Annotated in this window: 50 protein-coding genes and 1 pseudogene (1 of these 51 only partly in view); 28 read left to right on the forward strand and 23 right to left on the reverse strand. The window is 59.4% G+C overall.

The features are described from left to right. From CUN63_RS32160 to CUN63_RS12565, 9 genes and pseudogenes are all read left to right on the forward strand, one after another. Window positions 1–224, forward strand: a pseudogene (locus CUN63_RS32160) (group II intron reverse transcriptase/maturase); the annotation flags it as partial. Between the two features lie 485 nt (window positions 225–709). Next, window positions 710–1192, forward strand: coding sequence for a hypothetical protein (locus CUN63_RS12530; protein WP_129439800.1), 483 nt, complete (start codon window positions 710–712; stop codon window positions 1190–1192). 90 nt (window positions 1193–1282) lie between these two features. After that, window positions 1283–1591: a hypothetical protein gene (locus tag CUN63_RS32165; RefSeq protein ID WP_129439802.1), complete on the forward strand. Its 309-nt coding sequence runs from the start codon at window positions 1283–1285 to the stop codon at window positions 1589–1591. Window positions 1592–1799: 208 nt separating this feature from the next. Further along, window positions 1800–3104 (forward strand): IS4 family transposase, encoded by a 1305-nt coding sequence (locus CUN63_RS12540; RefSeq protein ID WP_129439803.1) that lies wholly within the window; start codon window positions 1800–1802, stop codon window positions 3102–3104. Window positions 3105–3431: 327 nt separating this feature from the next. Further along, window positions 3432–4334: a LysR family transcriptional regulator gene (locus tag CUN63_RS12545; protein ID WP_129439805.1), complete on the forward strand. Its 903-nt coding sequence runs from the start codon at window positions 3432–3434 to the stop codon at window positions 4332–4334. Between the two features lie 130 nt (window positions 4335–4464). After that, window positions 4465–5091, forward strand: a complete 627-nt coding sequence (locus CUN63_RS12550) for a glutathione S-transferase family protein (protein WP_129439807.1) — start codon at window positions 4465–4467, stop codon at window positions 5089–5091. A 63-nt stretch (window positions 5092–5154) separates the two neighbouring features. Then, window positions 5155–7185 carry a pyridoxamine 5'-phosphate oxidase family protein gene (locus tag CUN63_RS12555; protein WP_129439809.1) on the forward strand — a complete coding sequence of 677 codons (2031 nt, stop codon included), beginning with the start codon at window positions 5155–5157 and terminating at the stop codon, window positions 7183–7185. 50 nt (window positions 7186–7235) lie between these two features. Beyond that, window positions 7236–8432, forward strand: coding sequence for a DUF3142 domain-containing protein (locus tag CUN63_RS12560; protein ID WP_129439811.1), 1197 nt, complete (start codon window positions 7236–7238; stop codon window positions 8430–8432). Further along, window positions 8419–10539: a hypothetical protein gene (locus CUN63_RS12565; RefSeq protein WP_129439813.1), complete on the forward strand. Its 2121-nt coding sequence runs from the start codon at window positions 8419–8421 to the stop codon at window positions 10537–10539. The genes CUN63_RS12560 and CUN63_RS12565 overlap by 14 nt, the downstream gene beginning before the upstream one ends. Here the strand turns inward: CUN63_RS12565 and CUN63_RS12570 are convergent, their stop codons facing one another. Continuing rightward, on the reverse strand, window positions 10540–11169 hold the full coding sequence (locus tag CUN63_RS12570; RefSeq protein ID WP_129439815.1) for a LysE family translocator: 630 nt from the start codon (window positions 11167–11169) through the stop codon (window positions 10540–10542). A 145-nt stretch (window positions 11170–11314) separates the two neighbouring features. Here CUN63_RS12570 and CUN63_RS12575 point away from each other — a divergent pair, with 145 nt between their 5' ends. After that, the gene (locus tag CUN63_RS12575) at window positions 11315–11788 is read left to right on the forward strand and encodes an Lrp/AsnC family transcriptional regulator (protein ID WP_129439817.1); all 474 of its coding nucleotides are present in this window, start codon (window positions 11315–11317) and stop codon (window positions 11786–11788) included. A 127-nt stretch (window positions 11789–11915) separates the two neighbouring features. On the opposite strand, the gene lpdA is transcribed toward CUN63_RS12575, so the two are convergent. Next, complete coding sequence (gene lpdA, locus CUN63_RS12580) at window positions 11916–13316, reverse strand: dihydrolipoyl dehydrogenase (RefSeq protein ID WP_129439819.1); 1401 nt, start codon at window positions 13314–13316, stop codon at window positions 11916–11918. Between the two features lie 217 nt (window positions 13317–13533). Between lpdA and hflK (CUN63_RS12585) the strand changes: the two genes are divergently transcribed. The 5 genes from hflK (CUN63_RS12585) to cfaB all read left to right on the forward strand — a co-directional run bounded on the left by hflK (CUN63_RS12585) (window position 13534) and on the right by cfaB (window position 20896). Further along, entirely contained in the window at window positions 13534–15492 is a 1959-nt protein-coding gene (gene hflK, locus CUN63_RS12585) for a protease modulator HflK (RefSeq protein ID WP_129445088.1), read from the forward strand. Continuing rightward, window positions 15489–16523: a protease modulator HflC gene (hflC, locus tag CUN63_RS12590; protein ID WP_129439821.1), complete on the forward strand. Its 1035-nt coding sequence runs from the start codon at window positions 15489–15491 to the stop codon at window positions 16521–16523. Before hflK (CUN63_RS12585) ends, hflC begins: the two co-directional genes overlap by 4 nt. Next, entirely contained in the window at window positions 16520–17578 is a 1059-nt protein-coding gene (gene hflK, locus CUN63_RS12595; RefSeq protein ID WP_129439823.1) for a protease modulator HflK, read from the forward strand. Before hflC ends, hflK (CUN63_RS12595) begins: the two co-directional genes overlap by 4 nt. Continuing rightward, entirely contained in the window at window positions 17575–19485 is a 1911-nt protein-coding gene (locus CUN63_RS12600) for a cation-translocating P-type ATPase (RefSeq protein WP_129439825.1), read from the forward strand. The genes hflK (CUN63_RS12595) and CUN63_RS12600 overlap by 4 nt, the downstream gene beginning before the upstream one ends. A 226-nt stretch (window positions 19486–19711) precedes the next feature. Continuing rightward, on the forward strand, window positions 19712–20896 hold the full coding sequence (cfaB, locus tag CUN63_RS12605; RefSeq protein WP_129439826.1) for a C17 cyclopropane fatty acid synthase CfaB: 1185 nt from the start codon (window positions 19712–19714) through the stop codon (window positions 20894–20896). Here cfaB and cls read toward each other — a convergent pair. Further along, on the reverse strand, window positions 20893–22332 hold the full coding sequence (gene cls / locus CUN63_RS12610) for a cardiolipin synthase (RefSeq protein WP_129439828.1): 1440 nt from the start codon (window positions 22330–22332) through the stop codon (window positions 20893–20895). The two genes, cfaB and cls, sit on opposite strands and share 4 nt — an antisense overlap. Before the next feature lie 131 nt (window positions 22333–22463). Here cls and CUN63_RS12615 point away from each other — a divergent pair, with 131 nt between their 5' ends. Next, on the forward strand, window positions 22464–22985 hold the full coding sequence (locus tag CUN63_RS12615; protein WP_129439830.1) for a DUF3617 domain-containing protein: 522 nt from the start codon (window positions 22464–22466) through the stop codon (window positions 22983–22985). Window positions 22986–23008: 23 nt separating this feature from the next. Here the strand turns inward: CUN63_RS12615 and CUN63_RS12620 are convergent, their stop codons facing one another. From CUN63_RS12620 to folE2, 7 genes are read right to left on the reverse strand one after another with little or no spacing between them, the layout of a single operon-like run. Beyond that, entirely contained in the window at window positions 23009–23890 is an 882-nt protein-coding gene (locus tag CUN63_RS12620; RefSeq protein WP_129439832.1) for a His/Gly/Thr/Pro-type tRNA ligase C-terminal domain-containing protein, read from the reverse strand. A 17-nt stretch (window positions 23891–23907) separates the two neighbouring features. Then, window positions 23908–25245 (reverse strand): dihydroorotase, encoded by a 1338-nt coding sequence (locus CUN63_RS12625; protein ID WP_129439833.1) that lies wholly within the window; start codon window positions 25243–25245, stop codon window positions 23908–23910. A gap of 2 nt (window positions 25246–25247) precedes the next feature. Further along, window positions 25248–25808 carry a DapH/DapD/GlmU-related protein gene (locus CUN63_RS12630; protein ID WP_129439835.1) on the reverse strand — a complete coding sequence of 187 codons (561 nt, stop codon included), beginning with the start codon at window positions 25806–25808 and terminating at the stop codon, window positions 25248–25250. Beyond that, window positions 25805–26680 carry a metal ABC transporter substrate-binding protein gene (locus CUN63_RS12635; protein WP_129439837.1) on the reverse strand — a complete coding sequence of 292 codons (876 nt, stop codon included), beginning with the start codon at window positions 26678–26680 and terminating at the stop codon, window positions 25805–25807. Before CUN63_RS12635 ends, CUN63_RS12630 begins: the two co-directional genes overlap by 4 nt. A gap of 11 nt (window positions 26681–26691) precedes the next feature. Continuing rightward, window positions 26692–27558, reverse strand: a complete 867-nt coding sequence (locus tag CUN63_RS12640) for a metal ABC transporter permease (protein WP_129439839.1) — start codon at window positions 27556–27558, stop codon at window positions 26692–26694. Further along, window positions 27558–28226, reverse strand: coding sequence for an ATP-binding cassette domain-containing protein (locus CUN63_RS12645; protein ID WP_129439841.1), 669 nt, complete (start codon window positions 28224–28226; stop codon window positions 27558–27560). The genes CUN63_RS12640 and CUN63_RS12645 overlap by 1 nt, the downstream gene beginning before the upstream one ends. Further along, window positions 28223–29119 carry a GTP cyclohydrolase FolE2 gene (gene folE2, locus CUN63_RS12650; RefSeq protein ID WP_129445089.1) on the reverse strand — a complete coding sequence of 299 codons (897 nt, stop codon included), beginning with the start codon at window positions 29117–29119 and terminating at the stop codon, window positions 28223–28225. Before folE2 ends, CUN63_RS12645 begins: the two co-directional genes overlap by 4 nt. Window positions 29120–29205: 86 nt before the next feature. Between folE2 and CUN63_RS12655 the strand changes: the two genes are divergently transcribed. After that, window positions 29206–30402 carry an N-acetylmuramoyl-L-alanine amidase gene (locus tag CUN63_RS12655; RefSeq protein WP_129439843.1) on the forward strand — a complete coding sequence of 399 codons (1197 nt, stop codon included), beginning with the start codon at window positions 29206–29208 and terminating at the stop codon, window positions 30400–30402. On the opposite strand, the gene CUN63_RS12660 is transcribed toward CUN63_RS12655, so the two are convergent. After that, complete coding sequence (locus CUN63_RS12660) at window positions 30399–30776, reverse strand: glutamine synthetase (RefSeq protein ID WP_129439845.1); 378 nt, start codon at window positions 30774–30776, stop codon at window positions 30399–30401. The genes CUN63_RS12655 and CUN63_RS12660 overlap by 4 nt on opposite strands. Before the next feature lie 143 nt (window positions 30777–30919). Between CUN63_RS12660 and zigA the strand changes: the two genes are divergently transcribed. Further along, window positions 30920–32128 (forward strand): zinc metallochaperone GTPase ZigA, encoded by a 1209-nt coding sequence (gene zigA, locus CUN63_RS12665; protein WP_129439847.1) that lies wholly within the window; start codon window positions 30920–30922, stop codon window positions 32126–32128. Continuing rightward, window positions 32128–32778, forward strand: a complete 651-nt coding sequence (locus tag CUN63_RS12670; RefSeq protein WP_129439849.1) for a DUF1826 domain-containing protein — start codon at window positions 32128–32130, stop codon at window positions 32776–32778. The genes zigA and CUN63_RS12670 overlap by 1 nt, the downstream gene beginning before the upstream one ends. Before the next feature lie 4 nt (window positions 32779–32782). On the opposite strand, the gene CUN63_RS12675 is transcribed toward CUN63_RS12670, so the two are convergent. Beyond that, window positions 32783–33139 carry an NADH:ubiquinone oxidoreductase gene (locus CUN63_RS12675; protein WP_129439851.1) on the reverse strand — a complete coding sequence of 119 codons (357 nt, stop codon included), beginning with the start codon at window positions 33137–33139 and terminating at the stop codon, window positions 32783–32785. A 26-nt stretch (window positions 33140–33165) separates the two neighbouring features. Here CUN63_RS12675 and CUN63_RS12680 point away from each other — a divergent pair, with 26 nt between their 5' ends. Continuing rightward, window positions 33166–34137 (forward strand): GTP-binding protein, encoded by a 972-nt coding sequence (locus tag CUN63_RS12680; protein WP_129439853.1) that lies wholly within the window; start codon window positions 33166–33168, stop codon window positions 34135–34137. A 1-nt stretch (window position 34138) separates the two neighbouring features. Here the strand turns inward: CUN63_RS12680 and CUN63_RS12685 are convergent, their stop codons facing one another. Next, a complete protein-coding gene (locus CUN63_RS12685; RefSeq protein WP_129439855.1) occupies window positions 34139–34552 on the reverse strand; it encodes a DUF3301 domain-containing protein in 414 nt (137 codons plus the stop codon). A gap of 120 nt (window positions 34553–34672) precedes the next feature. Between CUN63_RS12685 and pdxY the strand changes: the two genes are divergently transcribed. Next, a complete protein-coding gene (gene pdxY / locus CUN63_RS12690; protein ID WP_129439857.1) occupies window positions 34673–35545 on the forward strand; it encodes a pyridoxal kinase PdxY in 873 nt (290 codons plus the stop codon). A gap of 143 nt (window positions 35546–35688) precedes the next feature. Here the strand turns inward: pdxY and CUN63_RS12695 are convergent, their stop codons facing one another. Then, window positions 35689–36171 carry an acyl-CoA thioesterase gene (locus CUN63_RS12695; protein ID WP_074872148.1) on the reverse strand — a complete coding sequence of 161 codons (483 nt, stop codon included), beginning with the start codon at window positions 36169–36171 and terminating at the stop codon, window positions 35689–35691. A 289-nt stretch (window positions 36172–36460) separates the two neighbouring features. Between CUN63_RS12695 and CUN63_RS12700 the strand changes: the two genes are divergently transcribed. Then, complete coding sequence (locus CUN63_RS12700; RefSeq protein WP_129439859.1) at window positions 36461–38224, forward strand: cation:proton antiporter; 1764 nt, start codon at window positions 36461–36463, stop codon at window positions 38222–38224. 166 nt (window positions 38225–38390) lie between these two features. Here CUN63_RS12700 and CUN63_RS12705 read toward each other — a convergent pair whose 3' ends face one another. The 4 genes from CUN63_RS12705 to uvrD all read right to left on the reverse strand — a co-directional run bounded on the left by CUN63_RS12705 (window position 38391) and on the right by uvrD (window position 42905). Further along, complete coding sequence (locus CUN63_RS12705; RefSeq protein WP_008156656.1) at window positions 38391–38798, reverse strand: SMI1/KNR4 family protein; 408 nt, start codon at window positions 38796–38798, stop codon at window positions 38391–38393. A 270-nt stretch (window positions 38799–39068) separates the two neighbouring features. Next, window positions 39069–39941 carry a Tim44 domain-containing protein gene (locus tag CUN63_RS12710; protein WP_033059623.1) on the reverse strand — a complete coding sequence of 291 codons (873 nt, stop codon included), beginning with the start codon at window positions 39939–39941 and terminating at the stop codon, window positions 39069–39071. Window positions 39942–40119: 178 nt separating this feature from the next. Further along, window positions 40120–40560 carry an EamA family transporter gene (locus tag CUN63_RS12715; RefSeq protein WP_046053914.1) on the reverse strand — a complete coding sequence of 147 codons (441 nt, stop codon included), beginning with the start codon at window positions 40558–40560 and terminating at the stop codon, window positions 40120–40122. Between the two features lie 161 nt (window positions 40561–40721). Continuing rightward, window positions 40722–42905 carry a DNA helicase II gene (uvrD, locus tag CUN63_RS12720; RefSeq protein WP_056738578.1) on the reverse strand — a complete coding sequence of 728 codons (2184 nt, stop codon included), beginning with the start codon at window positions 42903–42905 and terminating at the stop codon, window positions 40722–40724. Window positions 42906–43163: 258 nt separating this feature from the next. Here uvrD and CUN63_RS12725 point away from each other — a divergent pair, with 258 nt between their 5' ends. From CUN63_RS12725 to CUN63_RS12735, 3 genes are all read left to right on the forward strand, one after another. Further along, window positions 43164–46037, forward strand: coding sequence for an EAL domain-containing protein (locus CUN63_RS12725; protein ID WP_129439861.1), 2874 nt, complete (start codon window positions 43164–43166; stop codon window positions 46035–46037). Window positions 46038–46172: 135 nt separating this feature from the next. After that, a complete protein-coding gene (gene hexR / locus CUN63_RS12730) occupies window positions 46173–47039 on the forward strand; it encodes a transcriptional regulator HexR (protein ID WP_008156648.1) in 867 nt (288 codons plus the stop codon). A 194-nt stretch (window positions 47040–47233) separates the two neighbouring features. After that, window positions 47234–47443 carry a PA3496 family putative envelope integrity protein gene (locus CUN63_RS12735; RefSeq protein WP_046044971.1) on the forward strand — a complete coding sequence of 70 codons (210 nt, stop codon included), beginning with the start codon at window positions 47234–47236 and terminating at the stop codon, window positions 47441–47443. Here CUN63_RS12735 and CUN63_RS12740 read toward each other — a convergent pair. Further along, window positions 47385–48347, reverse strand: a complete 963-nt coding sequence (locus CUN63_RS12740; protein WP_046053911.1) for a LysR family transcriptional regulator — start codon at window positions 48345–48347, stop codon at window positions 47385–47387. The two genes, CUN63_RS12735 and CUN63_RS12740, sit on opposite strands and share 59 nt — an antisense overlap. 190 nt (window positions 48348–48537) lie before the next feature. On the opposite strand from CUN63_RS12740, the gene CUN63_RS12745 reads away from it, so the two are divergent. Further along, on the forward strand, window positions 48538–49953 hold the full coding sequence (locus CUN63_RS12745; protein WP_008156643.1) for an acetyl-CoA carboxylase biotin carboxylase subunit: 1416 nt from the start codon (window positions 48538–48540) through the stop codon (window positions 49951–49953). An 11-nt stretch (window positions 49954–49964) separates the two neighbouring features. Then, window positions 49965–51773 carry a sodium-extruding oxaloacetate decarboxylase subunit alpha gene (oadA, locus tag CUN63_RS12750; RefSeq protein WP_129439863.1) on the forward strand — a complete coding sequence of 603 codons (1809 nt, stop codon included), beginning with the start codon at window positions 49965–49967 and terminating at the stop codon, window positions 51771–51773. 146 nt (window positions 51774–51919) lie between these two features. Here the strand turns inward: oadA and CUN63_RS12755 are convergent, their stop codons facing one another. The 3 genes from CUN63_RS12755 to CUN63_RS12765 form a co-directional block, all read right to left on the reverse strand. Further along, on the reverse strand, window positions 51920–54175 hold the full coding sequence (locus CUN63_RS12755) for an autotransporter domain-containing protein (protein WP_256657712.1): 2256 nt from the start codon (window positions 54173–54175) through the stop codon (window positions 51920–51922). Between the two features lie 220 nt (window positions 54176–54395). Further along, window positions 54396–55232, reverse strand: a complete 837-nt coding sequence (locus tag CUN63_RS12760) for an amino acid ABC transporter permease (protein ID WP_129439864.1) — start codon at window positions 55230–55232, stop codon at window positions 54396–54398. Then, entirely contained in the window at window positions 55229–56050 is an 822-nt protein-coding gene (locus CUN63_RS12765) for an ABC transporter substrate-binding protein (protein ID WP_033059249.1), read from the reverse strand. The genes CUN63_RS12760 and CUN63_RS12765 overlap by 4 nt, the downstream gene beginning before the upstream one ends. A gap of 112 nt (window positions 56051–56162) precedes the next feature. On the opposite strand from CUN63_RS12765, the gene CUN63_RS12770 reads away from it, so the two are divergent. Continuing rightward, window positions 56163–57062 carry a homocysteine S-methyltransferase family protein gene (locus CUN63_RS12770; protein ID WP_129439866.1) on the forward strand — a complete coding sequence of 300 codons (900 nt, stop codon included), beginning with the start codon at window positions 56163–56165 and terminating at the stop codon, window positions 57060–57062. 95 nt (window positions 57063–57157) lie between these two features. On the opposite strand, the gene CUN63_RS12775 is transcribed toward CUN63_RS12770, so the two are convergent. Beyond that, window positions 57158–57671 carry the 3' portion of a GNAT family N-acetyltransferase gene (locus CUN63_RS12775; RefSeq protein WP_129439867.1) on the reverse strand. The gene runs 158 nt beyond the window's last position, so the window shows 514 of its 672 coding nt (coding positions 159–672); its start codon lies beyond the right edge, outside the window; its stop codon occupies window positions 57158–57160.

The following is a 57671-nucleotide window of genomic DNA, read 5'->3' on the forward strand; positions in this document are numbered from 1 at the left end:
GCGTCGTCTGGCGACAATGGAAGCGGCCCTCAACGAGGGCACGTAACTTGATGCGCCTGGGGCTTAGCGAAGCTCGCGCCTGCAAATCAGCCTTCAATGGCCGAGGCCCATGGTGGAGCTCAGGCGCATCTCATATGAATCAGGCGCTGCCGAAGAAACTATGGGGTCAGCTTGGGTTAGTTTCGGTACTGGATACGATAAACCGGCTTAGCCGCATAGCTTGAACCGCCGTATACGGATCCGTACGTACGGTGGTGTGAGAGGACGGCGGCTGTAAAGCCGCCTCCTACTCGATCCGATCTGCACCCTTTTTATCGCCTTCCTGCACCCATCCTGTAGTCTTCTTGTATTCAAGCTGTACCCTTTCTGTAGTCCTCTTGTAGTCTTTTTGTCTCCCAGCCTGACGACCTACGGTCTATCTGTGTAGGCGCTGATGAGGAATTGACCCTGGTTCAAAATTGCGTCAGCGCCAACATGTCGGCATGCTTTCGACCATGGTTGGTGCACGACTTGTGGAAGAAACGCCGATGCAGGTGACCGAAGGGTTCGTGCTCTGATCGATCTGACGATGGGTAAGGTACCTGGACGCCTACTGCCATTCGGTAGAGCTAAAATCAGATGGTTTCCTAAACGACACGGAGCAGGCAAGGCACTGCGACGATGCAAACTGAGAGTCGGCTTTCCTCCGTCGCATTCCGAGTCCGGGGCTATGGACGTCCTGCAGCGTTTGATCCCAACGGGTACCCAAGCGATGAAGAGATATGCTGGCGGAGACAGAATTCAGGCAGTAGAGCGAGAGATGCTAACTCGCGGCAAGAAATATATCCTGGGATGTGGCTCCTTCCTCTCAGTCCATGAGCTCGCTAAACGATTTGACGTCCAGGCTGAGTTGCTCGCGCCGGCTCTAGCTGAGTGGGTTGCAGACCATCGGATTTTTGAGATTGAACACGACGGATGCAGCCTGTTCCCCAGCTACGCATTCTCGGGTGACGCCGGTATCAGTCCCCAATCTGGGTTAAGAGAAGTGATCGCCATCCTTTCGCAGATGAAGGATGGCTGGGCAATGTCATTCTGGTTCATATCTCCAAATGGTTTGTTGGGCGGAAGACGGCCCCAGGGCCTCTTATCAATAGATCCACAGGCGGTTGCATTAGCAGCGCGAGACGAGGTCAAGGGATTTACCCAGGGCTAGCTCGTTTTCAATACAGGCTGGCATCCCGCATTGACGTTGGAAATGTCGCCGCCATCGTGAAAGTCGCGGAGGTGCGTAGAGGTATTGGCAATGAAAATTATTGGAAGAACCGAAGTCGAGACCGTCATCGATGTCAGGTGTGATGTGTGCAGTGCCTCCACTAGCGTGGGTACGGGCGGGCATCAGTTTGGCACGCTACAAGCGCGTTGGGGCTATGGCACTGCCCACGACGGGGAGCGTTATGAGTTACACCTCTGTGAGAGCTGTTTTTTCCAGGCATTGGCATACCTCAAACAGGAACGGCGAACTCAACATATATTCAGTGCAGACGCCCCAGATCTACCCGATGATCTTGGTCTCGTTGCGAAGGATGACTACTTCGGTGACTCTGGCCGCTGAGGTAGGAAATGAAAGGGCGTCGAAAGGTCAAAACGAACAAGTGGCTGATTCAGGGGCGGTTCATCAAGGAAGCCCGGGCAATACTGGCTCTTAGAGCCAGCCCTTTCAAGGTCTTCGTTTAAAATCCCCTAAAACTCCAGTCAGGGTGACGAAAACGATGTGGGCAGAAGTTCTAGCGCGGTTTGAAAAAAAGGCACCGGCCAGTGTCATGGTCAAGTTGGCACTGGAGCACGCCATTCCTGCTGAGTGGGTGGATCAGGTATTTGAAGAGCATCGTCAACGCCAGTACCCGCGTGAGCTTTTGTTTTCGACCATCGTTGAGCTGATGTCCCTTGTTTCATTGGGCCTACGGCCTTCCTTGCATGCCGCTGCGCACCAGATGGATGCGCTACCGGTTACCTTGGCGGCGCTCTATGACAAGGTCAGCCGCACAGAGCCGGCCTTGCTGCGAGCCCTGGTCACCGGCAGCGCAGAGCGCTTGACTCCGACGATAAGAGAGTTGGGCTGTTCAGCCATTTTGCCCGGCTGGCAGTTGCGCATCGTTGACGGCAATCATCTGCCGTCTACCGAAAAACGCTTGGGGGCTTTGCGGCGTGAACGAGGTGCGGCTCGGCCGGGGTTTTCGGTAGTGGTTTACGATCCTGACCTGGATCAGATCGTTGACTTGCAGCCTTGCGAGGATGCCTACGCCAGTGAGCGCGTCAGCGTGCTGCCGTTGTTAGCCCGCGCCAGTGCAGGACAGCTGTGGATGGCCGATCGGCTTTATTGCACGCTGCCCGTCATGCAGGCCTGCGAGGAAACGAGCGCTTCGTTCATTATTCGCCAGCAAAGCAAGCATCCACGGCTGATTCAGGAAAGTGACTGGCAAGAACCGGTGCCTGTCGACGCCGGGACAGTACGCGAACAAATTATCGAACTCAAAGGCGGCCACCGCTGGCGCCGAGTTGAACTGAGCCTGCAAACACCTACCGAATCAGGCGACTGCGTGATGTGGTTCTGGAGCAACTTGCCCGACAACATCAGCGCTGAGCAAATCGCTGATTTATACCGTCGTCGCTGGAGTATCGAAGGGATGTTCCAGCGCCTTGAATCGGTGCTGGACAGTGAAATCGAAAGCCTCGGTTCTCTCCGGGCGGCCTTGCTGGGTTTTGCCTCAGCGATCTTGGCCTACAACGTTCTGGCGGTTCTCAAGCGGAGCGTGGAGCAGGCTCATCGCGAGACGCAGCCTGAAGGTTGGGAAGCTTCAACCTTCCATCTGGCGGTGCAAGTACGCAGCGGTTATGAGGGCATGCAGATCGCGTTGCCCGCAGATTACCCATTACTTCAATCGACCTCAGAAACGCTGGCAGAGCGGTTGTTGGCGCTGGCCAGGAATATCAAGCCTAAGCAGGTAGCCAAAAGCATACGCGGTCCCAAAATCGCCAAGCCCAAGGAATGGCTGGAGGGAAAGGCTGCCAATGCTCATGTGTCCACCGATCGGGTGCTTAAGGCCCATAAAGGGAAAACACCTTGAAAGGGCTGGCTCTTAGAGCGGATTGAATCGCCCCGTTTTTTCTCGACAATATCACTTCGCAGTTCAGAGCCCGGTTTCCGGCGTCTCCCTTTGCGATTTTCGTAACCCCGAAGGCCTTGTGACAATCTTTATTGTTTGCAGTGGAGCCATTTTTTTGGAGATTTGGAGTTTTGTGACAAACTTTATTTTCAAAGAGCTAGCCCTGTAGTGCCGTACAGGCTCCGGAATACGTGGGGTACTGTGACAATCTTTATTGTTTCGTCACAGAAACATTAAAAATCGCAGCCTACGGTTGCGATTTTTTTTATCTGAATTGAGGACACGCCCATGGACCGATTCCAGGAAATGCAGGTCTTCGCTGCCGTCGCCCAAGATCAAGGCTTCTCGGCGGCGGCGCGGCGTCTGGGCCTGTCGGCAGCCAGCGTGACTCGCGCGGTGGCGGCGCTGGAGAAACGCATCGGCACGTTGCTGCTGACGCGCACTACCCGCAGCGTGCATTTGAGCGAGGCGGGTCAGCGTTACCTGGAAGACTGTCGGAGGATTCTCGCCGAGGTGCAGGAAGCCGAGGATTCGGCGGCGGGCAGCCACACCCAACCGCGTGGGCAACTGACAATCACCGCACCGGTGTTGTTTGGTGAGCTGTTTGTCACGCCAGTGATGGTGAATTATCTGACGCAATTTCCTGAGGTCAGCATCAATGGGTTGCTGGTCGATCGAGTGGTCAGCATGGTCGAGGAGGGCATCGATGTCGCCGTGCGCATCGGTGAGTTGCCCGACAGCAATCAGCACGCGATTCGCGTCGGTGAAGTGCGGCGGGTGATCTGCGGTTCTCCGCAATTCCTGTCGGCCCATGGCAGGCCTTTACATCCTCAAGACCTGGCTGGGGCGCCGGTTATTGCGACGTCCGCTATCGGTCAGTTGAGAAGCTGGCCATTCCTCGAAGCTGGGGAGCCGCTGAGTGTTCGACCTGAACCGCGATTGGTGGTGACGGCGAATCAAGCGGCTATTACCGCCGCGTGCCTGGGTCTGGGATTCACCCGGGTCCTGTCTTATCAAGTAGCGAGTAAAGTGGCGACCGGTGAGCTGGAAATCGTATTAGCGGACTTCGAACTGCCGGCATTGCCGATCCATGTGGTGTACCAAGGTGGGCGCAATGCCCCGGCTCGAATCCGCAGTTTTGTAGACTTTACGGTCAAAGCGCTACGGGAACACCCGGCCTTGCAGGGCTGACGGTTTATTGCGCCACATGAAACAATCGATTGCGTTTGCTGGTTATTCTGTTGTTTTGGTTGCGGGTGGAAGATAGCTCCCATCGGCGCTGATCTCTCCTGAACGGCGCCACCACCCAGCGGAGTCGACCATGCAAGCGATCAAACTCTACAACTTCCCGCGTTCCGGCCATGCTCACCGTGTGGAGCTGATGCTGTCCCTGTTGAAACTGCCGACCGAGTTGATCTTTGTCGATCTGGCCAAGGGCGCGCACAAACAGCCGGAGTTCCTGGCGGTTAACCCGTTCGGGCAGGTTCCGGCCATTGATGATCAAGGCGTGGTGCTGGCCGATTCCAACGCGATCCTGGTTTATCTGGCGCAAAAGTACGGCAACGGCCGCTGGCTGCCAGCCGACCCGGTCGGTGCGGCGAAGGTTCAGCGTTGGTTGTCAGTGGCGGCCGGGCCGATTGCCTTTGGTCCGGGCAGGGCAAGGCTGATCACTGTGTTTGGCGCACCTTACAACGCTGAAGAGGTGATCGCTTATTCCCACGTCTGGCTCAAATTGATCGATCAGGAACTGGCAAATACGGCTTATCTGGCAGGCAGCGAACCCACCATCGCCGACGTCGCGGTCTACAGCTACATCGCCCATGCCCCTGAAGGCAATGTGTCGCTTGAGGACTACGCCAACGTGCGAGCCTGGCTGGCGCGCATCGAAGCCTTGCCGGGTTTTGTCGGCATGCCGCGCACCGTCGCCGGCCTGCAAAAAACTGTCTGATGCTTGCGGCCCGGCATTGTCGGGCCGTTCACACTGCGCCCATGGCGCAGGGGAGACGCCGTTATGGACCGTTCACCGTGGCACGCTGGCGAGAAACAGTTGCAGACACACGTAGGTGTTGCCGAGCGAATGGAGGCGTTTGGTCGTAGGGTGATTCGCACAGAAATGCCGGACCAGCACCGCACGTTCTATCAGCAACTGCCGTTCATGCTGTACGGCGCGGTGGATGTCGATGGCAACCCATGGGCCAGTATTATTGAAGGGCCGCCGGGCTTCGCTCACTCGCCCGAGCCCGGTGTGTTGCAATTCAACAGCCTGCCGGGTGCCGATGATCCCGCGCAGTTAACGGATGGCGCAGCGATCGGTCTGTTGGGCATCGAACTGCACACCCGGCGTCGCAACCGCATCAATGGTCGCGTCGGCGCAATGACGGCCAACGGCTTCGGTGTGACGGTGGAACAGTCCTTCGGCAACTGCCCGCAATACATTCAGTTGCGGCAGTTTCGCTCGGTACCGCTGGCGGATCCGTCGACCCGTATCGCGCAGCACTTCGATGGGCTGGATGACACCGCCAGGGCCATGATCAGTGGAGCCGATACCTTTTTTGTCGCCAGTTATGTGGACGTCGATGGTGAGCGTTCGGTGGATGTTTCTCACCGCGGTGGCCAGGTCGGTTTCGTACAGGTGGAAGGTAATCGCCTGACCATTCCGGATTTCGCCGGCAACTTGCACTTCAATACCTTGGGCAACCTGCTGCTCAATCCCCGGGCCGGTTTGCTGTTTATCGATTTCAATTCGGGAGACTTGCTGCACCTCAGCGGTCGCACCGAAGTCATTCTTGAAGGCCCACAGGTCGAGGCGTTTCAAGGGGCCGAGCGCTTGTGGACATTCGAGGTGGAAAGCGTGGTGCGTCGGCCCGCCGCGCTTGCTCTGCGGTGGCGCTTCGACGGCGTGTCACCGACCAGTTTGCTGACCGGCACCTGGGAGCAGGCCAATGCCCGTCTGCAAGCCCAGGCTTTGGGGGATCGCTGGCGACCGCTGCGGGTGGTGCGCATCAAAGAGGAAAGCCACAACATCCGCTCGATCTATCTGGAGCCTGCCGATGGCGCGGGGTTGCCAGTGTTTCAGGCCGGGCAGCATTTGCCGCTGCGCTTCAACATTGCCGACGAGGTGCATATCCGCACGTATAGCCTGTCGAGCGCGCCGTCCGATGATTTTTTCCGCATCAGCGTGAAGCGTGAAGGCTTGGTGTCTTCGCACTTGCATGAACAGGTGCGCGTCGGTGATCTGTTGGAGGCCCGTGCGCCTCAGGGGCATTTCACCGTGGCACCTAATGAACGTCGGCCACTGGTGCTGCTGGCTGCCGGTGTCGGCATCACGCCGCTGCTGTCGATGCTGCGCGAAGTGGTTTATCAAGGCCTGCGCACCCGCCGCATTCGGCCGACCTGGTTTTTCCAGAGTTCGCGCACGTTGGCCGATCAAGCGTTTCGTCCTGAGCTGGATCGCTTGCTAGATGGCGCAGGTGATGCGGTCAGGGTGCTGCGTCTGGTGAGTCAGCCGGAAGCCGGGGCCTTGGAGGGTGAGGATTTCGACCTGACGGGGCGGATCGACACCGCGCTGCTCAAGCCCCTCCTTGAAGTGGAGGACTACGATCAGCTGGATTTTGTCCTCTGTGGTCCGGGCAGTTTTACCCAAGCGCTGTACGACGGCCTGCGGGAACTGGACATCCGTGATGCAAGGATTCACGCCGAAACCTTCGGCCCCTCGACCTTGCGCCGGGTGCCGGACCCCGATGCAGTGGTCATTGAGCAACCGCCCGCTGCTACGACTTCGGTGCCGGTGGTGTTTCAGCGCTCGGCTAAAGAGGCCCGCTGGCAACCCGACGGGGGCAGTTTGCTGGAGTTGGCGGAAAGCCGTGGATTGCGCCCGGAATTCAGTTGCCGCGGCGGTTCCTGCGGGACCTGCAAGACCCGGCTGATCAGCGGCCAGGTGAATTATCCACAGCCGCCGGCGGAAGTGCCGGATGACGGACAAGTGCTGATTTGTTGTGCGATTCCGGCGCAGGGGTCGCAGCCTTTGGTCCTCGACCTGTAGCATCTGCCGAACGCAGCTTCTAGCCGCTGCGATAAGGGATCAGATTCGGTATGTATTTTTTCGCTCGTCTGTCGGCGTTGATTGTTGCGGTGGCGTTGCTCAACGGTTGCGAACGACAGGACGCGCCAGCGCTCGATCAGCAACTCTACGTCTGGCAACGGCAATGGACACCGGCCCACGAAGCGGCGCTGAGGGACAGTCGCGCTGACTTTTCCACCTTGCGGGTGCTGGCCTTGCAGGCATTCCCTGAGGCGGGTTGGAGCCGGGCACGGATTGACCCGGCGCTGCTCAAACGTGATGGTCGACCGCTGATCGCGGTGATTCGTCTCGATGGACAACTCAAGTCGCTGGATCGGGACGCAGTCACCGCGCAGATCCAGCAGGTACTCGGCGATTGGCAAGGGCAGGGGCTGAATCTCTCCGGTGTGGAAATCGACCACGATGCCGGTAATGCTCGGCTACCGGCCTACCGCGAATTTCTTACGCACCTGCGCGCAGTTCTGCCGGCTTCTATTCCGCTGAGCATCACCGCGTTGCCGGCTTGGCTCGACAGTCCCGAATTGTCGGCATTGTTATCCACAGTCGACAGCAGCGTGTTGCAGGTGCACGCGGTGAGCGATCCGCGTCTTGGCTTGTTTGACCCGGATCAGACCCGTCAATGGACCAAGGACTGGAGCCGCGTCACTTCGAAACCTTTCTATCTGGCGCTGCCGGCCTATGGTGTGGCGTTGTTGCCGGGCGGCACAGGTGCGCCGGTAGTGGAAAGCGAAGTGCCGATCGAACAGGGCGGCAAACGCCGGGAATTGCTCGCCGATCCGCAGCAATTGAGCCGACTCGGGACCGAGTTGCGCAACGATCCACCGGCGCATCTGGCGGGTCTGATCTGGTTTCGTCTGCCGCTGGCCAGCGACCGCCGTGCCTGGAGTCTGACGACCTTGGGCGCCGTGGCGCGTGGCGATGCACTCGACAGTCGACTGGCGCTGAAACTATCGGCGCAGAACGACCTCTATGACATCAGCCTCAGCAATCAGGGCAACCTCGACAGCGCCTGGCCCGAACGCCTGACACTTGTGGTGCAGGGCTGTGACGGTGCCGATGCGCTGGCCGGTTATGTATTGCAACAGCGTCCGGATCTGCTTACCTTCACCCGCCTGCGCGACGGTCGAATACCGGCCGGCGGGCAGCGCGCCGTGGGTTGGGCTCGTTGCGCACATATTGATCAAGGAGGTTCGAATGTTTACCCGTAACTGGCCCCGCCATCTTCTTTGCCTGAGCCTCAGCCTGCCGCTGGGTTCGGCGCTGGCCTGTGGGCCGGATTTCCCGATGCGTCTGCTGGACAACCGCGGCCAGTCGCTGGCGGAGCTGCCGGAAGGCAACTTCAGATTTGAAATCAGTCGCCTCGGGCATGCGGTCGCCGGGCTGAAGAACGTCACCGAAACCGCCTATGGCATGGATGCGCCCGACTACGCAGAACAGCGGGATAAGGCTGAACAATCCGGTTTGACGGCTGAGCAGCAAACGCTGGTGAAACAGTTACGCAGCCTGACCGATGTGCATCAGGTCGAGAGTCAGGGCGCGAGCCTGCCGGCTGAGCTCAAGCTCTATCTGGCCGGCGCGGTGGCATTCAATGCCGGTGATCATGGACTGGCCGCCGAGTACTTCCAAAAATTGCTGGCATTGCCAGCGGATCAACGGGCGTTGCGCAGCACCTGGGCGGCTTACTCGCTGGGTCGGGCGCTGTTTGCCATGAGCTCCGAAGCGGGCGCTGGCCCTGACTTGTTGGCTCAGTCTCGAAAGGCTTTCGAGCAGACTCGCCAGCTGAGCATCGACGGCTTCAATGACCCTCTGGAACTGGGTGTCGCCAGCCTCGGAGAGGAGGCCCGCGTGGCCCGCACGGCCGGCGACTGGAACAGCGCCATCGAACTCTACGCCACGCAAAACCTTCAGGGTTCGGCGGTGGGCTACACCTCGCTGAAACTGTTGGTGGCCGACCTCGCGGCGGTGCCTGACGATCAACTCGCCGTGTTGCTCAAGGGCAAACCGGTGCAGCAACTGGTCACGGCGTCCTTGATCAGTCGATTGGGCTGGTCATTCGGTGATCAACCGCCGAACGAATTGAAACTGATCAAACTGCTGCAAAACAGCACCCGTGGTAGCCTCGATAACGCTGATCGCCTGGCAGCGGTGAATTATCAACAGGGTGATTACGCCAGCGCCAAGGCGTTCCTCGAACACGCCGGTGATGGCGGACTGGCGTGGTGGCTGCGGGCCAAACTGGCCGTGCGCGATGGCGATAAAAACGCGGCTGCCGCAGCGTATGCCAAGGCTGCCCAGGCCTTCCCGCAGAATGAGTCGTGGGGGGAGCGGAGGACGCCGGATTGGGACTTCGAAACGCTTCAACCCAAGTGCCGGGTCGAGGGTGAAAGCGCGATCCTGGCGTTGCAACGCGGAGACTATCTGCAAGCGTTCGATCAGCTTTATCGCAGTAAAGATGTCTACTGGTTCGACGCCGCCACGGTCGCCGAGCGGGTGTTGACCGTCGATGAGCTCAAGCAATACGTCGACACTCAAGTGCCGGCACCGCCCCCTCTGACTCAGGAGGATCGCGATAACTATGTGCAGTTACCGGTGGCGGCGAAACTGCGCAATTTGCTCGGGCGGCGCTTGCTGCGCGAAGAGCGGTATGACGAAGCGCCGGCGTACTTCGACAACGTCGAGTTGCAGGCCAAGGCCAAGGAGTATGGGCGGTTGCGCCACGACGCCGAATCAAAATGGTGGCCGACCAAACGGGCATTCGCTTACTACCATGCCGCGACACTGGCCCGTTTCGACGGAATGGAGTTGTTGGGCTACGAGATGTCCCCGGATTACGCGACCTTCGGAGGCAACTACAGCCTCGAAAGCAGCGAACTCAAGGTCGGTTCATTAGTGGCTGAAGGTGAAGTCAAACGTCAGCAGGCAAGCGCAGCCCAACCCGATCAGCGCTACCACTACCGTTTTGTCGCCACCGCATTAGCCAGTCGCGCAGCGGACAATTTGCCGCATACCAGTGCAGCCTTTGCGGCAGTGCTGTGTGCGGCGGCGGGGTGGAACAGCAGCCTTGAAGAAGAAAGCGCCTTCTACCAACGCTATGTCAAAGAAGGACCGTACGTGTTTTGGATGGTGAACTTCGGTCGCCAATGTCCTTATCCTGATTTCCCGAACGCTGACAAACGTTACGTAACCCAGGCATTGGACCCTGTTCGCTCGGCCTTGCGACCTTACAAAAAATGGCTGCAAGCGGGCGGCGTTGTTGTGTTTACAGCGGTAGCGCTGGTGCTGATCAATCGCCGCAAGCGCAAGGCGCTGGCGTAATCATGCCTGTTGCACAAAGGTCAGCCGCACGGCGAAGCCGATCAACAGGCTGCCGAACAGCCACTGCTGCAGGCGTTGGGCCGAAGGACTGCGTTGCAGCCAACGGCCCAGCGCTGCGCCGGTCAGTGCGTAAGCGCTGTCGAACAACAACCCAACGCCAACTAACACTACGCCCAGTGTCGCGAATTGCGTGAGTACCGGCCCGGCGTGTGGATCGATGAACTGCGGCAGCAGCACCGAGCAGAACAGCAACGCTTTGGGGTTGAGCAGGTTGGTCAGCAAACCGCGCTGGATCGCTGCACGCCAGCGAGGCTTTTCGGCGGTGGCGTCTGCTCCGTTCAAACTCGGCAGCATTGTGGTTCGCAGGCATTGAATGCCGATCCATAGCAGATACGCGGCCCCGGCCAGGCGTACCACGTCGAACGTCCAGGGCGCAGCCTTGAACAGTGCCGCCAACCCCAACGCTGCCAAGGCCACATGACAACCACGGGCAATGCCCAGACCCACCGCCGTCGCCAGCGCCGCGCCTTTGCCCTGACGGGCACCGGTTTGCAACAACAGGATCATGTCCGGGCCTGGCAACAGATAGACCACCGCCAGCGCCATGAAAAACACCCAGAGTCCTGCCACGTTGCACCCCATTCGTTGTCGATTCGGTACGGCCAGTCTAGGGCTGAAGGGCAGGGCAGGTGGTTGCGTAGTTCGCTTCTAAACTGCTTCGGGTTGGCATAACCTGCCACTCCATTGCAGGTAAACCATCAGGATCTGCCAAACCATGAAACTCGACGCCTACGACCGCAAGATTCTCGCAGCGCTGCAACGGGACGGTCGCCTGAGCAACGTGCAACTGGCCGACGAGATCGGCCTGTCCGCCTCGCCTTGTTTGCGCCGAGTACGGATGCTCGAAGAAGCCGGGGTGATACGCGGTTACCAGGCTAATCTGGATCGCGACGAAGTAGGGCTTGGACTGACGGTGTTTGTCGGGGTCAAGGTCGAGCGGCATAACGATGAGCAGGCCGAATCCTTTCGCCTGGCCGTGACCACGTTGCCCGAGGTGATTTCGGCCTTTCTGGTATCAGGGGAATCGGATTTCCTGCTGCAAGTAGTGGTGCCGGACCTGCGTGCCTATGACCGTTTTCTCACGGGGCGGTTGCTGAAATTGCCGGGTGTAAGTGACATCCGCAGTAACTTTGCGATTCATACGGTGAAGACCCCGGGGGCGTTGCCGTTGGGGCATTTACCGGCCTGAGACCCAATCGTCGGAATGCCGCCCAGACCAAGCTCGCTCCCACATTTGATCTGTGGCGTTCACAAAACCAATGTGGGAGCGAGCCTGCTCGCGAAGGCGATAGACCCGCCACCGCCAACCTCCAGGCTTACATCTGAGTCGCCATCCCCTCCACATTCATCGCCGCCTGACGCAAGGCCTCGGAGCGGGTCGGGTGTGGATGACAGGTCAGGGCAATGTCCTCGGCGGAGGCGCTGAACTCCATGGCCACGCAATATTCGCCAATCATTTCGCTGACACTTGGGCCCACAAGGTGCACGCCGAGAATCTCGTCGGTGCGCTCATCGGCCAGTACTTTGGCGAAGCCTTCGGTTTCGTGATTGATCTTTGCCCGGCTGTTGGCGGTGAAGGGAAATTTGCCGACCTTGTAGGCGCGGCCTTCGGCCTTGAGCTGCTCTTCGGTCTTGCCGACGCTGGCCAGTTCGGGTTTGGTGTAGATCACGTTGGGGATCAGGTCGTAGTTGACCTCGGCCGCCTTGCCGACAATCTGCTCGATGCAGACCATGGCCTCATCTTCGGCCTTGTGGGCGAGCATCGGCCCGGACGTGACGTCGCCGATCACCCAAATGCCAGCGGCTTCGGTGCGATGGCCCTTGTTGGCGAGCATGCCGCGCTTGTCCGTGGCGAGGCCGACGTTTTCCAGCCCCAAACCTTGGGTGTAAGGCCGGCGTCCGATGGCGACCAGCACGTAATCCGCTTCAAGCAGTTCGGCGGTGCCGCCAGCCGCGGGCTCGACGCTGAGCTGAACGCCGGTCGCTGAGGTTGTGGCGCTGGTGACTTTGGAACTCAATTTGAAGTTGATGCCCTGTTTACTCAACGAACGTTGCAGGGTTTTGCCGGCTTCACCATCCACACCGGGGCAGATCCGGTCGAGAAACTCGATCACCGTCACCTGAGCGCCCAAACGCCGCCACACCGAACCCAGCTCCAGGCCGATCACCCCGGCGCCGATCACCACTAGATGTTTCGGCACTTCAGTCAGTGACAGTGCGCCCGTCGAATCGAGGATGCGTTTGTTGTCGATGTCCACACCGGGCAGGGGAGTGGGCTCTGAGCCGGTGGCGATGATGATGTTCTTGGTGTTCAGTTCGGTCTTGCCGCCCTGGCTGTCGGTCACCGTGACTTTGCCGGGCCCGTCGATGTGACCCCAGCCCTTGACCCAATGGACTTTGTTTTTGCGAAACAGAAACTCGATGCCCTTGGTCAACCCGGCAACGCTTTCATCTTTTTGCTTCATCATCTGCGCGAGGTTGAGTGTGGGTTTGACGTCAATCCCCAGGTTGGCGAATTCTGCGCCCATGGCGGCGGCGTAGAGTTCGGAGGCGTGCAGCAACGCCTTTGATGGCATGCAACCGACGTTCAGGCAGGTGCCGCCGAGGGTGGCGCGTCCTTCTACGCAAACCGCTCGCAGGCCCAACTGACCGGCGCGGATCGCTGCGTTATAACCACCGGGGCCTCCGCCCAGAATCACGACGTCATAGATGCTCATGGTTGTACTCCTGGAGTGAACGGGGATCGGAATGGGTAAACGTAGTCCTTGGGTAAAATTACGAACGTAATATGAGCATTCCGCAGCATTTCGGTCAAGGCTTCAGCCAAGCGACAGGTTGAGCGTTTTTAGATAGAGCATTTAAGAACGGAAATTTCACGGCTTTCGTTATACCGTAACGTATTGCGATATGAGTGACGATAAACACTGGGGTGATATGCAAGTCGATCTCGATGTCGATGGGACGCAAGTAGCCGGGCTGCCACGTTTCCAGCAGGCGGTTTTTCAAGGGCGACGATTGCGTCAGTTCGCAATCTGTCTGGGCGCTCTGGCGGCGGCAGGTTGGTTGCTGGCGTTTTTTGTCGGGCTGTTTGCGCCGCAGTCGCTCTGGCCTGCATTGCTGGTCAATCAGAGCGCCGGTCTGCTGGTGCTGGTCGCCGGTTTGCAATCGGCCTGGTGGGTGACGCGGTGGCGCGCGCGGGCGTTGAACCCGGTCGTACAGGTCGTCGTTGCTGACGAAGTCGTTGCCCCGGTGGGCTGGTACGAGCGGCTGCTGGATCGGCTCAGCCAGCGATGGCTGCGAATGCTGGTGCAGATCGGCGCCCCGACGCTGTGGCTCGCGGGTTGGTCGCTGGTGACGTTGTTGAGCATCGAACAAGTCTGGAACCTTGCACTGCCGCCGACCGCACTGGGAGTGTCAGCCAGTGTCGGTGCGGCGCTGTCCTTGTTGCTGGCTTTCGGTTTGTTGGTGCTGGAGCGTCAACTGGCGCAGGAAAACGTCGCGCAATGGCCCGAAGCAGCGTCGTTGGCGCAACTGACACGGGTGGTGATCATTGGTCTGGTGCTCAGTGCTTTGTGCCTGCTGTTCGGCAGCGAAACCTCAGTCTGGCCGGTGCGTCTGGCGGTGCTGATTGGTTTGCTGCCAGGGTTGGTCGCCGCTGAGCTGCTGTTGCGCGCCCTGCTGTCATTGTTCAGTCCGCAGCGTGAACAACTCGAACCTGCCTTGCTGGCGCGCAGCTTCGTCGCCGACATGCTGCGCTGGCCGCCGCAACCCTTGTTGGCGTTGCAGCACGAATTGCACAACCGCTTCGGCATCGACTTGCGGCAGATCTGGGCCTTTACCTACATGCGTCGGGCATTTTTGCCGGTGCTGGCCGTGGTCTCGATTGTGGGTTGGTCACTGACCGGCATTCACGAAATCCCAATGCAAGGGCGGGGCATCTACGAGCAATTCGGCAAACCGGTGGAGGTGTTCGGTCCCGGTTTGCACGCGGGTTTGCCCTGGCCTCTGGGCCGAGTGTTGAGCGTCGAGAACGGTGTGGTTCACGAGTTGGCCACCAGTGTTGGCGACACACCGGCGCCGGTCGTGGCCGAACCCGCCGAAGGCCCGGCGCCCGCGATTGCCAATCGCTTGTGGGACGCCAGCCATGTGAACGACAAATCCCAAGTCATTGCCAGCAGTCGAGCCGACAAGCAGAGCTTCCAGATCGTCAACATGGACGTGCGTTTCGTCTACCGCATCGGCCTGAGTGATCAAGCGGCATTGGCCGCGACCTATAACAGCGCCGACGTCCCGACGCTGATCCGCAGCACCGCCAGCCGGATTCTTGTCCACGATTTCGCCTCGCGAACCCTCGACGGTTTGCTCGGTGAAGACAGGGTAGGGCTCGCCGAAGAGATTGGTCGGGCGGTGCAGGCTGACCTGCAGCAACTCGACAGCGGTGTGGAAATTCTCGCCACCGTGGTCGAGGCGATTCATCCGCCGGCCGGTGCCGCCAATGCCTATCACGGCGTTCAGGCAGCGCAGATTGGCGCCCAGGCATTGATTTCCCGCGAGCGCGGTGCGGCGGCGGAGGCCACCAACCAGGCGCAATTGCAGGCCAGCATCGCTCGCGATCAAGCGACGGCCAGCGCTCGTGAAATCAACGCCACCGCCCAAGCGGCAGATCTGAGATTCGGCGCCGAGCAGAAGGCCTACGCCAGCGCCGGCCAGGCCTTCGTGCTGGAGCAGTACTTCAGCCAACTGTCCCAGGGCTTGGCCAATGCCAGGTTGCTGGTGCTCGATCATCGCTTGGGCGGCAGCAGTAACGCGCCGACCATCGACCTCCGTACATTCACGCTGCCGGCTGACCCTGCGCCGGCGCGTAAAACCGCTCAGCCAGGAGCTGCCAATTGAGCCAGTCACACACTCACGATCACGATGACCATACTGGCCACGATCACGGCCATGGCGGGCATCACCACGGACATCACCACCACGGTGATCCCCAAGAAGCTGGCCCGTTCCCATGGCGGCGAATGGGCTGGGCAGCGTTACTGGTGGCGTTCGCCATCGCGGCAGCAAGCCTGGTGCAAGTGCGTTCGGGGGAGGCCACGGTGATCACGCGTTTCGGTAATCCGTCGCGGGTATTGTTGGAGCCGGGTCTTGGCTGGCGTTGGCCTGCTCCTTTTGAAGCGGCGATTCCTGTCGATCTGCGACTGCGCACGACCTCGAGTGGTTTACAGGATGTGGGTACGCGGGACGGTTTGCGCATCATCGTTCAGGCTTACGTGGCCTGGCAGGTTCAGGGTGATCCGGACAACGTGCAACGCTTCATGCGCGCTGTACAGAATCAGCCGGACGAAGCAGCGCGGCAGATTCGTACGTTTGTGGGTTCGGCTCTGGAAACCACGGCCAGCAGTTTTGATCTGGCTAACCTGGTGAACACCGACGCCAACAAAGTACACATCGCTGATTTTGAAGCGCAACTGCGTCAGCAAATCGATCAGCAACTGCTCACGACTTATGGCGTGCGGGTGCTGCAAGTCGGCATCGAGCGACTGACCCTGCCGTCGGTAACCCTCACCGCTACGGTCGATCGCATGCGTGCCGAGCGTGAAACAATCGCCACCGAACGCACGGCAATCGGTAAGCGCGAAGCGGCGCAAATCCGTTCCGCTGCCGAGCGTGACGCGCGCATCGTGCAGGCCGACGCCACGGTAAAAGCAGCGGACATCGAAGCACAATCGCGCGTCGAAGCCGCGCAGATTTACGGTCGCGCCTACGCCGGGTCGCCACAGCTGTACAACCTGCTGCGCTCCCTCGACACACTAGGCACGATCGTCACGCCCGGGACAAAACTGATTCTGCGCACCGATGCCGCGCCGTTTCGGGTGTTGGTTGACGGTCCGCCGACCCTTGATAACAAGTCCGGGTCGCAGCCATGAAATTAGTTCCACGTGGAACAAATGAGTTAAGCAGTCCCTGGATTCAGGCGGGGCGCTTGGCTTTTTTGGCCCTTTACGCCGTGACAGTGCTGGCTGCTTTGGCTTGGGCGTTCTCCAATGTACGGCAGATCGATCCGCAAAATCGCGCGGTGGTTTTGCACTTCGGCGCGCTGGATCGCATCCAGAATGCTGGCCTGCTGTTGGCTTGGCCGCGCCCGTTTGAGCAGGTGATTTTGTTGCCCGCGGCAGATCGAGTGATTGAGCGTCGGGTGGAAAACCTGCTGCGCACAGATGCTGCGTTGCAGGCAGACCGAGTCGCGAGTTTCGCTACACCGATCAGCGATGCACTCGCCGGCTCCGGTTATTTGCTCACCGGTGACGCGGGCGTGGTGCAACTGGATGTGCGTGTTTTCTACAAAGTCACCGAGCCGTATGCCTTCGTCCTTCAAGACGAACATGTGTTGCCGGCACTCGATCGACTCGTCACCCGCAGCGCCGTGGCGCTCACGGCGGCACGAGATCTGGACACTATTCTGGTCGCTCGACCGGAGCTGATCGGCGCCGATAGTCAGGCTGCCGAACGCCGCGAACGCCTGCGCGGTGATCTGGTGCAAGCCATCAATCAGCGCCTGGCTGACTTGACCGCGACCGGGCTGGGGTTAGGCATTGAAGTGACGCGGGTCGACGTGCAATCGAGTCTGCCTGGCCCAGCGGTCAACGCTTTCAACGCGGTTCTGACCGCCAGTCAGCAAGCCGATAAAGCCGTGGCCAATGCTCGTACTGAAGCCGAGAAACTGACTCAGACCGCCAACGAACAAGCCGATCGCACGCTGCAAGTCGCTCACGCCCAAGGGAGCGAACGGCTGGCCAAAGCCTCGGCGGACACGGCCACGGTATTGAGCCTGGCCAAGGCGCAACAACAAGGGACCGACCCGCAAATGCTGCTGCGCATCTACCGCGAGCGGATGCCGAAGATTCTCGGTCAAGCCGGTTCGGTAACCACGGTCAATCCGAAAGACGATTCCCGCCTGATCATTCAGGGAGCTGCACAATGACCACCCAAACTGCCGCCGCACCGAGCATGTTGTCCTCGGCTGAACAACGCAGCGCTGCCCGCCAATTGACCTTGGCCATGCTCGCATTGGGCCTGCTCGCGCTCGGCCTAACCTGGCGCTGGTTGTCGCCGGAGCAGACGGGCGTCAGTCAATTGCTGCTGGGCTTTGCTTCGTTATTGGTGGCCGTGCCCGTGATGCGTTCAGCCTGGTACAGCCTGCGTTATCCGAGCCTGCACGGGATCACTGATCAATTGATCGCCCTGGCCATGCTCGGGGCGTGGGCCACGGGTGATCTGCTGACTGCGGCGTTGCTGCCAATCATCATGATCTTCGGCCACGTGCTGGAAGAGCGCAGCGTGATCGGCTCACAGGAAGCGATTCGCGCCCTCGGCAAACTGACGCGCAGCCACGCGCGCAAAGTTCAGGCTGACGGCTCCATCGTCGAAGTCGATAACGGCACACTCAAGGCCGGCGACCTCGTCGAGGTGCGCGCGGGTGATCGGGTGCCGGCGGATGGTCGGGTGTTGTCCGGTCAGGCGAGCCTGGACACCGCTTCGATTACTGGCGAATCGGTGCCGATGGAGGCGGGCGTCGGCATGCAAGTCTTCGGCGGCGCGATCAACCTCGACGGTCTGCTGCGCATCGAAGTGACTCGCACCGGCAATGAATCGACCCTCGGCAAAGTCATCGCGCTGATGCAAAGTGCCGAGCGTTCCAAACCCCCGATCACGCGTTTGCTGGAACGCTACGCCGGCAGCTACATGGTGCTGGTGTTGCTGCTGGCCGCCGTGACCTGGTTCGTCACTAACGATGCTCAGGCAATGCTCGCGGTGTTGGTGGCGGCCTGTCCTTGTGCGCTGGTGTTGTCGGCACCGGCCACTGCGATTGCCGGGGTGGCGGTGGCGGCTCGGCATGGGATTCTGATTCGCAGCTCCGCGTTCCTCGAAGAGTTGGCAGACCTGACTTCACTGGTGGTCGACAAGACCGGAACCCTGACCTTCGGCACCTTGCGTTTGCAATCCATCGATAGTCCGTTTGAGGATCGCAGTCACGTCCTGAAACTCGCTGCCAGCCTCGGTTCTGCCAGCAGTCATCCGGTCAGCCGCGCGCTCGCCGGGTTGGTCACCCAGGAACATTTTCTGCTGCTCTCTGACATCCACGAGCGCCAGGGGCTGGGCGTGGTGGCGATGACGGAGCAGGGCGAGGCGGCGCTCGGTCGTCCGGAGCTGTTCGCGCAATTGGGCATCGCCACTTCAAGTGTTCCCGACCACGATGGCCCGATTGCCGGGCTGGCGCTCAACGGTGAATTCCTCGCCTGGCTATTGCTGGCCGACAGCGTCAAACCCGAGGCTCGATTCGCTTTGAGCGAGCTGCGTGAATTGGGGTTGGGCAGGCAGTTACTGCTGACAGGTGATCGGCAAAGCGTCGCGCACACATTGGCGCGAGATGTCGGGATCAGCGACGTTGAAGCGCAAGCGTTACCGGAGGACAAACTCAATCGCGTGCTGAAGGAAATCGGCAGTGGCTTCCGGCCGATGGTCGTGGGAGATGGGATCAACGATTCGCTGGCGCTCAAAGCCGGTGTAGTCGGCGTGGCGATGGGCGCGGGCGGGGCGGACATCGCGCTGGCTTCGGCCGACATCGTCCTGATTGGCAGCGACCTGCGTCGACTCGGCACATGTGTGCGCTTGAGTCGCCAATGTCGGCAGACGTTGCAGGTTAACGTGATCATCGGTCTGGGCTGGACGCTGGCGATTGTAGCCTTCGCCGCCTTCGGCTGGCTCGGTGCTGCGGGCGCGATGATTGCCGCACTGTTGCACAACTTCAGCACCTTGCTGGTGTTGGGGAACGCCGGGCGTTTACTGCGTTTTCAGGAACCATTGCTCAAGCTTGAGGATGAGGATTGAGTACGCCGGGTGAATGCTCTAAACAGCGGGATCACGGTCGATTTCAAGTTTGCAGAACTGTACGACGAATTCGTAGTCATCTAGGTGAGGGCAATCAATTTTGTGAATTCGCGACGGTGGGTTCGAGCGTTACGAATCATAGAAAAGGGCATTAATTCGATAGCCAGCTATTTTTCAAGGATGGTCTACCCTCACATCAGACGTCTGAAACAAAGAGGGACTATCCATGCTCGCGCACCTTCCTCCGGCCTTACAGAATCTGCAGATACCGCTACGCCTGCGACTCTGGGACGGCCATGAATTCAACCTGGGGCCGACGCCCAGCGTCACGATTGTGGTCAAGGACCCACAAATGGTTACCCAGTTCACTCATCCAAGCCTGGACGCGCTCGGAGCGGCGTTTGTCGAAGGCAAACTTGAGCTGGAAGGTTCCATCAGTGAGGTGATTCGCGTCTGTGATGAATGGAGCCAGGCGTTGCTTGGAGACCAGGATAGTCAGCCAGTGCGCACCGCTCACGACAAGGAGACCGACGCCAAAGCGATTTCCTACCACTACGACCTTTCCAACGCGTTTTATCAGCTGTGGCTCGACAGTGACATGGCGTATTCCTGCGCCTATTTCGAGACCGGCAGTGAAACCCTGGAGCAAGCCCAGCAAGCCAAATTCCGCCACCTGTGCCGCAAGCTACGGCTGCAACCAGGGGAATACTTGCTGGATGTCGGTTGCGGTTGGGGCGGACTGGCGCGGTATGCGGCTCGGGAGTTTGGCGCGAAGGTGTTCGGAATCACACTCAGTAAAGAGCAACTGGCACTTGCCCGTGAACGGGTGACTGCCGAAGGCCTGGACGATCTGGTCGAACTGCAACTGCTCGACTACCGCGACCTGCCTCAGGACGGTCGTTTCGACAAAGTGGTCAGTGTCGGCATGTTCGAACACGTAGGCCACGCCAATCTGGCCGAGTACTGTAAGACCTTGTTCGGTGCGGTGAAAGAGGGCGGCCTGGTGATGAACCACGGGATCACCGCCAAGCACATCGATGGCCGTCCGGTGGGGCGCGGTGTTGGCGAATTCATCGAGAAGTATGTGTTCCCCAATGGCGAGCTGCCGCATCTGTCGATGATCTCTGCCGAGATCAGTGAAGCAGGGCTGGAGATCGTCGACGTCGAGAGTCTGCGCCTGCACTACGCGCGTACCCTGGACCACTGGAGCGAACGCCTGGAGGACAATCTGGAAGCGGCTTCCCGGCTGGTGCCAGAGCAGGCCTTACGGATCTGGCGGTTGTACCTGGCGGGATGCGCTTACGCGTTCGCCAAGGGCTGGATCAATCTGCACCAGATTCTCGCGGTGAAAGCCCACCCCGATGGCAGCCATGAACTGCCATGGACTCGCGACGATATCTATACACCTTAAAGAATCGGTGAAATAAGCCGGGCGATCCGCATGCCGACCTGTTGCAGGCGGCGGGTCTCCCGGCTTTCTTCTTTGGCGATCTCGTGCGCATGGGCGAAGTCATCATTGAGCATCTGTTCTACTTCGGCGGCAAACGCGCTGTCGACCGTCAACAACATCACTTCAAAATTCAGCCGGAACGAGCGGTTGTCCAGATTGGCACTGCCAATGGCGCTGATTTCGCTGTCGATCAACACCACTTTCTGATGCAGGAATCCCGGCTCGTAGCGGAACACCCGCACGCCGGCGCGCACGGCTTCGAAGGCATATAGGCTGGAGGCGGCGTAGACGATTCGGTGATCCGGTCGCGAGGGCAGCAGCAGCCGCACATCCACGCCTCGTAGAACCGCCAGTCTTAATGCAGCGAATACGGCTTCGTCGGGGATGAAATAAGGGCTGGTGATCCACACCCGCTCGGTGGCGGCATGGATGGCTTCGACGAAGAATAACGAACAGGTTTCGTAGGAATCCGCCGGACCGCTGGCGAGCAATTGGCAGAGCACGCCGTCGTCCGGGTAAACGTCCGGCAGGATCAGCGGGGGTAACGACCGCGCTGCCCAGAACCAGTCTTCGGCGAAAGACTCTTGCATGCAGGCCACCACTGGCCCGCGTACTTGCACATGGGTATCGCGCCACGGCGCCAGGGGTGGTTTCTCGCCCATGTATTCGTCGCCGACGTTGTGTCCACCGACGAAGCCCAGTACTCCATCAACCACCACAATCTTGCGGTGGTTGCGGAAGTTGATCTGGAAGCGGTTGAGCCAGCCGCTACGGGACGCAAAGGCTTTGACCTCGACGCCGGCATCGCGCAGCGGCTGAACGTAACTGTGAGGCAGGGAATGGCTGCCGATGCGGTCGTACAACAAATAAACCGCCACGCCTTCGGCGGCTTTCTGCAGTAGCAAGGTTTGCAGGCGTTGACCGAGGCGATCGTCGTGGATGATGAAAAACTGAATCAACACTGCTTCCTTCGCGTTGCTGATGGCGTCAAAAATGGCGTTGAAGGTGGCCTGGCCGTCGATCAGCAAACGCACTTCGTTGTTCGCCAGGCACGGCATGCGTCCCAGTTTCGGCATGGCCCTCAAGGACGCGTAAGCATTTGAGGCGCGAGCGGTCAGCGCCTCTTCTACCCAAGGGCGCCAGTTGAGCTCGGAGATAGCCTTGCGCATTTCTTCGTTGGCCTGGCGCCGAGCCTTGATGTAGCCATCGAAGGTACTGCGGCCGAAGACTAGATAGGGGATGAGCGTGAGGTAGGGAATAAACAGCAACGACAGGGCCCAGGCGATCGATCCCTGGGCGGTCCGGACGGTGAGCACGGCGTGGATGGCAGCGATCAGGCCCAACGTGTGAAGCAGTGCAATCATGTAGCCGAAAATAGGCGGTCCAAAGTAATCCATGGGGCAGCCTTGCTCCTGAAGATTCAATGCTTAACAGACCATGTTCCGTGCAGAATGTCGCTATTTAATTGGCCCATGAACCGAAGCCACTGGCTGACGTCTAACGGCCACAACTGATCAGGAGTTACTCGATGAACGTTCGTCTGCTGGGTTTGGCCATGGCTATTGGTTTGTCACTTCCTGTGGCCGCTCAGGCGCAGATGCTGCAGCCCGGCTTGTGGGAATTGACCACAAGCAACATGAAGGTCGATGACCAGAATCTCCCGGATTTGCAGCTGATCCTTGGCCAGTTGCAGGGCCAGATGACCCCGGCACAGCGTGCGCAGCTGGAGAAGCAGGGCATCACCATGGGCGGCAAGGGGATTCGGGCTTGCCTGACGCCGGAACAGGTGAAGAGCGACGACATTCCGCTGACCGATCCACAGTCGGGCTGCAAGCAGGAAATCACTGATCGCAGCGGGAATCAGTGGAAATTCCGCTTCAGCTGTCCGAAAGCGCAGGGCACCGGTGTCGCCACTTTCCTCAATGATCGTGAGTTCACCACCAAGGTTAATGGCACGTTCAACGCCACCGGCATTCAGCAGAAGGGCAGCCTCGATAGCCGCGCCGTGTGGTTGGGGCAGGATTGCGGGACCGTCAAGCCAAGAGCTTAAAAGTCCGTCAGCAGGCCCGCGCCCTACATGACTATGTGGGAGCGGGCCTGATTCAACCACTCACACACCATATCAACACCCATCCTCCCGAAGTCTTCCCCTGTGCGGCTGCGCACACTGACAAACCCGCCTGCTTTTTCTTTCTCCCCGATCACCACCAGATACGGCACGTGCTGACTGTGCTCGCGAATCTTTTGGCGGACTTTCTCGTGACGCAGATCCGCACGGGCGCGCACGCCGCTTCGACGCAATGCCTCGGTTACCGACTGCGCGTAATCCGCCTGACGTTGGTCCATGCTGACGATCATGACGTGTGGCGGTGTCCGCCAGTTATCAAGCTCCTGTTGGCAGGACCAGCACGTACCGTATATCCGTTGCGGCAACGTACTGCTGATGTGGTCGAGGGTGAACGCTTGCAGCACTCTGGTCGCGGGGACATGCGGGCCAGCGGTCGTAGATTCGACGTTCCCCAGGCGGTACAGCGGCGTCTTTCCTTGACGGCGAATCGAGTGATTGGTCGCCGCCAGAGCCTGCATGCGGGCTTCGATCAGTGGCAGGTCTGCGGGCGTTAAGGATCGCTCGACAGAAAACTCATGAAAGAACCCGTCGCCCAGCGCCGTTCCTGCGTGCAGTTGCACCTGTGGATGAAGTTGTTTAACGGCCAAGGCCAGCATCAGTGCACAGGAGCGTCGCAGGATCTCCAGCCCATCGGGCTCTTGAGGCGTGACGATGTTGACCCGGGCATCGGCCTCGATCATGAACTCACAGTCCACCAAGATGCCGTCCACTCGGCCGGCCACCGCCGCTTTTGCCAGCCCGGGTCCGATACTCGCGGCGAGCTCGTACACCGACAGTGGCTGGTCGTATTCACGCAATGAACCATCGCTCAGGGTGATGTGAATCATGTCGGTGCTCTCGAGTGCTAGCGCATAAACCGTAGTGGTAAACCCTGACAGTTGTCATTAAGACGTTTGTCGTGCCAGGCAATTTTCCCCGACACGATCGTGGTGCTGACGCTGTGGCGAAAACGCTGCCGGGCAAAAGGCGTCCAGCCGCATTGAGACAGAATCGGCTGCTGGGAAACGGCGACACCGCCGGGTTCGGGTTTGATCAGAACGAGGTCGGCCCAATAGCCTTCGCGCAGATAGCCGCGGTCTGGAATGGCGAACAGATCGGCGACCCGGTGACTGGTCTTGGCCACGAGTGTCGTGATCGGCAACACTTCATCCGCGACCAGTTCCAGCAACGCGGGTAGGGCGTGTTGCACCAATGGCAAACCGGAAGGCGCCTGACTATACGGCCGCTGTTTTTCAGCCCAGGTGTGAGGCGCGTGATCGCTGCCGATCACGTCGAGCCGATGGCTCAGCAATGCTTCGCGCAAGGCATCGCGGTCGGCCTGGGTTTTGATCGCCGGGTTGCACTTGATCAGGTTGCCGAGGCTCGGGTAATCCCGATCATCGAACAGCAAGTGGTGCAGGCAGACTTCGGCGGTGATGCGTTTCTGGGCCAGTGGCTTGTCTTCGAACAACGCCAGTTCGCGGGCGGTGGTCAGGTGCAGAACATGCAGTCGGGTGCCGTGACGCCTGGCCAGCTCTACGGCCATCGAAGAGGAGCGAAAGCACGCCTCGGCGTTGCGGATCAGCGGGTGGGTCGCAGCTGGAAGGTGTTCGCCGAACAAGTCACGCAGGTTCGCGGCATTGGCGTCGATGCTGGGCGTGTGTTCGCAGTGGGCCAATAAAATGGTCGGCACCTCGGCGAATAGCCGCTCCTGAAGCTGTGGGTCATCGACCAGCATGTTGCCGGTCGAAGCGCCCATGAACACTTTGACGCCGGCGACTTCACAGGGGTTGAGCCTGGCGACGGTATCGAGATTGTCGTTGCTCACGCCGAAATGAAAACCGTAATTGGCGACGGAGTTAATCGCCGCTCGGCGCTTTTTGTCGGCCAGTGCACTGAGGGTCAGGGTCGCCGGATTGGTGTTGGGCATGTCCATGAAGCTGGTGATGCCACCGGCCACCGCAGCCCGCGATTCGGTGTAGACGCTGCCTTTGTCTGGCGAGCCTGGATCGCGGAAGTGCACTTGGTCGTCGATCATTCCGGGCAGCAGCCATTGCCCTTGTGCATCGATTTCGACGTCGGCATTTTCACCGTGGATGCTGCTGGCGATCTTCACGATTCGCCCGTTGCTCACCAACAGATCACCGTCAAACTCACGGCCTTCATTCACCAGCCGGGCATTGCGAATCAGCACGCTGCTCATGGTCAGAACTCGTTCTGCAGGGCTTTGTAGCCGCGCACCAGATCGACGTTGGTACGCGCCACGTCCTCGGAAAACTCCGAGGCGCTGACGCTCACCGGTGGGAATTGCGACAGATCTGTCTTCGGGCCGATGCGGGTGGTGGAGGGCACATAGAAGTCTTCGGGCAAGTCGCGACCATCGACCACCGAGTTGTGCCGCACCACACAGCCGTCACCGACTGCGCAGTTGAACAGCACGCTGTTGAAACCGATAAACACCCGGTCGCCAACCTTGCACGGACCATGAACGATCGAGCGGTGGGCGATCGAACTGAACTCGCCGATGGTCACCGCCGCCCCGGACTTGGAGTGGATCACCACGCCATCCTGGATGTTCGAGTTGGCGCCGATGGTGATCGGCTCCATCTCGCCTGAGGCATCCACTTCGTCGGCACGAATCACCGCGTAAGGACCGACGAAGACGTTCTCGCCGATCACTACTTTGCCGCAGATGATGGCGGTTTTATCCACGTACGCTGACTCGGCAATCAGAGGCAAATCACCCGAAGGATTCTTGCGAATCATGGCTTGCTCAACGCGTCATAGAGGGTGTTGAGGTTGTACTCGAACAACCCGACGAAGGTGCTGGCCGGGCCGGTAGCCGCGAGCGCATCGGAGTACAACGTGCCACCGATGTGCGCGCCGCTTTCATCGGCAATCTGCTTGAGCAGGCGTGCATCCTTGATGTTTTCCATGAACACCGCTTTGACCTTGGCCTGGCGTATCTGGGTGATCAGTGCAGCGACTTCGGCGGCTGACGGTTCGCGCTCAGTGGACAGGCCTTGAGGGGCCATGAAGTCGATGCCGTAAGCCTGACCGAGATAACCGAAGGCGTCATGGGACGTCACGATTTTACGATTGCCCGGGGGCAGTGAACCGAGTTTGGTCTTGGCTTCGGCGAGCAGCGCGTAGATCTGTTTCAGGTAGACCTGACTGTTGCGTTCGTAGTCGACTTTGTTAACCGGGTCGGCGGCGATCAGTGCCTTGGTGATGTTGCTGACGTACAGCTCAGCGTTCGCCAGATTGTGCCAAGCGTGCGGGTCGGGAATCGTCTCGCCATCTTCATCCAGGGAGCGCGGGATGACGCCGTGGCTCGCACTAATCACTGGCGCTTTGGTCTCGGTGCTGGTCACCAGACGGTCCAGCCATGGCTCGAAACCCAAGCCGTTTTTGATGATGAGTTTGGCTTTGAGCAACGCCTTGGCGTCGTCCGGCGTCGGCTCGTACGTGTGAGCATCGACATCCGCGCCGACCATGTTGGTGATTTGAATATGGTCGCCGCCGACTTGGTGGGTCATGTCGGCGAGGATGCTGAAACTGGTGACTACCTGAAGTTTTTCCGCAGCAGACAGCGACATCGACAGCAGCAAACTGAACAGCACGAGTAAAACGCGCATCGGGTAACACCTCATTGGGATGTGAGCAAAGGCGGGCGGCGCAGCAAACCATGCACCGGCCCGAACACCACGGACAGCAGATAAAAACCGCCAGCCACCAGCACGATCGCCGGGCCACTGGGGAGCGAGTAGTAGAACGACAGCAACAGTCCGAGCCACACCGAGAGGCAGCCAAGCAGGGCGGCAATGGCCATTAACGTCGGCAAGCGACGACTCCAGAAGCGCGACGCGGCGGCGGGCAACATCATCAAACCGACCACCATCAGCGCGCCGATGGCTTGAAAGCCGATCACCAGATTTAGCACCACGAGGGTTAGAAATACGCCGTGAGCCAGGGGGCCAAGTCGGCTGACGGTTTGCAGAAAGAGTGGGTCGAGGGTGTCCAGCAACAGCGGTTTGTAGATGAACGCCATGGCGATCAGGCTGAAGCCGGAGACCCAGAGCATGCCCGTCAACGTCGGGCCATCGACCGCCAGCGCCGAGCCAAACAACAGGTGCAACAGGTCCAGGCGTTTGCCGGCGATGCCGAGGATTAGCACACCGCAGGCAAGGGAGATCGGGTAGATCGCGGCGAGGCTGGCGTCTTCCCGCAGGCCGGTGCGACGGGTGATCCAGGCGGCGAGTCCGGCCATGCCGAGACCGGCACCGAGGCCGCCGACGGTCAGCGCCGGCAGACTCAATCCGGCAAACCAGAAGCCCAATGCGGCCCCCGGCAGAATGCCGTGAGCCACCGCGTCGCCGATCAAACTCATGCGGCGCAGGATCAGAAACACGCCCAATGGTGCGGTGCTGCATGCCAGAACCAACCCGCCAAGAAGCGCTCGGCGCATGAACACGAACTCGTGGAACGGTTGCCAAAGATGAGCGGCAGCGAGCATCAGGCCACCCGCGCTTGCGGCTGTTGATCGATCAGATCAACGCTCGACCCGAGGACGCAGCCGGTGCTTTTGATCAGCAACGTTTGAGGAATGTGTTGGCGAACGGCGGCCAGGTCGTGGCACACGATCAGCTGGGTTCGGCCTTCGGCATGCCAGGCGTGGATGTGTTTCCAGAGCAGTGCCTGACCGAGCTCGTCGAGGGCGGCGTGGGGTTCGTCGAGCAATAGCAATGGTGCGTCGGCGAGGCTCAAACGGGCGAGCAGGGAACGCTGTAATTCGCCGCCGGACAAAGCCATTAATGGGCGCTGTTCCAGTCCGCTCAGACACCAGTTTTCCAGCACGGCTTTGAGGCGTTGTCTGCGTATCTCGGGAGACTGCGTGCTACCCCAGAAACCGGCGGCCACTAACTCTTGCAGGCTGATGGGGAATTGGCGATCCAGGTGTTGTTGCTGTGAAAGGAGCGAGAGGCTGCCCTTGCGTGGAACATCCAAGATGACTTTGCCGGTCAGAGGTTTTTGCAAACCAGCGATGACTTTCAGCAGGCTGCTTTTACCCGAGCCATTGGCACCGATTACGGCGGTCAGACTTCCTTTGGCCAGTTCGAAATCCACGGATGGAGTCAGTGGCTGGCCGGGTGCACCCCAACGCAAGGCTTGGCAACGGATCATGCGGCCTCCCAATTCCAGCGGCTTTCGGCGACCGCATCGTGTGCGTGGAGGCTTTCCGCGTGGACGACTCGTAGGTGGAAGGCGTTGATGCCGGGGGAGCGTTTCAGAGCCAGGTTCAAACGTCGGGCGGCGTCTTCGCAGAACATCAGGTTTTGACCGTTGGCCAACGCGAAGGCTTGTTCGTCGGCGCGTTTTACGGCGGTTTGTACGGCGGTGCCGAGGGCCGCTTCGGCGTCGTTGATGATCGCGATCAGCGGTAAGTCATCCAGATAGTCGTCCAGTCGAAGCCGCATTTTTGCATTGCTCCGTTGGCTGTGAGGCGTTGCGACGATGCCTTTTGTGGAGCCGAGCCAAGTCAACACATCGGCATGTTGCAAAGGCTTGTTGGCGAAGTCATCGACGAATTGCTGCTGAATCAGCTGTCGGGAAAGTGCGGCCGAACACGGACAGGTCGAGGAATAAGGCACGTCGATTTTTAGTTCCACGTGGAACATCGCGTTTTTAAAACGTGCTTCGATGCTCACTGGATAGGTTTTCCAGCCGGCCAATGGACTGACCAGCGCCGGTCTTTTTAGCAGTAAATCGGTGTGAATTTTTAAGTACGCGCTGTTGGACAGACCTTCATGAGTCTCGAGAAAACTTTGCAAAACTTTCCGCAACAAGGCGGGTGTCAGATTTTCTTGCTCGAGCATTTCCAGCGCCAAGTACAGCCGCGACATATGAATCCCGCGCGCCTCTCCATCATCGAGGCTAACGCCGGCGTCGGCTTTTGCACTCAGTCGTTGACCATCGAACAAAACAGGAAGAGCAATGCCGCACATGCCCACCCAGTCGAGTGGCAGGGCTTGGCGTGAGGCCTGCGCGGCGATATCCGGCAGAGTCAGCGCATTCATGAGCAGGTCCATCGTGGGAGTCGATTCTGTATGTTATGTTATTACATTAGAATCAACCATGCCTTTTTTGTGAACAGGCTTTCATCATGCACAGACGTCACTTGCTCAACCTGATCCTGGCCAGCGCGGCCTTCGCTTTACCGTTTGACGTTTCGGCCACACAGATTCGCAATGCGCGGCTCTGGCGTTCGGATGACAAGCTGCGTTTGGTGTTCGATCTGAGCGGGCCGGTGCAATACAAGACGTTTTCCCTGAGCGCTCCCGAACGGCTGATCATCGATCTGAGAGGCGCTAACCTCAGTGGCGACTTTAGTCAGTTGGCGCTCAGCAACACTGTGATTCGCTCGATCCGCTCCGGACAATTTGGTCAGGGTGATACGCGTATCGTCCTTGACCTCAACGGTCCGGTGCAGCTCGCCAGTTTTTTGCTGCCACCACAGGACGGTCAGGGCCATCGACTGGTACTCGATCTGAACACGGCTGCGCCGTTACAAATGGCGGCCGCGCCCGAGGCGGCCATCGACAAGGCACACCCCAAGCGCGACATCATCGTCGTGGTCGACCCAGGTCACGGCGGCAAAGACCCCGGTGCGGTCGGCGCCAAAGGTGAGCGTGAGAAAGACGTGGTGCTGTCCATCGCCCAGCTATTGGCCAAACGGCTGAAACGCGAGAAGGGCTTCGACGTGAAACTGGTGCGCAACGACGACTTCTTCGTCCCGTTGCGCAAGCGTGTGGAGATCGCTCGCAAGCACAACGCCGACATGTTCATCTCGGTGCATGCCGATGCCGCACCGCGTCTCACCGCGTCAGGCGCTTCGGTCTACTGCCTGTCCGAGGGTGGAGCAACCTCGGCGACGGCGCGCTTCATGGCGCAACGTGAGAACGGCGCAGACCTGCTGGGCGCTACCAGCCTGCTCAACCTTAAAGATAAGGACCCGATGCTCGCCGGGGTGATTCTCGACATGTCGATGAACGCGACCATCGCCGCCAGTTTGCAGTTGGGCAGCACGGTGCTCGGCAGTCTGGCGGGCATCACCACATTGCATCAGAAGCGCGTGGAACAAGCGGGATTTGCCGTGCTGAAATCGCCGGATGTGCCGTCGATCCTGGTGGAAACCGGCTTCATCTCCAACGCTCGCGACAGTCAGCGACTGGTCACTGCGCGCCACCAGCAGGCCGTAGCCGATGGCTTGTTCGAAGGATTACAGCGCTACTTCCAGAAAAATCCGCCGGTAAACAGTTACATCGCTTGGCAGCAAGAGCAGAAGAAATCCCAGGCCTAACATCCCGTAATTCGGCTACAGGTGAACTTGCCACTGCTGCCACCGGAACTGGAAAACCGATTGATCGTGGTCCAGCCGACGCGACGGTTGTAGCCGACCCAGGCCTCGCCATCGGAAGCGAGCCCAGTGAAGAACGTGAGTTGTCCGTAGCGACTGTTGGTCTGCGCCCAATGGCGTTTTCCGGCCGCTTCGAAACCCCGCAGATAGATCGTGCTTCCGACGGTGTTGACGCTGTAGGCGTTGCCGTCGCCATCCACGCAGGCCAGCAGATTGGCACTTCGGGTGCATTTGGCCAGGCTCGGGATTTGCGCCCAGGCGTCGACAGCTATCAGCAACGAAACGCTCATCAGCGTTATTTTCAGGGCGACACGCATAGGATTTCTCACGGACCGAACGGGCTCGAGCATCGCGCTCTTTGTCATCGTGGGCAAGAGGAGAGTGGCTTGATTGTGTTGTTATACTATAACATCAGGTTAAGCCCGACACTGCGACCGGGCATCTCTGTGAGGAATACCTGATGCCCAATCGTCTCCCCGTAACCGTCCTGTCGGGCTTTCTCGGCGCTGGCAAAAGTACGCTGCTCAACTACGTGCTGCGCAATCGCGACAACCTGCGCGTCGCCGTGATCGTCAATGATATGAGCGAAATCAACATTGATGGCGGTGAAGTTCAGCGCGATGTCACCCTGAATCGCGCGGAAGAAAAACTGGTGGAGATGAGCAATGGCTGCATCTGCTGCACCTTGCGCGAAGACTTGTTGGAAGAGGTGAGCAAACTCGCCAAGGAGGGTCGCTTTGATTATTTATTGATCGAATCCACCGGCATTTCCGAGCCGCTGCCCGTGGCGGAAACCTTCACCTTCCGCGATGAAGAAGGGCAGAGCCTGGCCGACATCGCCCGGCTCGACACCATGGTCACCGTGGTCGATGGCATGAACTTCCTGCTCGACTATCAGGCCGCCGAAAGCCTCGCATCCCGTGGTGAAACGTTGGGCGAGGAAGACGAACGCTCGATCACCGACCTGTTGATCGAGCAGATCGAATTCGCCGACGTTATTCTGATCAGCAAGATCGACTTGATCAGCAGCAGCGAGCGTCAGGAGCTGATCGCGATCCTTGAGCGGCTTAACGCTCAAGCGGAAATCATCCCGATGGTCATGGGCGAAATTCCCTTGGAGAAGATCCTGAATACCGGTCGTTTCGACTTCGAAAAGGCCGCTCAAGCGCCGGGCTGGTTACAGGAATTGCGTGGCGAACACGTACCGGAAACCGAGGAATACGGCATCGCCTCGACAGCTTACCGAGCACGCCGACCGTTTCATCCACAGCGCTTTTTCAGCTTCATCGACCGCCCGTGGGTGAATGGCAAACTGCTGCGCTCCAAGGGCTTCTTCTGGCTGGCCAGCAAGCACATGGACGCCGGTAGCTGGTCCCAGGCCGGCGGATTGATGCGCCATGGTTTCGCCGGGCGCTGGTGGCGTTTCGTGCCGAAAACCCAGTGGCCGCAGGACGAAGAAAGCACCGCCGGGATCATGGAAAACTGGACCGCAACCACTGGCGATTGCCGCCAGGAACTGGTGTTCATCGGGCAGAACATCGACTTCGCGCAACTCACCAACGAACTCGACAATTGCCTGCTGACCGACGATGAAATGGCGTTAGGCGTCGAGGGCTGGCGACTACTGCCAGATCCATTTGGCCCATGGCATGAAGAGGCGGCAGCCTGATGTTGGCACCCAGTCTGAAACTGCGGCCGATCATTTATCAGGTTCAAGGTGAGACGCCGCAAGCACTGACCCGAATACTGGGCGATGGCGTAAACCTCGCCGTTTGGCGGCGCAAACTGCCGGCGCACATCGCTGATTTCGGGAGTTTGCTGCTGTCCCTCAACGAGCCGTTGGCCGAGTCGCTGGTCCTGGAACTGCCTAGCGATGACACCGAACCCAATCTTCACGGATTAGCCCCAGGTTTCAGCGATCTCGAAGGTTACGAAGGTTTCATCGCCGACGTCTCTTGGCTGGTCAGTGCTTTCGCCTGTTTGCTGGGCGCCAGGCGTGTCGGGCTGCGCTTGCGGGTCCTGGACAAGGCCATGTGCCCGCGTTTCCACGTCGATCACGTGCCGGTACGGCTGATCACCACGTATTGCGGGATCGGCAGCCAGTGGCTGAAGGAAGGGGCGATGGATCGCCGGCAATTGGGAAAACCCGAAGCCGAGCCCCAGGACGACTCGCTGATTGAGCAGATCGCCAGCGGCGAAGTCGCGCTGCTCAAAGGCGAGAAATGGCATGGCAACGAAGGCTTCGGCCTTATTCACCGATCGCCACAGCTTGCGTCCGGTGAGCGGCGGCTGATCCTGACGCTCGACTGGCTGAGCTAGCGGCTCACGGCTTGAGCCAGGTTCCCTGGCTTTGGGCTTCACAAAACGGCTTCAAATACGCTGCATCCGTGGCCACGCCGTAATAGTGAATATCCTGCCGGTAAGGCATATTGGCGACTTGGGCGTTGCTGCACACTCCGAACGCCCCGGTGGGGCATTGGTCGACGTACTGCACCTCGACTTTCTGGCCAGGAAGGTTCGGCTGGCAGAAACCATCGGCGAACAGTTTTTCCGGAATGTTGCGGTTCTGCTGGCAGACTTTCACGTCGAGTCGCGCAGCCGTGCTATGTACCACACAGGCTTGAGCCAGCGCCTCACCCGAAGTGAGCGCCAGGACCAACGACAATCCCATCAACCGCATCCTTACCTCCTCAGAAAACTTCGACCATGTTGCAGAATATTCCCACGCACGTCATTGCTGGCCCCTTGGGTGCCGGCAAGACCAGTCTGATCAAGCACCTGTTGGCGCAGCGGCCGGCGAATGAGCGTTGGGCGGTGCTGATCAACGAGTTCGGCCAGATCGGCCTCGACGCTGCGTTGCTGACCCGGGACGCCGATGGTATCGCACTGGGTGAAGTGGCCGGGGGCTGTTTGTGTTGCGTGAATGGTGCGCCGTTTCAGATCGGCCTCGGGCGTTTACTGCGCAAGGCGCGGCCGGATCGGCTGTTTATCGAACCCTCCGGGCTTGGACATCCGGCGCAATTGCTCAGGCAATTGAGTGAGGCGCCGTGGCAAGGCGTGTTGGCTGTTCAACCCTGCGTCCTGGTGCTGGATGCCCAGGCACTTGCTGCCGGCAAACCGCTGCCGGTGGCGCAACAGGAAGCGCTCAAGAGCGCTGGGTTGTTGCTGATGAATAAAGCCGAAAATATCGACGACGCTGATCGCCAGCGAATCGCCGCACAGTTGCCGGCGCGTCCGTTGTACTGGACGCAGCAAGCCGCATTGCCATTGAGTGAGTTACCAGGGCTTGGGGTTCAGGCTGTAGCGGGTGTGGATAACTTCGTTGCGCCCAAAGGATTGGCACAGCTGCCAGCCATCTGGACCGATCCTGCGCTGCCAATTTGCTTGAGCCAGGAACAGGAGGGCGGCTGGAGTGTTGGGTGGCGGTGGCATCCAAGTCAGACTTTCGACGCGACGCTCGTTGGCCGTTGGCTTGAAAGCCTTGCCTGGCGGCGGGCGAAGCTGGTTATCCACAGCGCCGATGGTTGGGTTTCGGCGAATGCGCTGGAAAACCCGGTGCTGGACTGGCAGCCCAGCGAATGGCGGCGTGATTCGCGCATCGAGCTGATTTTCAGTGAGCCGCAGGATGTTGATTCATTGCAAAGAGATCTAGCCGGCTGCCGGTCGAGTCCGACTTGAATCAAGGACGCCATTTAGTGTGTTCTTGCCGCCACTGGCTCATCTCGATCACCTCAGCGCGCGGTTTCACTACATCGGTCACCGCAGGCGTGTCGTCGAACGGCATCGGGTAGGGCGCCAGCTCAATCTGCGCACTGTGGGCGCCGAACTGGGTGATGGTGCCGTTGTGACGGCTTTCACCGGTCACGGTGAATTCGAAGTTATACACACGGGCGAGGCGCCGTCGGCCATTGGCGTCTTTAATGAACGCAATCTTCTTCAAGGCCACGTTGCCGTCCAGCAGCTCGATTCCGAGCTTTGCGCAATGCAGCTTGACCCGCTCCAGCGCGCGCTCGCGCAAGCCATGGTTGTGCCATAACCACGCGCCACCGGTGGCAAGCAGCATCAGGACGAAGATATTTCCAAGGGTCAGCATCAACACGTTGCTCCAACTAGATAGTGTCAGCTTAACTGCGTCGCCGGTCTGTCGTACAGGCTGCGTTTAGTCGCATACTGCGCGGCTTGAATTTCAATCGTTTGACGGAAAACCCACCGCATGAAACGTACGCCCCATCTGCTCGCCATCCAGTCCCACGTGGTGTTCGGCCACGCTGGCAACAGCGCCGCGGTTTTCCCGATGCAGCGGGTCGGGGTGAATGTCTGGCCGCTCAATACGGTGCAGTTCTCCAACCATACTCAGTATGGCCAGTGGGCCGGTGAAGTGCTGGCGCCGCATCAGATTCCCGACCTGGTCGAAGGCATCGCGGCAATTGGCGAACTGGGCAACTGCGACGCCGTGCTGTCTGGCTATCTCGGCAGTGCTGCCCAGGGTCGGGCGATCCTGACGGGGGTGGCGCGGATCAAGTCGATAAATCCCAAGGCACTGTATCTGTGTGACCCGGTGATGGGCCATCCGGAGAAGGGTTGCAGCGTGCCCGCGGAAGTCAGCGATTTCCTGCTGGAGGAGGCGGCTGCCGTGGCGGACTTCATGTGCCCGAACCAGCTGGAGCTGGACAGCTTTTCGGGGCGCAAGCCGCAATCGTTGTTCGATTGCCTGGCCATGGCGCGAGCGTTGCTGGCGCGTGGTCCAAAGGCTGTGCTGGTCAAGCATCTGAACTATCCCGGTAAACCGGGGGATGTTTTCGAGATGTTGCTGGTGACGGCCGAAGACAGCTGGCATTTGCGCCGTCCGCTGCTGGCGTTCCCGCGTCAGCCGGTGGGTGTCGGCGACCTGACCTCCGGACTGTTTCTGGCTCGCGTACTGTTGGGCGATAGCCTGGTGGCGGCTTTCGAATTCGCCGCGTCGGCGGTGCATGAAGTGCTGCTGGAAACCCAGGCTTGCTCCAGCTATGAGCTGGAACTGGTGCGGGCTCAGGACCGGATTGCCCATCCACGGGTGCGGTTCGAAGCGACACCTCTCAGCCTCTGAGCGGCGTAGACCCCATCGCGAGCAAGCTCGCTCCCACACAGATATTCAGTGGACACAGAAATTGTGTCCGTCGTAGATCACTTGTGGGAGCGAGCTTGCTCGCGATGACTCACTCAAGAACCACATCAAACTGACTGAACAGTTCAGGCGTCGCCCTTGATGTCCTGATAGCGCTTTTCCAGTTCCTGACGAATCTGCCGACGTTGCTGGGCCTGCATGAAGCGGCGTTTGTCTTCGCTGTTCTGCGGTTGCAGTGGCGGGACAGCAGCCGGTTTGCGGTCGTCATCCACTGCGACCATGGTGAAGAAGCAGCTGTTGGTGTGGCGCACCGAGCGCTCGCGGATGTTTTCGGTCACCACCTTGATGCCCACCTCCATGGAGGTGTTGCCGGTGTAATTGACCGAGGCCAGAAAGGTCACCAGTTCGCCGACATGAATCGGCTCGCGGAAAATCACCTGGTCCACCGACAGGGTCACCACGTAGCGGCCGGCATAACGGCTGGCGCACGCGTAGGCCACTTCGTCGAGGTATTTGAGCAAGGTACCGCCGTGGACATTGCCAGAGAAGTTGGCCATGTCGGGGGTCATCAATACCGTCATCGACAGCTGTGCGTTTCCGGGTTCCATAGCGTTCTCACGGTTCAAGGCAGAATTTCGGGAGGGCGGCACCTCTGCGGGTGCCTCGTCAGCTTTTTCAAACCAACAGTTATCGGGACGCCGGGCGGGTGGCTGCCGTCACGCCCGAATCGATCTGTTTCCATATATTGCACCGCCTTTCTGCCGGAAGTCGCGGTGTTACCCTTCAAAAGCCCCCTCTCAAGGGTAATTCCCACGCGGAAAGTGGACTTTTTACCTTGTTCGAACAGACCTTTCCCACATCTGTCGATTGAGCAATGTCACCCAAGGAGCCCACGCCATGCACGCCATCAGCTTCATTCAAGATCTGGCAGTGATCATGTTGATCGCGGGTGTGGTGACCGTGCTGTTTCATCGCTTCAAACAACCTGTGGTACTCGGCTACATCGTCGCCGGCTTCATCATCGGCCCGCACACCCCGCCGTTCAGCCTGATTCACGATGAAGAAACCATCAAGACCCTCGCCGAACTCGGGGTGATTTTCCTGATGTTCTGCCTGGGCCTGGAGTTCAGCCTGCGCAAGCTGTTCAAGGTCGGCGCCACAGCGTTCATTGCGGCGTTCCTGGAAATCATGCTGATGATCTGGATCGGCTACGAGATCGGTCGCTGGTTTGATTGGAACACCATGGACTCGCTGTTCCTCGGCGCGATCCTGGCGATTTCCTCGACCACGATCATCGTTAAGGCGCTCAACGATCTGAAGATGAAGAACGAGCGCTTCGCGCAGCTGATTTTCGGCGTGCTGATCGTTGAAGACATCCTTGGCATCGGCATCATCGCCTTGCTGTCGAGCATCGCGGTCAGCGGCACGGTCAGTTCCGGCGAAGTGTTTTCCACGGTCGGCAAGCTCTCGCTGTTCATGATTGTCGCACTGGTCATCGGCATCCTGTTGGTGCCGCGATTGCTGGCTTACGTGGCGAAGTTCGAAAGCAATGAAATGCTGCTGATCACGGTGTTAGGCCTGTGTTTCGGCTTCTGTTTGCTGGTGGTCAAACTTGAGTACAGCATGGTGCTCGGTGCCTTCCTGATTGGCGCGATCATGGCTGAATCCCGGCAATTGCTGAAAATCGAGCGCTTGATCGAACCGGTTCGCGACCTGTTCAGTGCGATCTTCTTTGTCGCCATCGGGCTGATGCTCGATCCGATGATCCTGCTGCAATATGCATGGCCGATTGCGGTGATCACCGTGGCCGTGGTGCTGGGCAAAATGTTCTCTTGCGGCCTTGGCGCCTTTATCGCTGGCAATGATGGACGCACCTCACTTCGCGTCGGGATGGGGCTTTCGCAGATTGGCGAATTTTCTTTCATCATCGCGGCGCTGGGCATGACGTTGCAGGTCACCAGCAACTTCCTTTACCCGGTCGCTGTAGCCGTCTCGGTGATCACCACGTTGCTGACGCCCTACCTGATCCGCGCGGCTGATCCGCTGTCGGTCAAGCTTGCCGCGGTGATGCCGAAGCGACTGGGCAGGGTATTGGGGATGTACGGCGAATGGCTGCGCAGCATCCAGCCTCAGGGCGAGGGCGCGCTGTTGGCGTCGATGATTCGGCGGATTCTGTTGCAGGTGGGCGTCAATCTGGCGCTGGTGATTGCGATCTTCTTCTCGGGTGCTTTTTTCGCTGAGCGCATGTCCGCTTACCTGCAAGACTGGATCAGCGACCCGAGCTGGCAGAAAGCGTTGATTTGGGGCGGGGCGTTGCTGTTGTCGCTACCGTTCCTGATCGCCGCCTATCGCAAGCTCAAGGCGCTCTCGATGCTGTTAGCGGAGATGGGCGTGAAGCCGGAGATGGCCGGCCGCCACACGCAGCGAGTGCGTCGGGTGATCGCCGAAGTGATCCCGATCCTCTCGCTGCTGGTGATTTTTCTGCTGCTGGCAGCCTTGTCGGCCAGTATTCTGCCGACCAACAAGTTGCTGGTGCTGATCGTCGTCGTCGCGGCCGCTATAGCGGCGCTGCTCTGGCGCTGGTTCATCCGCGTGCACACGCGGATGCAGGTGGCGTTGCTCGAAACACTGGACAACCACAAGGACTCCTCAAGCCACTGAGACCTCTGTAGCAGCTGCCGAAGGCTGCGTTCGACTCGGGCCGCGTTCGGACGCAGCAGTCGTAAACCCGGATGACTCGGTTTTCCTGAAACACCTCGTTGCCTGATATTGCGGCCGCTTCGCAGCCGAACGCAGGCTGCGCCAGCTGCTACAAAGTTGAGGCGTCTCAGCTTTCCAGCCAGACGTCCCGCGCCCAGTGCCACACCGATTCCCAGGTTTCCTCGGCGATCAGCTCTTCTTCGGCCAACCACAGCACCACGGTGCCGTCTTCTTCGACCAGGTAGTAGTTGTCACCGTCCTGGCAGATCGGAATCATGCTGCGATCAACACCCGCATCCCAGGCGTTGGCGGCAACGTCCGGCAGGTAGGTGTGGGATTGCGGGTCGGTAACGGTTACCGGCTCCAGGCTGCCGTAGACGACGTCGCTGACGGTCAGCAAAAACTCTCTGAAGACAAATGGAATGTCGATGAACAGCTGTTCTTCGATTTCCACCAATTGATCTTCGTCGGGCAACTCCAAGGGGACCGGTACCGGTTCGTTGGCTTCACGCAGTTGTTCGATGATTTCTTCCACGTCCGGGATCCTCTTGCTTGATGGCGCGGTTTAGTTGGGGCGGTTTATACAGTAGCTCGCTATAGATGCAACCGCGAAATAGAAAACCCCAGCCAAGGCTGGGGTTTTCATTACAGCATGCTAGGTTCTGTCTGGAACGTGCCTGCGCGTCGATCATACTGCGTTAAAAACAGGCTCGGATGCTCATTGACTAAAGTCAACTCCGCGTCCTCGCCTGTTTTTGCCTTGTCTGATCTTAGCTCGGCACCTTCCAGACAGAACCGGGAAGTATCAGCCGTTCTGGCGGATACCGGCGACCAGCCAAGGCTGGTTCTCGCCCTGCGGACGTTCCATGTTCCAGCTTTCGCTGAACACTTCGCCCTGGTCGAAACGAGAGGTCTTCGACACACCGGTGAAGGTCAGGGTGGCGATGGTCTTGTCGGCACGATCATCCACGCCGTCCAGTTGAACATTGAGGTTATCAATGTAGGTGGACTGGAAACCGTCGCCCAGATCGGCACGTTCGCGCTTGAGGAACTCCAGCAGTTGCGGGGTCACGAACTCGGCGATCTTGTCCATTTCGTTGGCGTCCCAGTGTTGCTGCAGGGACTGGAAGTGGTTGCGGGCTGCTTCAATGAAGTTCTTTTCATTGAACCAGGCCGGAGCGTTGATCACCGGACGAGCGGCAACCGGTGCTGCCGAACCGCCGAAGATCGAACCCATGGCCGCTGGCTTCTGCTCGAACACTTCACGCTGCATCGGTGCGCCAGCTGGAGCCATGTGCTCCTGCTGCTTGCGACGACGAGCGGCGATGAAGCGGAAGATCAGGAAGGCGATGACCGCCATGATCAGGATGTCGAAGATCTGCATGCCCTGGAAGCCGCCGCCCATGAACATGGAGGCCAACAGGCCACCGGCAGCGATACCGGCCAGAGGGCCGAGCCAGCGCGAAGCACCACCGGCCTTGGCAGCGGCGCCCGCGGCACCGGCCGCACCGGCAGTGGCAGCAGCGCCGCCTGCAGCAGAAGAAGGAGCCATTTGGCTGGTCTGGTGAGTCGGCGCAGCGCCGGAGCTCTTGCCGCCACCAAAGCGCTTGGCGTTGGCGTCCAGGCTCATCGTCAGGCCGATGCACAACGCCATGGCGATGCTAAGAAAACGTTTCATAAAGGGAATTCCCATTTGTGGATGGCACGCGCGCCATGTTGCACAGCTGAAGTGTTACTGGCTAGCGGCAGAGTGTTTCGGGCTTTTGCCTGACAGGTTGCGTTCAGCTTCAGTCAGCGCAATAAGGCCTGTTAACTTTGGTCCGTAGGATCGGTGGATAAGTTCTGTAGGAAGGGGCCTAGCGGCGCAGCGCCAGCATGACCACACCGGCTGTAATCAGGCCGATTCCACCCCATTGGCGCAGGTCGAGTTTTTCGCCCAGCAGGATCACGCCGAGCACCGCCACCAGTACCACGCTGAGCTTGTCCACCGGAGCGACCAGTGAGGCCGGCCCCAGTTTCAGTGCGCGGAAGTAGCAGATCCACGAGGCACCGGTGGCCAGTCCCGACAGCAGCAGGAACAGGTAGCTCCTGGCAGAGATCGATCCTAATGACTGATATTGGCCCGTGGCGTACAAAATCAAGGCCAGGCTGACCAAAACCACCACGGTACGCAGTAGGGTGGCGAAGTCGGAGTTGACGTTTTCGATACCGATTTTCGCGAAAATGGCGGTCATGGCGGCAAAGGCTGCCGACAACAGGGCCCAGAATGTCCAGGAAGAAAAGAAGCCTGAGCCCATGTTGTCGCGCCTTATAAGATCAACCTGCTGAGGTCCGGATCGACACAAAACCCTGTGGGAGCGAGCTTGCTCGTGATGAACGATAACGCGGTGTTTCAGACGCACCGCAGCGATCCCAATCGCGAGCAAGCTCGCTCCCACAGAAAAGCTATTAGATAGCCCTAAATCGCTTCCAGCTTCGCGTAACCCAGCATCAGCCACTTGCTGCCTTCGCTGAAGTTCACCTGCACCCGAGCCTGAGCCCCGGCACCTTCGAAGTTCAGGATCACACCGTCGCCAAACACCGAATGCCGTACGGCCTGGCCGAGGCTGAACCCGGTATCCGGGATCTCGCTACCGCCAAACAGGCTGCTGGAGCTCTGCTGCTGGCCACCGCCGAACGGGCGGCTGACACTGTTGGACAGCCGCACTTCCTGGATCAGGCCTTTCGGTACTTCACGTACGAAACGCGACACCTTGTTGTAGGTCTCGCTGCCGTACAGGCGTCGAGTTTCAGCATAGGTCATCACCAGGTTCTGCATCGCCCGAGTGATACCGACGTAGGCCAAACGGCGCTCCTCTTCAAGACGACCCGGTTCTTCGAGGCTCATCTTGTGCGGGAACAGACCTTCTTCCATGCCCACCAGGAACACATAAGGGAATTCCAGACCCTTGGCGCTGTGCAAAGTCATCAACTGAATGCTGTCTTCGTGCTCGTCGGCCTGAGTATCCCCGGCCTCCAGCGACGCGTGACCGAGGAACGCCGCCAATGGCGTCAGGTCTTCATCTTCTTCAGCGTTTTCGAAGTTACGCGCGGCGCTGACCAGTTCCTCAAGGTTTTCTACCCGGGCCTGGCCTTTCTCACCTTTTTCCGCTTCGTGATAGGCGATCAGCCCGGACTGCTCGATGACGGTCTGGGTCATCAGATGCAGTGGCATTTCCATGCACTTGGCGGCGAGGTTCTCGATCAGCTCAATAAATGCGCCCAGCGCGCCGGCGGCACGACCGGTCAGGCCTTTATTAGCCACCAGCAGGCGCATGGCTTCCCACATCGACACATCGCTGTGACGGGCATGGTCGCGGATCGCTTCGACGGTTTTCTCACCGATACCACGGGCCGGGACGTTGATCACCCGCTCCAGCGCTGCATCGTTGCCGCGGCCTTCGAGCAAGCGCAGGTAGGCCATGGCGTTTTTGATTTCTGCCCGTTCGAAGAAGCGCTGACCGCCATAGATGCGGTACGGAATGCGCTCCCGCAACAAGGCTTCTTCCAGAACGCGCGATTGGGCGTTTGAGCGGTACAAAATCGCGATATCGCTGCGGGCCAGGCCGGTTTTCAACGCGCTTTCGATGGTTTCCACCACGTAGCGTGCTTCATCGTGTTCGTTGAACGCGGCGTACAGGTTGATCGCTTCGCCTTCGCCGCCGTCGGTCCACAGCTCTTTGCCCATGCGTCCCGTGTTGTTGGCGATCAGGGCGTTGGCTGCCTTGAGGATGCCGGCGGTGGAGCGGTAGTTCTGCTCCAGACGAATGGTCTCGGCATCCGGAAAGTCGTCGGAATACTGATAAATGTTCTCGATTTTCGCGCCGCGCCAGCCGTAGATCGACTGATCGTCGTCGCCGACCACCATCAGGCTGTCGCCGCCCTTGGCCAGCAGTCGCAACCAGGCGTACTGCACGGCGTTGGTGTCCTGGAACTCGTCCACCAAAATGTGCCGGAAGCGCTTCTGATAGTGCGCCAGCAGGCCCGGATGATCGCGCCACAGATCGAGGGCGCGCAGCAGCAATTCGGAGAAGTCGATCACGCCAGCGCGCAGGCACGCAGCCTCATAGGCTTCATAAATGCTGCGCATGGTCGCCAGGAACAGATCGCCGCTGGCTTGAATGTGTTGCGGACGCAGACCTTCGTCTTTTTGCCCGTTGATGAACCATTGGGCCTGACGGGCCGGCCAGCGTTGCTCGTCCAGGCCCAGCTCGCGGATCACCCGCTTGACCAGTCGTTGCTGGTCGTCGCTGTCGAGAATCTGGAAAGTCTGGCTCAGGCCGGCTTCCTGCCAGTGCGCCCGCAACAAACGGTGCGCCAGGCCGTGGAAGGTGCCGACCCACATGCCGGCCGGGTTGATACCCATCAACTGCTCGATGCGATGGCGCATCTCGGCAGCGGCCTTATTGGTGAAGGTCACCGACAGGATGGAGTGGGGCGAGGCGTTTTCGACCTGGATCAACCAGGCGATACGGTGCACCAGCACTCGGGTTTTACCGGAACCAGCACCGGCCAGGACCAACTGACGACCCACGCGGGCAGCTACGGCCTGGCGTTGGGCATCGTTGAGGGAGTTCAGCAGAAGGGAGAGATCATCGCGCATCGGGGCATTCTAGGGTGCGCCGTCACACCGGGCAAACCGAGCTTTGCATTAGCCGATGAAAGAAGCACGGATGACGACCGGTCGGTCACTGGCTGCAGGCGTTGGCGGGGCTCGCTCCGAGGCTTTTCAGCGGGTATGGGGGGCTGCAGTTTTTGTCGATTTTATGATCTGGAGCAGTTTGGTCCGGGCATTTGCTTGTGTATGCTCCGTCGACGTTTCGGGCTCATGCTCTCCATTATAAGAACAAGAACATTGCCTATGACCCTCAGCACCGACCTGTCGGGCCCCGTTGTGGAGCCTCGGGTTATTCGCAAACAGTACGCCATGGAAATGGCGGTCGAACGCACGCGTCTGCTTTATCAGGGCTCGTTGCTGCCCACGTTATTCATGTTGATCAACGGTCTGGTCTGCGCTGGCTTGCTTTGGAGTCCGCAGCGTTACTTCCTGGTCAGCGTCTGGCTGGTGTGGCTGTTGTCGCTGGTGGCGTTGCGGGTGATTCAAGTCGCGGCCTTCGATTCGGCGATACCCAATCGTCAGGCCCATCCGATCTGGCGCCGCATGTTTTTGCTGGGTTCGGCCATGACCGGCCTGACCCTGGCTGGCGCCGGCATTGCCCTGGTACCCGCCGATAACTTCATTCAACAAGCCTGGGTGTTCGGCCTGATCGGCGCCGCAGCTCTTTCGGCCAGTGTTGCCTACGCGGTCAGCCTGCCGGGGTTCCTGTCCTTTACCTTGCCCTGTTTGTTGCCGGCCATCGGTTATCTGTTCTGGGGCGGCGATGAACAAGATCAGGGCTGGGGCTGGTTCGGCCTGATTTTACTGGGCGCGTTGAGTGTGGTCGCCTGGCAGGTCAATCGGCTCATCGATAGCGGACTGTTGCGGCGCTTTCAGAATCAGGCACTGATCGAACACTTGCAGCAGGCTCAAAGCTGCAGCGACCAGCTCAATCAAAAGCTGGCCAAGGAAATCGACCAGCGCCGTCGTGCCGAAGACGAGCTGCGGCAAATTCAGATCGAGCTGGAAAGCCGAGTTGCCCAGCGCAGCCTAGAGCTGGACGCTGCCAATCAGGCCCTGAGCAAGAGTGAAGCGCGTCTGGCGCTGGCGTTGAAGGCCAGTGAGCTCGGCTTGTGGGACTGGAACCTGCAAACCGACGAAGTCCATCACACCCACGTTCAGGAGCTGTTCGGCCTGGAGCCGGAATTCGTGACGGCGATGCTCCTCCACCTCAAGCCGCGCCTGCACCCCGATGACTTGCCATCGCTCAAGCGCGCGCTGGTCGAGCATTTGAAGGGCCGCAGCGAGGATTACCAAATCGAGTACCGCGTGCGCCACGGCGATGGCCATTGGGTCTGGATCGAGGACCGAGGACGAGCCGTTGAGCGCGGCGAAAATGGCCGAGTGATCCGCATGGTCGGCACCCGTCGCGACATCAGCGTCAGCAAAGGTCTGGAAGAACAGCGGCAATTGGCCGCGACGGTGTTCGAGGCCGCCAGCGAAGGCATTGTGATTTTCGATCCGAATTACGCGCTGATCGCGGTCAATCAGGCCTTCAGTCGAGTCACCGGCTACGACATTGAAGACATGATCGGACGCAACGTGGTCGAGTTGCCATGCAGCCGCGATGCCCGCCGGCACTACGCGGCGATTCATCAGGCGCTGGAGCAGCACGGCAGTTGGCAGGGTGAGCTGGTAGAAACCCGCAAGAATGGCGAGTTGTATCCGCAATGGTTGCAACTGAACGCTGTGCGCGACTCTCGGGGAAATGTAAGCCATATTGTAGGCTTCTTCGCCGATCTATCGGCTCGGCGTGAATCTGAAGAGCGCATGCGTTACCTGACGCATTACGACGAATTGACGGGCCTGGCTAACCGTTCTCTGTTCCGCGAACGGCTAAGCGAGGCCCATCAGCGGGTGCGTCAGGGCGGCTATCGCAGTCTGGCGTTGCTGCACGTCAATCTGGATCGTTTCAAGCTGCTCAATGACAGCCTTGGCCATGAAATCGCCGACCAACTCTTGCAGAAGATGGCCCGGCGGCTGGTCAATGCGTTGCCTGAAGCAGACACCATCGCTCGCTTATCCGGCGATGAGTTTGCCGTGTTGTTCAATGCCTACGGCAACCTGTCGAGCCTGGCGCGGGTGGCGACCCGACTGTCGACCAAGCTGCGCTTGCCGATCACTGTCGAGGGCCATGAACTGGTGGTTAGCGCATCCATGGGCATCAGTATGTTGCCGGACAATGCGCGAGAAATTTCCGCGCTGGTCCATCAGTCAAATATGGCCATGCAGCACGCCAAGCACTTGGGCGGAAATAACTTCCAGTTCTACACCGATAGCCTGCAAGCCAGCACGCTGGAGCGCTTGCAGCTGGAAAATCAGCTGCGTAAAGCCATCGAAGAGAAGCAGCTGAAGGTGTTTTACCAACCGAAGCTGTGCCTCGCCACGGGTCGGTTGAATGCCGCCGAGGCGCTGGTGCGCTGGGATCACCCGACCATGGGCCGTGTGCCGCCGGGGGACTTTATCGGCTTGGCCGAGGAAACCGGGTTGATCGGCCCGATCGGCGAGTTCGTGTTGCGTCAGGCCTGCTGGCAAGCCTGTGAGTGGCAGCGTCAGGGGCTTGAACCAATACGGGTGTCGGTCAATCTGTCGGTGCATCAATTGCGTCAGGGCAAACTGGTCAGCCTGGTGCGTCAGGTGCTGGAAGAAACCGGTCTGGCGCCGCACTACCTCGAGCTGGAACTCACCGAAAGTCAGTTGCTGGACAGCGTCGAGCACATCATCGCGACCTTCCAGCAATTGCGCGATCTGGGCGTGAAACTGGCGATCGATGATTTCGGCACGGGTTATTCATCCCTGAGCTACCTCAAGCGCATCCCCGTGGATTACGTGAAGATCGATCAGGCGTTTATCCGCGGGCTGGGGGAGGGCAGCGAGGATGCGGCGATCACCCGGGCAATCATTGCCATGGCGCACGGCCTGTCGCTCAAAGTGGTGGCTGAGGGTGTGGAGCGGGCAGAGCAGTTGGAGTTTTTGAAAGTCGAGCACTGCGATGAAGTGCAGGGTTATTTGATTAGCCGCCCGGTCGAGGCCGATGGCCTGGCGGCGCTGTTGCGTGCGGACGCGAAACCCTTGTAGGGGCTACATGGAGCGCATGTGGCGTGAAATGGGGACATCGAGTTACGCATTGAGCAGGCAAAAAGCCGATTCATGTAGTATAACTACAAGCGTGCTACATCCCCGGCACCTGCCAATAACAAAGAGTCCAGCCCTTTGAATCTGCTGCAACACATCGCCCAGTCACGCCACCTCTTACGCAAGTCGGAGCTCAAGGTCGCCGACCACGTGCTGCTTGATCCTGCGGCGGTGATGCACAGCTCCATGGCCGACCTGGCCCACAACGTAGGCATCAGCGAACCGACCATCGTGCGGTTCTGTCGCGCCATCGGTTGCTCCGGTTTCCAGGACTTGAAGCTGAAGCTGGCACAGAGCCTGGCTGCCGGCGCGAGCTTCGGGCAGTTTGCGATTCATGAAGACGACTCGGTCGCTGACTACAGCCTGAAAATCTTCGACACCACCCTGCACACGCTGATGGAGGTTCGCGAGAAGCTTGATCCGGTGGAGTTGCAGCGTGCTGTGTCGCTCATGTCGCAGGCCCAGCGGGTCGAGTTCTATGGCTTTGGCGCGTCGGGTGCTGTGGCGGCCGATGCCCAGCACAAGTTCTTCCGTTTGTTGCTGACGGCGGCGGCGTATTCCGACCCGCACATGCAGGCGATGTCGGCGGTCACGTTGAAACCGACCGACGTGGCGATCTGTATTTCCCAGTCCGGGCGTTCCAAAGATTTGTTGATCACCGCCAATCTGGTGCGCGAAAGCGGCGCTTCGCTGATTACCTTGTGCCCGAGCCAGACACCGTTGGCGGAACTGTCGACCGTCAACCTGGCGATCGATGTGCACGAAGACACTGAGATCTATACGCCGCTGACCTCGCGCATCGCCCACCTGGTGGTGATCGATGTGTTGGCGATGGGCGTGGCCATGGCGCGCGGGCCGAGCCTGGTCAATCACCTCAAGAGCGTCAAGCGCAGCCTGCGTAGCTTGCGGTTGTCGCCTAAATCGGTAAAAGCGCTGGACGATTAAAGTCAAAAGATCGCAGCCTTCGGCAACTCCTACATGGGAATGTGTACATCTGTAGGAGCTGCCGAAGGCTGCGATCTTTGCTTTTTGGGTTCACATCACTCGGCAAGGTTCATCTCCCTGTAACCCGTCCGCCGCCAAACCGTCATCCCTCGCGCCTATCTTGAAACTCCCGTAATCGCCTTGGGAGACTCGAAATGGCCCAGCCCTACGAAGAACGCAACAGCGCCGCCAGAACCCGTCGTCAGCAGGAAGACCAGCGCCGCATGGAATTTCGCCGCGCTATCGAAGATCGCTGCGAACGTCGCCAACTGCTGGCCGAGATCGGTGATTTCCCTGAGCTGGAGCTCAACTACTGGCAGGCGGCACCGGCAACTTCGCGTCGAAACGCTCAACCAGCGCGCTGATCTGCACCCGCTCACTGCGAATAAACGCAAGGAACGCGTGCGCCACCGGTGACAGCCGTTTCGCTTTGGCCTGCACCAGGCACCAACTGCGATACAACGGCAGCTCTTCGACCGGCAGCTCTATGAGAGCGCCGGTCGCCAACTCAAGGTTCAGGGCGTGGCGCGTCAATAGCGCCAGGCCCAGACCCGCCCGTACGCATTCACGCTGGGCTTCGGCCGACGCCACCTCCTGGGTTTGCGTGAAGTGCACGCGCTTCTCCTTGAAATACTCCTCGCAAGCCAGTCGCGTGCCGGAACCCGGCTCACGCAACAGCAGCGTATAAGGCTCCAGATCCTGCAAGCGCAGTGGTCCCATATGGGACAGCGGATGATCCGGCGGCGCCACGGCCACAATTGGATTGTTGAGAAACGGCAGAAACTCCAACCCCATGTCTTGCGGCACCATCGACATGATCACCAAATCATCGCGGTTGTCCGACAGGCGTCGAATCACTTGTCCGCGGTTAACCACCGTCAGGTGCAGGTTTACTTCAGGATGCTGGCGCTTGAACGCGGCAAACAGGTGCGGCACGAAATACTTGGCGCTGGATTCCACCGCCAGTTTCAGCTGCCCTTGTAGTGAGCCCTGCATGTCAGAAAGCTGCATGTCGAGGTTTTCCAAGCGCCCGAAAATGTCGCGGCTGGCGCGTTGAAGAGCTTCGGCGGCCTCGGTCATGTAGAGCTTTTTGCCGACGTAATCGAACAAAGGCTGACCAATCAGCTCTTCAAGTTGACGAATCTGTAGGCTCACGGCAGGTTGTGTGAGAGACATTTCATCGGCTGCGCGGCTGTAGGACCGCAAATCACAGACCTCATTGAAGATCTGTAATTGACGCAATGTCATACGCATCAGGGACTTACGCATTTTATGGGCGCTCTCACCGCAGGCTGATGCGTCAACTATAAGTCTTTACTTATGGCTGACCCAATAATTAATCATTTTTGTTAATCCCTTGTGGGGGCTAGTGTGGTGCTGCGACTGAATTGAAACATTTGGTCACGCGTCGACCTGGTCTAACAGGTCGTGGGTACCACCGGCTCAAGGGAACCTCCAAGTGATAAAAAAGATCCTGATCGCCAACCGTGGTGAGATTGCCGTACGAATCGTACGTGCCTGCGCCGAGATGGGCATTCGCTCGGTCGCGATCTATTCCGACGCCGACCGCCATGCGTTGCATGTGAAGCGCGCGGACGAGGCCCACAGCATCGGTGCCGAGCCACTGGCCGGTTACCTGAATGCGCGCAAGCTGGTGAATCTGGCGGTAGAAACCGGTTGCGATGCGCTGCACCCCGGCTACGGCTTCCTCTCGGAAAACGCTGAACTGGCAGATATCTGCGCAGAGCGCGGCATCAAGTTCATCGGTCCATCGGCTGAAGTGATTCGCCGCATGGGCGACAAGACCGAAGCCCGTCGCAGCATGATCAAGGCTGGCGTACCCGTCACCCCGGGGACCGAAGGCAACGTCGCGGATATTGCGGAAGCCTTGATCGAAGGCGACCGCATCGGTTATCCGGTGATGCTCAAGGCGACTTCCGGTGGTGGTGGCCGTGGTATCCGTCGCTGCGACAGCCGGGAAGAACTTGAACAAGCATTCCCTCGGGTTATTTCCGAAGCCACCAAGGCCTTCGGTTCCGCGGAAGTGTTCCTGGAAAAATGCATCGTCAATCCGAAACACATCGAAGCGCAGATCCTCGGCGACAGCTTCGGCAACGTGGTGCACCTGTTCGAACGTGACTGCTCGATCCAGCGTCGCAACCAGAAGCTCATCGAGATCGCCCCGAGCCCGCAACTGACCCCTGAACAGCGCGCCTACATCGGCGACCTGTCGGTGCGGGCAGCCAAGGCCGTGGGTTACGAGAACGCCGGCACCGTGGAGTTCCTGCTCGCCGAGGGCGAGGTGTACTTCATGGAGATGAATACCCGGGTGCAGGTGGAACACACCATCACCGAAGAAATCACCGGCATCGACATCGTTCGCGAGCAGATTCGCATCGCCTCCGGTCTGCCGCTTTCGGTGAAACAGGAAGACATCCAGCACCGCGGTTTCGCGCTGCAATTCCGGATCAACGCCGAAGACCCGAAAAACAATTTCCTGCCGAGCTTTGGCAAGATCACCCGTTATTACGCGCCCGGCGGCCCCGGCGTGCGTACCGACACGGCGATCTACACCGGTTACACCATTCCGCCGTTCTACGACTCCATGTGCCTGAAACTGGTGGTCTGGGCGCTGACCTGGGAAGAGGCGATGGACCGTGGCTTGCGCGCCCTCGACGACATGCGTCTGCAAGGGGTCAAGACCACCGCCGCGTACTACCAGGAAATCCTGCGTAACCCAGAATTCCGTAGCGGCCAGTTCAACACCAGCTTCGTTGAAAGCCACCCTGAACTGACCAACTACTCGATCAAGCGCAAACCCGAAGAGCTGGCCCTGGCCATCGCCGCCGCCATCGCCGCCCACGCAGGCCTGTGAGGAATATTCCAATGACTAAGAAAATCCACGTTACCGACACAATCCTGCGCGACGCCCACCAATCGCTGCTCGCGACTCGCATGCGCACCGAAGACATGCTGCCGATCTGCGACAAGCTCGACAAAGTCGGCTACTGGTCGCTGGAATGCTGGGGCGGCGCGACCTTCGACGCCTGCGTACGTTTCCTCAAAGAAGACCCGTGGGAGCGCCTGCGCCAACTGCGCGCGGCGCTGCCTAACACTCGCCTGCAAATGCTTCTGCGTGGTCAGAACCTGCTGGGCTACCGCCACTACAGCGACGATGTGGTCAAAGCCTTCGTCGCCAAGGCCGCGGTCAACGGCATCGACGTGTTCCGCATCTTCGACGCGATGAACGACGTGCGTAACCTGCGAGTCGCCATCGAAGCGGTGAAAGCTGCTGGCAAACACGCTCAAGGCACCATCGCTTACACCACCAGCCCGGTGCACACCATCGAGGCGTTCGTGGCGCAAGCCAAGCAGATGGAAGCCATGGGTTGCGACTCGGTGGCGATCAAGGACATGGCCGGCCTGCTGACGCCGTACGCCACTGGCGAGTTGGTCAAAGCGTTGAAATCCGAGCAATCGCTGCCCGTGTTCATTCACTCGCACGATACCGCTGGCATGGCAACGATGTGCCAACTGAAGGCCATCGAGAACGGCGCCGATCACATCGACACCGCGATCTCCAGCTTTGCCTCCGGCACCAGCCATCCGGGCACCGAATCGATGGTCGCCGCCCTTAAAGGCAGCGAGTTCGACACCGGCCTGAACCTGGAACTGCTGCAAGAGATTGGCTTGTACTTCTACGCCGTGCGCAAGAAGTACCACCAGTTCGAAAGCGAGTTCACCGCCGTCGATACCCGCGTTCAAGTCAACCAGGTCCCGGGCGGGATGATTTCCAACCTGGCCAACCAGTTGAAAGAGCAGGGCGCTCTGAACCGCATGGCCGAAGTGCTGGCCGAAATCCCGCGCGTTCGTGAAGACCTCGGCTTCCCTCCGCTGGTGACCCCGACCTCGCAGATCGTTGGCACCCAGGCGTTCTTCAACGTGCTGGCCGGAGAGCGCTACAAGACCATCACCAACGAAGTGAAGCTTTACCTGCAAGGCGGCTATGGCAAAGCGCCGGGCACCGTGAACGAAAAACTGCGTCGCCAGGCCATTGGCAGCGAAGAAGTGATCGACGTGCGTCCGGCCGACCTGCTCAAGCCGGAGATGACCAAACTGCGTGCCGAAATCGGCACCGTGGCCAAGTCTGAAGAAGACGTGCTGACCTACGCCATGTTCCCGGACATCGGTCGCAAGTTCCTCGAAGAACGTGCTGCCGGCACCCTGACTCCAGAAGTGCTGCTACCGATTCCTGAAGCCGGCGGCGTGACCTCGGCTGGTGGCGAAGGCGTGCCGACCGAGTTCGTCATCGACGTTCACGGCGAAACCTACCGCGTCGACATCACCGGTGTCGGCGTCAAGGCCGAAGGCAAGCGTCACTTCTACCTGTCTATCGACGGCATGCCGGAAGAAGTGGTGTTCGAGCCGCTCAACGAATTCGTCAGCGGCGGCAGCAGCAAGCGCAAGCAAGCCACTGCACCGGGCCACGTCAGCACCACCATGCCGGGCAACATCGTCGATGTGCTGGTCAAGGAAGGCGATACCGTGAAAGCCGGCCAGGCCGTGCTGATCACCGAAGCGATGAAGATGGAAACCGAAGTCCAGGCGGCCATCGCCGGCAAAGTCACCGCCATCCACGTGGTCAAGGGCGACCGGGTGAACCCGGGCGAAATCCTGATCGAGATCGAAGGCTGAGTTAACAGCATCGATATACCGCTTTAAACCTCGGGGGGGCATGTGCTCCCCTTTTTTTCGCCCGGAATTCAGGGTGAAACGCTTCCCTGAAAACGCCTCCGCTCCCACAGGTATCGAGTCGAGTCAGTGAGATTGGCGTGGGTTCATCAGAACGCCATTCGCCACTGACCCGTCACGCCGTGGTTTCGGCTGTCGGTGCCGATCTCGCCAGTGAGACCGACGCCCAGGGTGTGTTTTGCTGACAATCCAAGGTCCAGCCCTGCATCGACCAGCAGACTGTCACGATCCAGCGGCGCACCGGAAACGGTGAAGTTTTTTCCGCCCGTCACCAATTGTTGGCGGGTATCGCTGTAGACGTCCCCGTAAGTGTGTTTCCAGCCGGCACTGAACCGTGGCGTCAGTTGCATGCCGTTATCCAGAGTGTTGAGCTTCGCCAGCCGCAGGCCGAATGTGCTGTTCATGTTGGTCTGGGTTTGACCGTGTACCTTCAGCGCCGCTGCGCCGCCTTTTTCCGTGTAAGTGTCGCGCTGATAGCGCTGGTAGCCCAGGCTGGCAAACGGTTCGATGCTGACGTTCGCCTGGCCCAGGTTGTAACCCAATTCCGCAAAGGCCTGCTGGGTGTTGGCATCGTAACGGCCTTCGGGGCGGTCGCTGAAACCTTTGAAGGCAACCCGGCGTTTAGTGCTGCCGTCGTGGCTGCTATAGGTCGCGCCCAGGCGCAGTGACATTGGTCCGTTTTGACGTAGGGCATAAGCTCCCAAATGCCAGCTGTCGAGATCGCCGTCGAGTCCGCGGCTGTCCAGGCGCGTTTCGGATTTCCCGCTCATCACCCCGATGCGCCATTCCTCATCGATGCCCCAATCAGCTCCCAGTACCAGGCCGTGGGTTGTGTGTTTCAGAGCGTCGTAGTCGCGATCCAGCGTCCCACCGTGACCCAGCGCTTGCAGCCAGACTCGGCCATTGTCTTCGCTGCCGGTGGCCAGGCGTGGTGCATTGTTTCGTCTGCCAGTCTTGCCGTAGGCATTGGCACTATCCAGCTGCCGCATGGCCGAGAGCAGGGTTGCGCTCACCGGACTGTCACTGCTCAGGGTCGCCTTGGCGAGGTTGGCGTTCTGGCTGCCGTCCAACTGGTCGATGGCCAGGGAGGCTGTTTCGGTGGTGGAGGCGAGCAGGGCGGTGACGGCGGCGTTGGCGGTATTAATAGGTGTCTGCGCCGTCGGACTGGCTTTGGGCTCTTCAATACTGCGGGCGAGTTCCCGACCGTTTTCGTTGGTCGCGAGATTCTCGAAAGGCACTTCGTTGCGAGCGTAGGTCAGGCGGACGGCCTTTTCGTCACTGTAGTCCGGGGTAGCCTTCATGAACGCCAGATTGCTGTCGACTCGACTGAATGTTCCTTCGACCCGCTCTGCGGAAATTACCGTGTGATTAAGGGGTTGTGCGTAGTCGCCTGGCAGAGCTGTAACCAGTAACGACGCGCCACCAAGCTTGGCGATTCCCTCGACGAAAATAGTCTGTGAAGTATCAGCCTTATCCGTTACTTCGTAGGCGAGTGTGGCGCTTTCGCTAAGCGTAAGATCCCCTCTAATGGAAGGAGCCCCCAAATTTTCACTGACCAGTAACTGACCGTCCACGTGCAAGCCGCCTACATTGCCGTAGCCGCCGTAGGTGCCTCCGTTATCAACGTACACAGTGCCTTTTATAGCGCCTAGGTTAAATAGCGTAGCGTCTTTCCTTACTTCGGCACCTTCATGGAAGTCGTTGCTGCCATTTAATGTCCATGCGCCTTTCGCGACCCGCAGGGCAGCAAAATTGGTTGTGTCTCCTACTGTGCCGCCGTCTACGGAATTAAGGAGTAGCCCGTTGACTCCGTTGCCGCCATCAAGTTCTCCATCCCATCGGGCGCCTCTGTTGATGACCAGAAGGTCATCCGCGTCGCCCAATACCAGCGAGACGCCGTCGATGGTTTGGAGTGGCTCTGAAATGAGGGTGTGTTGAGTGGTGTAGTCGTTCTGGAACTGAACGAACGGGTCTACCTCCGCAGGAGCGGATACTACTTCGGAAGCGGTGGGCTCGGGAAAGTTAAGAGACTCATAGAAGGCCTCATCGAAGTCGACTGCAACGGTGGCAAGCGGTTCAGTTGTTACTGGCCGAACTGTCTGCCCCTCACCCGACCCGTTTGTGGCCCGGGCAGCATTTTCACGTGGACCGATGAACTCCTTGATCGCGAAAAGATCATCGAAGCGCTCATTGGGCTTGGCGGTTTTTTTACGAGGTTTGGTGGTCGGCGCGTCGGAATTGACTTGAGGCTCCGGTTGCTGTGCCATGGAGACTTCTATGCAACCCACTGCAAGCGCAATGGCCAGCGCCAGGTGTTTTGGTCGGTATTTGTGTTGAACGGGCATCGAGTACGGCCTCTTTTGAAAGGAGGCCAACTCTAAGAGAGAGGCTATAGGTGCCGATGTCAGCTGCTTCCGGTGGGCTTGCGGGGGTTGTCAGAAGGTTGTGTAGAAAATTGCCAGCCTCCTGAGGAAGGTTGTTTTTACCCGTTCGGACTGACGCTTTTTCTTACAACAAATCGAGACATGGTCGGCTATCGCAATTCGGAAACTCATCTGCCTTTCGCTAACTACGGCTCAAATACGCCTTCCCATAATGCCGCTCCATCCTCGCCTGAATCAGCTCCAACCCAATCGACATCACCCAATAAATCACCGCCGCCGTCGTGAGCATTTCGATGTAGCGATAGCTCGAGCGCCCATACGATTGCGCCAGAAACATCACCTCCCAAACCCCCATCACCGAGATCAGCGACGAGTCTTTGAGCATCGAGATGAATTGGTTGGTGGTCGGCGGGATGATGGTGCGCATGGCCTGGGGCAGGGTGACGCGCCAGAAGATCACGGTTTCGCGCATGCCCAGGGCCAGGGATGCTTCGCGTTGGCCGTGGGGGACGCCGAGGATGCCGGCGCGGAAGATTTCGCTGAGGTAAGCGCCGTAGTTGAGCGACAGGGCGATGATGCCGGCGGCGATTGCGCCCGGGACGATGCCAAGTTGTGGCAGGCCGAGGTAGATCAGCAGGATCTGGATCAGTAGCGGTGTGCCACGAAAGAACGAGGCATAGAAGCTCGCAATGCCGAAGGCCACGGCGCTTTTCGACAGTCGTGCCAGGGCAGTGATGAAGCCCAGCAGCGAGGAGGTCACGATCGAACACAGGCACAAGAACAACGTCAGCACCGCGCCCTGCAAGAAGCCGTTGGGCGCCAGGTGCAGGCCGATCAGGTTCGGCAGTTTGTCGAGGATGATCGAGAACTTCAGGTCGAAGCTCAGGAAGAAGCTGGCGAACAACCCGAGCATCGCTGCCCAGGTCAGGTACAGCCGCGTGCGGAATCCGAAGATCCGTTGCAGCCGCGACTCAGCCACCGGTTGCGGCGGCTGGGGAGGTTTTGGGAAAGAAGTCATTTGCTGATGTCGGCGCCGATCCATTTTTGCGAAAGCTTGCTCAGGGTGCCGTCCTGTTTCAGCTGAGCGAAGACGTCACGCACTTTGGCGTCCCACTGGGCGTCGCCTTTTTCAATGGCCACCGAGTTTGGCTCCGAGTACAGCGGCTCGCCGGCGAGCTTGAAGCGTTTGTCTTCGGTCAGGCGCGGTTGCGCGGTGACAAGGTTGGTGAGGATCGCATCCAGCCGCACGCCAGCGCCCAGGCCAAGGTCCTGGAAGGCGACATTGTCGGTGTCATACGGCGCGATCTGCACATCTTCGAACGGGTACTGCAATTGAGTGTCTTCGGCGCCTTCGATCACCAGGTTCTTGTTCAGGTAGCTTTCGTAGCTGGAGGCGCTGGTGAGGCCGACTTTTTTGCCGCTCAGGTCTTTGGCGCTGTGGATGCTGTCGTCCTTGGCGTTGACCACGATCACCGCTGGCGAGGCGTAGTACTCGACCGGGAAGTCGAAGACCTCGGCACGGGCCTTGCTCGGGGTCATGGAGCAGATGCAGATGTCATAGCGCCCACTCCAGCGGCCGGCCGCGATCACGTCCCAGGACGGGGTTTCGAGGCGCAGTTTGACGCCCAGTTTGTCTGCCACGGCCTTGGCCACGTCGACGTCGAAGCCATCGAGCTGGTTCTGATCATTGAGGAACGAGAAGGGTGGGTAGCTTTCCATCAACACGCCCACGAGCTCTTTCTTTTTTTCGACGCGATCCAGCGTGGCGCCGCCAAAGGCTTGGGTGGAGGCAGCCAGAATCGTCAGGCCCAGGGCCAGTAGCGGTTGGAATTTCACAGTCGATCCCTGATAAAAAAGAGGTTGTTATTAACCGGATGGTGCGTATTAAATAGTTATAAGAGCGACTCTGATAGTGAGTTATTTTCATAAGCTTATGAGTGAAAAGCATATGGGCGCAGCAAGCACAGTAATTCTGGATGGCGGCATGGGTCGTGAGTTGCAGCGTCGAGGCGCGCCGTTCAGACAGCCCGAGTGGTCGGCGCTGGCCTTGAGCGAAGCGCCGCAAGCGGTAGAGGCGGTGCACTCGGCTTATATCGAAAGCGGTGCCAACGTGATTACCTGCAACAGTTACGCGGTGGTGCCGTTTCACATTGGCGAAGAACGTTTTGCCGCAGAAGGGCAGGCGCTCGCGGCGTTGGCCGGTGAGCTGGCTCGGCGCGCTGTAGAGGCTTCGGGCAAAGCGGTGCGTGTGGCCGGCTCATTGCCGCCGCTGTTTGGGTCCTATCGTCCGGACCTTTTCGATGCTGCTCGGGCGACTGAGTTGTTGGCGCCGCTGGTGAAGGGTCTGGCACCTCATGTCGATCTATGGCTGGCGGAAACCCAGAGTTCGATCGTTGAAGCGCGAGCGATCCATGCCGGTCTGCCAACAGACGGCAAGCCGTTCTGGCTGTCGTTTACCCTGAAGGATGAGGACACGGACGAAGTGCCGCGCTTGCGTTCGGGTGAGTCGGTGGCTGAAGCCGCAGCCGTGGCGGCTGAGCTGGGCGTCGAGACGTTGCTGTTCAACTGCAGCCAGCCGGAAGTGATCGGTGCTGCGATTGATGCCGCGCGGGAAACCTTTGAGCGTTTGGGGGTGAAGATTCACATCGGCGCGTACGCCAATGCCTTCCCGCCGCAACCGAAAGAGGCCACGGCCAACGACGGTCTGGACCCGTTGCGTGACGATCTCGATCCGCCGGGTTACTTGCAGTGGGCGGCGGATTGGAAAGAACGCGGCGCCAGTCATTTGGGCGGTTGTTGCGGGATCGGGCCGGAGCACATTGCAGTGTTGACGCAAAAGTTGGCGTAGAAAGATCAAAAGATCGCAGCCTTCGGCAGCTCCTACATGGGATCGCCTTCCAAAGTAGGAGCTGCCGAAGGCTGCGATCTTTTGCTGCTGGAACTTTACCCGCGGCACTCGGCCAACGTTTTCACCTGCCCCGAATCCGTCTGGTTCTCATCGGACAGCCAGCGCTCAAACCCTGCCCCGATCGCTGGCCATTCCGAGTCCAGAATCGAATACCACGCCGTATCCCGGTTCTGACCCTTGACCACCATGTGCTGGCGAAACACCCCTTCAAAGCTGAACCCCAGCCGCTCGGCCGCGTACTTGGAGCGGGCGTTGCCGTTGTTGCACTTCCACTCCAGCCGCCGATATCCCAGCGCAAAGGATTCCTTGGCCAGCAGGTAAACCGCCTCTGTACTTTTCGGCGAGCGCTGCATCGGCGCGCCAAACGTGACATGGCCGATCTCGATCCGACCTTGTGAAGGAACAATCGACATCAAACTGAGGATGCCCTGCACATCGCCGCTGGCACGGTCGATCACGCTGAAGAAATACGGGTCGCTATTGGCCGCATGGTTGTTCAGCCAATCGTTGAACGCGCTGCGCTCCGGGAAAGGACCGTATGGCAAATAG

The organism is Pseudomonas sp. ACM7, from assembly GCF_004136015.1.
GTDB lineage: Bacteria > Pseudomonadota > Gammaproteobacteria > Pseudomonadales > Pseudomonadaceae > Aquipseudomonas > Aquipseudomonas frigoris.

Bases quoted from the DNA above. Each gene is read 5' to 3' on its own strand.
- CUN63_RS12530 (WP_129439800.1), top strand. From the start codon at position 710: ATGGACGTCCTGCAGCGTTTGATCCCAACGGGTACCCAAGCGATGAAG.
- CUN63_RS32165 (WP_129439802.1), top strand. From the start codon at position 1,283: ATGAAAATTATTGGAAGAACCGAAGTCGAGACCGTCATCGATGTCAGG.
- CUN63_RS12540 (WP_129439803.1), top strand. From the start codon at position 1,800: ATGGTCAAGTTGGCACTGGAGCACGCCATTCCTGCTGAGTGGGTGGAT.
- CUN63_RS12545 (WP_129439805.1), top strand. From the start codon at position 3,432: ATGGACCGATTCCAGGAAATGCAGGTCTTCGCTGCCGTCGCCCAAGAT.
- CUN63_RS12550 (WP_129439807.1), top strand. From the start codon at position 4,465: ATGCAAGCGATCAAACTCTACAACTTCCCGCGTTCCGGCCATGCTCAC.
- CUN63_RS12555 (WP_129439809.1), top strand. From the start codon at position 5,155: ATGGACCGTTCACCGTGGCACGCTGGCGAGAAACAGTTGCAGACACAC.
- CUN63_RS12560 (WP_129439811.1), top strand. From the start codon at position 7,236: ATGTATTTTTTCGCTCGTCTGTCGGCGTTGATTGTTGCGGTGGCGTTG.
- CUN63_RS12565 (WP_129439813.1), top strand. From the start codon at position 8,419: ATGTTTACCCGTAACTGGCCCCGCCATCTTCTTTGCCTGAGCCTCAGC.
- CUN63_RS12575 (WP_129439817.1), top strand. From the start codon at position 11,315: ATGAAACTCGACGCCTACGACCGCAAGATTCTCGCAGCGCTGCAACGG.
- lpdA (WP_129439819.1), bottom strand. From the start codon at position 13,316: ATGAGCATCTATGACGTCGTGATTCTGGGCGGAGGCCCCGGTGGTTAT.
- hflK (WP_129445088.1), top strand. From the start codon at position 13,534: ATGCAAGTCGATCTCGATGTCGATGGGACGCAAGTAGCCGGGCTGCCA.
- hflK (WP_129439823.1), top strand. From the start codon at position 16,520: ATGAAATTAGTTCCACGTGGAACAAATGAGTTAAGCAGTCCCTGGATT.
- CUN63_RS12600 (WP_129439825.1), top strand. From the start codon at position 17,575: ATGACCACCCAAACTGCCGCCGCACCGAGCATGTTGTCCTCGGCTGAA.
- cfaB (WP_129439826.1), top strand. From the start codon at position 19,712: ATGCTCGCGCACCTTCCTCCGGCCTTACAGAATCTGCAGATACCGCTA.
- cls (WP_129439828.1), bottom strand. From the start codon at position 22,332: ATGGATTACTTTGGACCGCCTATTTTCGGCTACATGATTGCACTGCTT.
- CUN63_RS12615 (WP_129439830.1), top strand. From the start codon at position 22,464: ATGAACGTTCGTCTGCTGGGTTTGGCCATGGCTATTGGTTTGTCACTT.
- CUN63_RS12620 (WP_129439832.1), bottom strand. From the start codon at position 23,890: ATGATTCACATCACCCTGAGCGATGGTTCATTGCGTGAATACGACCAG.
- CUN63_RS12625 (WP_129439833.1), bottom strand. From the start codon at position 25,245: ATGAGCAGCGTGCTGATTCGCAATGCCCGGCTGGTGAATGAAGGCCGT.
- CUN63_RS12630 (WP_129439835.1), bottom strand. From the start codon at position 25,808: ATGATTCGCAAGAATCCTTCGGGTGATTTGCCTCTGATTGCCGAGTCA.
- CUN63_RS12635 (WP_129439837.1), bottom strand. From the start codon at position 26,680: ATGCGCGTTTTACTCGTGCTGTTCAGTTTGCTGCTGTCGATGTCGCTG.
- CUN63_RS12640 (WP_129439839.1), bottom strand. From the start codon at position 27,558: ATGCTCGCTGCCGCTCATCTTTGGCAACCGTTCCACGAGTTCGTGTTC.
- CUN63_RS12645 (WP_129439841.1), bottom strand. From the start codon at position 28,226: ATGATCCGTTGCCAAGCCTTGCGTTGGGGTGCACCCGGCCAGCCACTG.
- folE2 (WP_129445089.1), bottom strand. From the start codon at position 29,119: ATGAATGCGCTGACTCTGCCGGATATCGCCGCGCAGGCCTCACGCCAA.
- CUN63_RS12655 (WP_129439843.1), top strand. From the start codon at position 29,206: ATGCACAGACGTCACTTGCTCAACCTGATCCTGGCCAGCGCGGCCTTC.
- CUN63_RS12660 (WP_129439845.1), bottom strand. From the start codon at position 30,776: ATGCGTGTCGCCCTGAAAATAACGCTGATGAGCGTTTCGTTGCTGATA.
- zigA (WP_129439847.1), top strand. From the start codon at position 30,920: ATGCCCAATCGTCTCCCCGTAACCGTCCTGTCGGGCTTTCTCGGCGCT.
- CUN63_RS12670 (WP_129439849.1), top strand. From the start codon at position 32,128: ATGTTGGCACCCAGTCTGAAACTGCGGCCGATCATTTATCAGGTTCAA.
- CUN63_RS12675 (WP_129439851.1), bottom strand. From the start codon at position 33,139: ATGCGGTTGATGGGATTGTCGTTGGTCCTGGCGCTCACTTCGGGTGAG.
- CUN63_RS12680 (WP_129439853.1), top strand. From the start codon at position 33,166: ATGTTGCAGAATATTCCCACGCACGTCATTGCTGGCCCCTTGGGTGCC.
- CUN63_RS12685 (WP_129439855.1), bottom strand. From the start codon at position 34,552: ATGCTGACCCTTGGAAATATCTTCGTCCTGATGCTGCTTGCCACCGGT.
- pdxY (WP_129439857.1), top strand. From the start codon at position 34,673: ATGAAACGTACGCCCCATCTGCTCGCCATCCAGTCCCACGTGGTGTTC.
- CUN63_RS12695 (WP_074872148.1), bottom strand. From the start codon at position 36,171: ATGGAACCCGGAAACGCACAGCTGTCGATGACGGTATTGATGACCCCC.
- CUN63_RS12700 (WP_129439859.1), top strand. From the start codon at position 36,461: ATGCACGCCATCAGCTTCATTCAAGATCTGGCAGTGATCATGTTGATC.
- CUN63_RS12710 (WP_033059623.1), bottom strand. From the start codon at position 39,941: ATGAAACGTTTTCTTAGCATCGCCATGGCGTTGTGCATCGGCCTGACG.
- CUN63_RS12715 (WP_046053914.1), bottom strand. From the start codon at position 40,560: ATGGGCTCAGGCTTCTTTTCTTCCTGGACATTCTGGGCCCTGTTGTCG.
- uvrD (WP_056738578.1), bottom strand. From the start codon at position 42,905: ATGCGCGATGATCTCTCCCTTCTGCTGAACTCCCTCAACGATGCCCAA.
- CUN63_RS12725 (WP_129439861.1), top strand. From the start codon at position 43,164: ATGACCCTCAGCACCGACCTGTCGGGCCCCGTTGTGGAGCCTCGGGTT.
- CUN63_RS12735 (WP_046044971.1), top strand. From the start codon at position 47,234: ATGGCCCAGCCCTACGAAGAACGCAACAGCGCCGCCAGAACCCGTCGT.
- CUN63_RS12740 (WP_046053911.1), bottom strand. From the start codon at position 48,347: ATGCGTAAGTCCCTGATGCGTATGACATTGCGTCAATTACAGATCTTC.
- oadA (WP_129439863.1), top strand. From the start codon at position 49,965: ATGACTAAGAAAATCCACGTTACCGACACAATCCTGCGCGACGCCCAC.
- CUN63_RS12755 (WP_256657712.1), bottom strand. From the start codon at position 54,175: ATGCCCGTTCAACACAAATACCGACCAAAACACCTGGCGCTGGCCATT.
- CUN63_RS12760 (WP_129439864.1), bottom strand. From the start codon at position 55,232: ATGACTTCTTTCCCAAAACCTCCCCAGCCGCCGCAACCGGTGGCTGAG.
- CUN63_RS12770 (WP_129439866.1), top strand. From the start codon at position 56,163: ATGGGCGCAGCAAGCACAGTAATTCTGGATGGCGGCATGGGTCGTGAG.